A 57,444-nucleotide genomic window follows, 5' to 3' on the forward strand; every position below is an offset into this window, starting at 1 on the left:
TAGTAACTGTTGAAAAACGATTCGAAGTGCTGGAAGCCGACCCATGGACTGTCCCACATGCCAAGCCCCGGCGAGAAATCTTTGAACGCAATCTGCAGGCCGTACATCGGCACATAATAAAACACTACATAATACGTAATTACCGGTATAAGCATCAAGTACACGTACTTGTTTATTTTCAAATCGCGCAGAGAGCGGTGTTTGAAGCTGTTTTTGTCGACCGGCTTCGGGGGGCCGGACTGGGCTTTGGGCATAACGGACATAACGGGCCCTCCTGTCTAATCCTAGTATGGATGTAATCTTGCTGCACACCTGCTGCGCAGGCGGGAAGAGGCGACGTTCAAGATCGTGCCGCTCTCCCGCCTATCGCGGTAGGTTTTCCGATTGGAACGTTTACTTCCGGTTGTTGAACCGGTCGAGGGCTGCCTGCCGTGCCTTGATGGCTTCTTCAATTCCCATGCTCTTGATCGTTTGTACGAATTTATCAAAGTTTTCAATCGGCTCCGCGCCCATGATGAATTTGTTGATCATCTCGTCGCGGTACGTTTTGACGTCGTTCATAATCGAAGCGGTCTTCGAGCTTTCCTCCGCCGTCAACGTAATCGGCGGCATCTGCTTGGAATGGTCGGCCGTCATCCATGCCTTCTGGGCATCACGCTGCTCCGGCATCGTGAAATATTGCTCGATGTAGCGTTTGTCCTGAACGATCGGACCGCTCCAGCTGGCGATGAAATACTTGGCCATCGCTTGCGTGATCGGCAGCTTATCCGGGTTGTTCATGATGAGATCCGTGTACTTCGGATTGCCGTTCTCCATCTTGTAGCTTTCGCCTTCGATACCGAAGTTGAACAGCAGGTGGCCTTCCTGACCGTATTTGTAGTCCAGCCACTTGACGATCTGCTCCGGATTCGCCGCTGTTGCGGAGACCGCGGCTCCGATGCCGGAGAACGCGAACTGGTATTGGCCGAGCGGCTTGTCGCCGGCCTTCAGGCCCGGATACGGAGCGCCGACGAGAGAGAAATTCGGTGTGGTCGACTGCACGAGCGTCGTATAACGGGAGATGCCGCTTCCCGGATAAGCCGACAACGAGCCCAGCTGGTTGTTCGTCACTTTCGCATCCTTCAGCTTCGCATCCGTGGTCGCATAGTCCCGATCAATCAGCCCGGCTTTGTACCATTTGTTCATCGTAGCCAAAAATTCCTTAAACTGCGGCTCGATCGGTCCGTACTTCACTTTCCCTTTCTCGTTGTAGAAATCCATGCCGATGCCCCAAGCGCCTACGAACAAATGGTTATATTCATTGTCCGCTATCGAGAACAAGTACGGAATTTCGTCCTTTTTGCCGTTGCCGTTCGGGTCCTGATCGCGGAAAGCGGTCAGCACCGTCTCCCATTCGGAAATCGTGGTCGGCACTTTCAAATTCAATTTATCGAGCCAGTCTTTCCGAATGACCGGACCGTTAACGATCGCCAGCAATTCGTCGCCGAGCAGGAACGGCATCACGTAAATATTGCCTTCATCCGTTGTGATCAATTTGCGGAATTGCGGGTTATCCTTCAATACTTTGGACAAGTTCGGCGCATGCTTGTCGATCAGCTCGTTCAGGCGGATAATCCGCTTCTCTTTAATTAAGCTGTCCGCCCCTTTCGGTGCCGTGCCCCAAGTATATTCGATAACGTCAGGGAGCTTTCCCGAGGCGAGCATCAGGTTGAACTGGTCTTTTTCTTGTCCGACCGGAGGATGCTGGAATTCGACCTTCGTGCCCGTCTTTTTCTCCAATTCTTTATAAGCGGCGATTTCACCGAAGCTTTTCATGGTAGCACCGACATTTGAATTCAGGGACACCCAGTAGCTGACCGATTTCGGATAAGAAACATCTTTAGGCGCTTCCCCTCCGGCAGCGGGTGCCGGATTCGCCGTTCCCGGCTTTTCTTCCTTACCTCCGCAAGCTGCAAGTACGGTTGCCATGAGCGAAACTGCTACGAGACTCGTTGTAAGCACTTTCATTTTTCTAACCATATCTTGGTGACCCTCCTATACATTTGTTTTGCGTCAGCGTTTCCGCTTGCAATTTCACTATAGAGGAGCCTGCTCTTACTGCCTACAATCCGTTGCTCAGGACGTAAACCGCCCTTCATATCGGGCATAAACCGATTTTCATCCGGACCAACCATCCTTCACATCGCCTTGCTGGGCAAGCATTTCCCGGTATTTGCCGGGGGTGATGCCCTCCAGTTTTTTGAACACCCGGATGAAACCGATGTCGGTGGCGTAGCCGACTTTTTGCGCGATTTGCAGAACGGTCAGCCCGCTTTCGGCGAGCAGACGCTTCGCTTCCCTCACTCGAACCTCGACCATATAATCGGTCAGATTGATTCCGTTTTGTTTTTTGAAAAAACCGGACACATACTGCGGCGTCATCCCGAAATGGTCTGCGATCGAAGTCAGGCTGAGACCGTTGTCCGCGCTGTTCTCCTCGATATATTGCTTCAGCCGCTCGTTCAGCCGCCCGCTCTGATCGGTCCGGGCTTCCCGGACGCTGTCGCAGATCGCCAGGCTCAGCTCCTTGATCCGGCCCAGCATCTTCTCGGCCGAGGAGCTACTCATAATATGCTTCACCGGATCGGAATCGATGCCCGGCAATTGCCTGGCGTCGATTTTCAACGCGTTCATCACCTTCAGAACGGTGCTGAGCAGATTAAACAGCAGCGTCTTGCCCAGCTCCGGCGTAATGCTGCGGGCCGCCACATTGTGCTCATATAATCCGTCCAGCAGCCGGACGACTTCCTCGTAATCGCCGCTTTTCATATAATTCATCAGCTGTGCTTCCGTCTCGATCGGATAATGATAGTACCCGCGCTCGATTTCGCGAATCTGGTCAAATAAAATAACGGTTCCCGATCCGTGGATAATCCGGTAGTCCAGTGCGGACAACGCTTCCCCGTAGCACCGGCCGATTTCCGTCAAGCCGGAACGGACCGAGCTGACGCCGATGGCCGTTCGCATCCGGAACCGCTCCTCGGTTACCCGCTTCAGTTCCCGGATGATCCGGTCGCGCTCGCTCCGGGTTTCTTCTCCGTCATCCGGCACATTCATCAGCAGCGCCAGCCGGTTGCGGTCCGTCTCCGTCACGTAGCCCAGGTCACCTAGCAGCTCGCTGCTCAGGTTGAACAAAATAAACCGGATAAGCGCCCATTCCCGTTCGCTTCCATCCGCTATAAACTCGCTGCTCTCATCCACCTCGACCAAAATGACGCATACGTCCGTATAAGGAAACCGGACGCCCATAAACTGAAGCGACTCCTCCTCCATCGCCTCCGGTTCGGCTTGTCCCTTCAAAAGTCTGGACAGAAAATACGCCCTCACGACCGGGATATGCCCCTCCAGCTTATCCTTGAGCTCCTTGCCTTCGGCCATCGTCTCGGCGATCGACGTCTTGATGAACTCATACTCATTCCCCAGAACAGGAGCTTTGTCCGCCGGATTTCCGTTCATCAGGGCGAATACCATATCGCGGATCGGACTATAGCTGCGGTAGGCCATCCAATACGCCGCCACCGTTCCGGCAATGACGACAAAAGCAAGCAGCGAAATCGCCCATACCTCGATTTCATTCACGCGCTGCAGGACGACCGCTTCGGGGACAAGCGATACGTACTTCCACCCGCTCTGTCCGGTCGTATACGAGAGCATGCTGTCTTTGCCGCCGTCGGAATAAGACTGGTAGCCGCTCCCTCCGGCAATTTCTTGGCGCAGCCGCTCCGAGAACTCATAGTTCCCTGAAGTCGACAAAATCACCTGACCCGTATCGTCCAAAATATAGATCGAGCCGCTGTTCACCCACTCGATTTTCTTCAGCAAGTTGTAAATCTGCTCCTCGCCGATCGTCATGATGAGCGTTCCCCATACATTTTCCGCTTCTCCAAGCGGTAACGATACGGCGCTCTGAATCACGTTCCTCCGGGTAGCGCCGTCCAGCATGGCGGTTACCGGCCAATACGTCTTGAAATGATAGCCGGACAGCAGATCGGAGCGCACCTGCTCCAGCGTCTTGTCGGCATACGGGTACAGCTTCGTAAAATACGTTTCCGCATCCGTCTTTACACGCGAAGTGAGTATAATATCCTCGTCCCTCATATGAATAAAAAAGCTGTCGACGAAGCCGGAGCCTTTGCCGATATTCATCAGCGCCCTGACCGCTTCCTCGTACTGGATATATTTTTCGCTGTCCCGGATCGTCCACAACGTTTGAAGCTTCGGATGCGTGGCGATCTGAACGGCGATTTGCTCGATTTCCTGCAGATGGTTATCGACGATCTGACGAACCTGCTCCAGCATAGCCAGGTTCGAACGGCTCGCATTCTCAACCATCGTCTTCTCCATACTCGTGTAAAGTGCAAAGGATACGGACACGGGTATGATCAGGATGGCGATGTAGGACAACCATAACGTCAAAAAGACACTTTTGCGGCGACGAATCATGCAAGGCCCTCCTCGTCTAGAAATGTAAGGAATTTCTTCATCTTCAATTGAAACCGCTTTCCCGAACGAATCGGGCTTTGTAATGGGTGAAGTTTATCATATTTGCATGATGCCATCAAATTAAATATCGATTTACAAAACCGAAGCCACACCTTTGTGTAAGGTCGGAGACGAGAAAACGCCCGTTATCGCCGGATTTTTGAATCGGCGTTCCCGTCAACTGTAAATAGATTACTAAATCATAGGATGAGGTGAACCGGAATGCCGGCGGTAAAAAACAAAAAAGCAAAAAACCTTACAGAACCATTTCTGTAAGGTTTCTTGCCTTCGGATCGCACGCCAATATCGTATTGCAGACCATCAAGGTCAGGGCTTCCACAACGTCGCCGCAATATAGCAGGCTCCGCCGAGCTCGTCATTGTAGTAATAGATGATGACGAGCGTCCCGTCCTCGTGCAGCACCGTACGGGGATAACCGATATCGTGGCTTCCCGCCGTGGCGTTCAGGACGATATCCTCGCCCCAGGTTTGCCCTTCATCCGCGCTTAGCTTGGCTCTCATGCCATACGGCGCGTTCCGGTATGCATACGTCATGCACAGCCGTCCGTCGTGCAGCCGGGTCAACGTCGGCGGATTGCCACCGTGTCCCGTATCGGCTACCGGGCGGCACACATACGTCCACGTCGCCCCGTTATCGGATGAGCGGTACAGATCGATCCAGTTGGCCGACACGTTGTCTTCGCCCGTTCTGCGCTCGCGCGTGGCGACCAGGATGTCGGTATCCGATAACCGGACACTGGCCGGCATGATCGAGAAGCCGTTGCCCGATTCGGGGCCGATCCAGGAGACGAACTCGAACGTCCTGCCGCCGTCCGACGCGCGGGCGCACAATACCCGACTGCCGGTCTCCGTTCCTTCCGCCGTCGGCGCCGTAAGGAAAAACAGACATTCGTCCTGACCGGACACCAGATAGTCGGTGCGCGCGGCCAGACCGATCTGCCCCATCATCGGGATCGCAAACGGTCCATCCCACGAGTGGCAGCGATCGGCCGACGTGTAAAACCACGATCTCGAGCCGCCCGTCAAATCCTGTCTCGCACACATCAAGGCAAAATCCGGATGGGTGAAGTCGATCGCCTGCTCCACGGGAACGGGTTCGTTCCCCCCTCCGTTCTCTCCGGCCTGCGAATCGGAGTGTTCCCCCGCCGACAATCCTTTGTTGCCCGGGGTGCGAACCGGCATTTCGACCGATTGCCAGCTCTCCCCTCCGTCCAGGCTGCGCGCCTGCATGGCGACGAACGGCCTCGTTTTGTCGCGGGCGTGAAACCCGCCCTCCGTGCTATGATAGCCTAGCGTATAACCGACGACGATCTCGTCGCCCCACGACCAGATGCCGTAGTTGGCCGGCCAGCCGGCGTATCTTCCCGCTTCTTTATAGACGATGACTGTTTTCATGAATGTCCTCCATCACACGTAATTCAATCCTTTCGTATAGGGAAACGGAATCGGCAGGAAGTCGGAGGCCGCCTCTAGCCATTCCCGGTCCGGCGCAAGCTCCTCCGGCTGCTTGTCGAACAGGAGCGCGGTCAGTTGAGCCGAATTCAGCGCAACTTTTTTACAACTGCCGATCGCGATGATGTATGTGCCGTCTTCGCCGACGCACACCTGCGGCACGTCTCCTTCATTGTCGGCTGCCCGGCCCCAATGCGGGCGAAGCTGTTCGAGCAGTGCGGCCGGATTCACGATGTGAACGGTGCCCGAATTGCACTCATCCGCAGACGTGCCGGCTCCGGCCAGCAGCCGCTCCATCTCTTCCTCCTGCCAGCCGACTGTAATGTCGAGTTTGTCCGCCAGCCCGTTCGCGAGGGCGTGCAGCACAATCGAACAAACGTCCTCCGCCCGGCCTGCCCATTCGAGCACATAGCTGTTGCGGGCTCCGTAATCGACTCCGTCCCGCAAAAGCGCCAGCACACAGAAGGCGACGGCCTTGCCGTCCCGTTCGGCGATCAGCGTCGTCTGCTTCATCCGCTGCATCGACGTTACCGCAGCCGCGGCATGCAGGTCCGCCAAGTCCCATACGCTCTGCTCGTAATGGACAGACCTCGAAGCGGACAGTTCCTGCAGCCGGAACCAGTCCGCTGCATCCGCCACCCTGCACTGTACTCCCGGAGACAAGCGGGGAGCGAGCGCTTCCGTCCGATCGGCAGACACCGTGTGCCTGCGAAACTCGCCGAACGGATGACAGCCCGCATCCGTGTACAAGGAACGGGTGCCCGAGACGAGCAGCAGGGAGGCCCCGGCTTTAGCGATATGCCGTTTGGCATAGTCCAGAATGAGACTGGCGCAGCCTCTTCCCCTGAAGTCGGGATGCGTGCATACCGCACCGTACGAATACACCTGCAGACGCGCATCCCCAATCCGGATCAACGACGGTACCAGCCCGGCGAACGAGACGAGCCTCCCCTCGTCATAACCGCCGACCGCCTGACCCAGGCTGCCGGAAAACAACTTCGGCGACGAAACCGCAAGCGAAGGGCGGTCGTCATTGCGAAACGTCTGGTCGACAAGCAGAATCGCTTCCTTCATATCGCCGCCGTTCAACAGACGGATATCCATATCCTTATCGAAACCTCCATAAACCGCCGTTTGGCAAGTTCTCTCCCGTACAACGGACTGCTGACAGCCCGGACTTCCTTTATCGGAACCCGATCGGACGGCAGTCCGTTATGTCCGGAAGCTTACCTGCTATACACTATGTGCTTGCTCTGCCGTTTTTTATTTCATCCGTTTCCATGCGGCATTGTAAATGTCCTCGATCTCGCTTGCCCCGCCTGCCGCGACTTCCTTCGCGAACGCGTCAAGCTCGCTGAGCGGACGGCTGCCGAGGATGAACTTATCGACGTTCTGCGTGACGATCGTGTCCACCTTCGTCGTAAGCTGCTTCAGCTTCTCCCGTTCTTCCTCGGTGAACGGCGGATCCAGCGGCTTCTCGATAACTTCCTTGCGATCCTTCTGCTGCTTGACGCTGTCGGACCATAACTTCAGCTCCGGCGGAGAGATCGTCAGCATCGGCGTATCGTCGGTGAACGTGCTGAATGCCAGCAGTCCCGTTCCCAAGAAGGATTGCATCGCCCGATAAGGATCCTGCTTATCCTTGAACTGGTCGATCAGGCTAGGAGTAATCGTCACCTTGTCGCCCGACCTCGTGAAATGTTCGGCCGGTGTACCGAAATTGGTAATATCCGCGCCTTCGTCCGAATACATCCAGTCGAACAGCTTGACGATTTCCTCCGGATTTTTCACTTTGCTGCTGATCGCATAGGAATTGAAGCTGGACGGATTGTCCATATAATTCCGCTTATTGCCGGATGCATCCTTGAAGATCGGCAGCATGTCGAACTTCGCCTTCGGATTGACCTGCTGCAGCGCGGCATTGAAATTAACCGCAAACGTGTAGTTGTCGTAGAAAAACAGCGACTTGCCGGAGCTGAGGTTCTGCTGCCACTGCTGAGCCGTCAAGTTCGTAAAGTTCGGATCGAGCAGCTTCTCCTTGTACAGCTTGGTCAAATACGTCATCACTTCTTTGAATTCCGGATGCGCCGGACCGTACAGGTACTTATCCGACTTCGGCTCGTAATAGATGGAGAAGCCGCTGCCGAACGCGTACGCCAGGAACCGCAAATTGTATTGCGAGCCGCTTCGCATCGTCCACGGATACGAGTCCGGATACTTCGCCTTGAACGCCTTCAGCACCTCGTACAGCTCTTCGAACGTCGTCGGCGCCTTTAAGCCCAGCTCCTGCAAAATATCGGTACGGATCATCGGGAAGTTGCCCACATTCGCCGCCACCGACTTGCGTGCCATGATCGGAAAGCCGTAGAAGTTGCCGTCGATTTTCAGCTTGCTCGCCTCCGGCTCGCTCTCCAGCCGTTTCTTTAAATTCGGCGCGTGCTTGTCGATAAGCGGAGACAGATTCAGGAAGATGCCTGTGCTCGCGTAGTTCGTAATATCGGTCCGCGATACGTGCAGCACGTCCGGAATATTGTTGGTGGCGATCAGCGTCTTCTTTTTCGCCTCGTAATCGCTGCTCGGCACGCCTTCCATATTGACCTTCACGTTCGTCTTCGCCAATATCTGCTTCAGCGCGGGAGAGTCTTTCAGCACCGGCTGAATCGAGCTGTCGCTTCTCATCACCGTAATCGTTCTCGCTTCCGGCGTCTTGGCGGCCGAACCGTCCGCTTCGCCGGCTTTCCCGTTCCCGGTGGAGGAGGAGCAAGCCGACAGCATCGCTACCGCAGGCAGCAATACGCTCAGTGTCGCGGGAAGTACCCGTTTCTTCGATCTCATCTCGAAAACACCCCTTCTGATTTCGTTCAATCAGCCTTTCAACGAGCCCACCATGGAGCCTTTGACAAAATATTTCTGGAGGAACGGATACAGCGCAAGTATCGGCAGGATTGCAACCATCACGACTGCATATTTAATATTTTGGTCGACGACGAGCGTACCTACCACGCCGCTCATCTCCGTCGATTGGGCCGACATGTCGCCCTGGATGACAATATTGCGCAATATCATCTGAATCGGATATTTGCTGCTTTCGTTCAAATAGATCAATGCCGAGAAAAAGCTGTTCCAGTGTCCTACGGCGTAAAACAACGTCATCGTCGCAAAGAGCGGCGCCGACAGCGGAAGCACGATTCTCAGGAACACTTTCCAATCGTTAGCCCCGTCGATATGGGCCGATTCGATCAGCGCATCGGGAACCGCCTGGAAGAAGGTGCGCATCATGACCATATAGAAGACGTTGATGGCCGGCGGCAGCACAATCGCCCACAGCGAGTTGAGCAAGCCGAGACTGTCGACCACCAAATAGCGGGGAATCATGCCCCCGTCGAAAAACATTGTAAACACGATCATCATCGCGAATATGTTTTTGCCGTAAAAATGACTGCGCGAAAGCGGATAGGCGCATAGCGCGGTCATCGCCAGATTGATCGCTACGCCGACGGACGTATACAACAGCGTATTTTTGTACGCCTGCACGATCGGAGCGCTGGAGAAAATGATCTCGTACGCTTTCAAAGTCACATCGACCGGATAAAATCCGACCTCTCCCCGGCTGACCGGCCCTCCCGAGCTGATCGAGATAATCGCCATATAGTACAGCGGATACAGCATCAGGAACACGACGCCGATCATCAGAAGGGCGTTGACGATATCGAACACCGAAATACGCCTTTTGTGGAAACGGGACCTAACTGCACCACCGCTTTTTACCATAGACTGGTCCCCCCCAGCCATCTCGTGAACCGGTTCGCTCCCACGACCAATATATAGGCAACGACCGATTGGAACAGGCCTACGGCGGAGGCGAAGCTGAGATCGCTTCCGAGCAGCCCTCTCCGGTACACATACGTCTGGATGACGTCAGCCGTCTCATACGTCGCTCCATTGTAGAGCAGCAATATTTTCTCGTAGCCGACGGACAGCGAATTGCCAATCGCAAGCAGGAACAAGATCGTAATAACCGGAACGAGGCTCGGCAGCGTCACATGCAGCGTCTGCTTCCACCGGTTCGCTCCGTCCATCCGGGCCGCTTCGTACAGCTGCGGGTCGATGCCCGTAAGCGCGGCCAAGTAAATGATCGTCCCCCAGCCTACCTGCTGCCAAATATCCGAGGCGGTATAAATCGTCCTGAACCAGGAAGGCTCGATCAGAAATTGAATCTGATCCCCTCCGAACCATTCGATCAGCCGGTTAAGCATCCCGTCCAGCGCCAAAAAGTTGACGAGCATCCCGGAGATGACGACCGTGGACAGGAAATGGGGCAAATACGCCACCGACTGCACGAATCTTTTGAAAAACTTCGCCCGCAGCTCGTTCAGCAGCAGCGCAAGTATGATCGGCGCCGGAAAATTAAACAGCAGACCGTACAGGTTGAGCATAAGCGTGTTGCGTACCAGCTTCCAAAAATAAGGGTCGTACAAAAACACTTTAAAATGCTCGAAGCCTACCCACGGACTCTTAATAAACCCGCTGAACACGTTGTAGTTCTGAAATGCGATAACGTTGCCGAAAATCGGAATGAAATGAAACAACACGAAATAAATCGCGGGCAAAGCAAACATCGCATACAAGTATTTGCTTTTCCTAATCTTTTTCTTCCAATGCGGGGTCCGTACTCCGGCCATCTGTGTGCCGTTCACCTGGCAAGCCTCCAATCTCTTACTCACACACAAGAGATAGTTGGTTCTTTATGGAAGAACCCTATTCTCCATAATATCCGGCCCAATGCCCTTCGCCTTCCTCGTCTCTCCTTTCCGTACCGGCGGTACCGTTATGTCGTTGCTTCTTTAGCATAGCCGGCCGGTGAAGCGCTTTCTATTGTCAGTACGGCGAAAACCGTCCCAATTTCCCGCCAATCGGAACAGTCTCAGATTTCCTTGCGAGTCTCAAAATCCGCTATTCGGGCGAAACTTCGCCTTCCTGCAGCATTTTCCGGTAGTCCTGAGGCGTAATCCCCTCGTATTTTTTGAATAAGCGGAAAAAGGTGGAGCGGCTGACAATGCCTACTTGTTCCGCGATCTCGTCATTTTTGAGCGCCGTCGTGGCAAGCAGCTTCTTCGCTTCCGCGATCCGTTTGATTTGGATATACTCCGTCAAATTCGTTCCGGTCGATTCCTTGAACAGCTTGGAAATATATTTGGCCGATAAATTCATTTCCCCCGCCACTTGTTCCAAATACAGATCGTTCCTGTAATTGTCGTCGATATATTGAATCATCTTCATGACGATTTTCGCCGCTTTATTGTCCTCCTGGGACGTTGCAGTGTCTATGATTCCCCGGCAAAAGCGCAGCAGCAGCGACAAATGCTCCTGCAGATCGAGAAGCTGGGAGGCCCGTCCGACCAGGATGAGATGGTCGTTCTCGGTCAGCAGGCGCTGCGGAGGGATGCCTTTCTCCATCAGAAATTTGACGCCGATATTGTACAGCTCGACGAACAGCAGATTCATGTACCAGTTCGACGTTCCCTTCTCCAGGTTCAAATCGACGATTGCGCGGATCTCCTCTTCCAGTACCGGCATCTCCCCGCTCCGCAGCGCATTGATGATCTTGCGCTCCTCAACGAAGCCGAAATGGTAGTACTGCTCCAGAGGAAAAAAGGAGGCGTCGATAATCTGGGTATCGCTGTTCTCGTCCGCCTTGGCGAGCGCCAGCCGGCCGTCGCCGTACGACTTGGCCAAATCGCCGATCTGCTCGTAGATCCGGCCGACCCCGACGGCCAGCCGGCAATACCGGGTATCGTAATCGAACGTCTCGATCAGCGCCGAGAGGGCTTGGTCGAGCGCGGTGCGGTCCTGCCCTTCCTTCAGATTAACCATCGCCGCGTACATCTGCTTCTGGGCGTCGATAACGTAGGCCGACACGTGCCTTTGCAAAATGCCTTGAATGATCTTTTTCATATTTTCCTGCACGATCAGCCGATCCGTATCCTGGATCTCCTCATAAAACGGCTGCTTGAAATGAAATTTGACGCAGACGCATACATACTGGCCGTTCTCAAAGCCGATTTCCTGCATCAGCGCCTCATGCTTGCCGAGCCGGTTGCCGCTTAACACATAAGTAAACGCGTTCTCCAGAAACTCGCCGGAAAATTTCTCCCGCCGATGCTGGGCGTCGAGCAAGTTGCGGATCGGGTTGTACAGCTTGTTGCTGAATATAAAAGAAAACAACACGCCGAGCACGATCAAAATCGCCGACATCCATTTGATTAGGGACAGGATGCCGCTGGCCAAGCCGGTATACTCCTCGGCCGGTGTTACCGAGTAATAGTTCCAGCCGTATTCCGAGCGGTATACGTTCACGATGAAGCGGTTCTTATCCAGCTTCAACTCGGTGTAGCCGTCGTCCATCCCCCCTACGGATTCCGTAATCCGCTGAAAGACGGAAGGATGCAGCATGTCCGGTGAGCCGGTAACGATCCGCTGATTCTGATCCGTTACGAGAAACGCGCTCGAATCGGCCACCCGGTTCTGCTGCAGAAACCGGTTGATCTGCGTAGCGGATATGGTGGCGACGAGTACGACCCGGTTGCCGGCAATATATTGGGACAGGACGAAAGGGATCACCGTTTCGCCGCCTTCTTTGTACGATTTGCGCACCTCGGTCGGCTCCAGCACGCGTAGTGAGAAGTCGCCGCGCAGCAGGTCGGACCAATAGCTTTCTTCATAGTCGGCAAACCGGCTGAATTGGGTGAAAAACGAATGAAAACTTTCCATTCCGTCGCTTTTGTACACCCACTCGCTGTCGGTATATACGAACATATCGTCTACGTAAGGACTGACAATGTTGCGATTGGACGCCAGCCATTTGACGATGCTGGTTATTTTTTCTTTCTCGTCGACGCTTTGCTGCTGATAAGGAACCAGATAGCGCTGTACCGTGTCGTTCATCAGGAAGTTCATCCCGGTCTGCTCGGTGGTGCGCAGCACGTTGTCGATCGCCTTGGAAGAAGAGATCAGATTCGAGCCAATTTTGTCGACGGTCTGCTGCTTGAACAGCGCCACGTTGGCCATATAAATCCCCGAGCCGATGATCAGGATCGGGACCAGCAGAAATAAAAAGTAGGAGAGGATGCGAAAGTACAGCTTGTTGGTTCTTGCCGGCAATCTCCATTTCCCGAATGTCATCTTGTTCGAACCACCCTTTTCTCTCGTTGAACCTATTGTATCAGCAAGGCCGGAGCAAGCATAGACGGGGAATCGCGGCAAGTCCGGCGCGCCTGCGTTGCAGATGCTGGGCAGCAGCAGCTCCTGCCGACAGCCTCCCTTCGTAGGTGCTGTACGAGTAGGCTTTTGGCTGAATCGCTCGAGACCAACGGCGAACTTGCCGCGTAACGGACACCAGCGCATCTTAGACAGTCTAAATTGAAAAATTCCAAAGCTAACGGACAAAAACGACGCTTACAATGCCAAAGGCGCTGTAAATATGGAGTTATCGGCTGCTTAAAGACTCATATGTCCGTTAGAAATCAAAATCTGCTCATTTCTACGTTTTAGCGGCTGTGGTGTCCGTTAGGCATGGTGTCTGTTAGCTGTGGTGTCCGTTAGCCGTCGCCCAGCATCGCTCGAGCCTTTGCAATAAGTTAAACCGTCCGGCACAACATCCGGACGGTCTTTAACATACAAAGCTATACATTCGTGCGTTGGGAGGAAGGGGGTACCGGGCTCCAACCGCTCGTTTGCAAGCTTTGCCTTTTGAAGTTTAATAGTTACAACAACGCGATTTCAAATGCGGTCTGAGTATGATTCTGGTGAGCAGCTTGCCAAATCACTTCTCCAGCGAATCTTTCTTCTCAGCCGAGCTTAAAGCCCTGGATCGCAACGACGCCGCAGCGCGCAATTTTGTCGCCCGGACGATGCGGCCACAGGCTGGTCGGCTTGCTCAGATCGTCCGTCATCTCCCCCGGATGCTGAATGGACAGAAACAGCGTATTCTCATCCGGCGTGAAATACGGCCCCGTCAGCTCGCTCTCAACCGGTGCCGAAGCGAACTGCAGCGCCTGCGCCATGCCCGGCCCGTGAGTCGGGACGACGAACAGCCCGTTGTTCATAAACGTTTTGTACACGCCCTTATTGTGGCTGCTGGACGAGATGTCCGTTACGATCCACAAGTTGCCGTTCGAGTCGAACGCCAGGTTGTCGGGCGAGCTGAAGCCGGACTGACGGCCGCCGGCGATGAAAATTTCGAAGTCGAACTCGGTCGCGCCAAGATCGTCGCCACTTTCGAAAATACGGGTAATGTGCCCGTGAATGTTGCCGTGCGTATCGTTATTCGTATGGCTGACGAACACGGTGTTGTCGAACGGGGAAATCTCGATGTCCTCCGGACGGTCGGTCGGCGTCCCGCCTACGATCAGCGCCGCCTCGTGGCAATTCGTCACGACGTCGCCCTCGTTTTTGAACTTCGCCAGCAGTTCCTCGCGGGTCCCTTTCACCCCGGAAGGAGCTTTGAACTTCTCGTTCGCCAGCAGCTTGGAGACCGCTTCGTACGTTACCGGCGCCCATTTGCCCGATTTGAGATTGGCTACATACAGCGTGCCTTCCTCCAGCAGGGCGGAGTTGGCGCGGTCTTTCATCGGATCGTACTTGCCTTTGCTGACGAATTTGTATACGCAAGCGTCCTTCTTATCGTCCCCCATATATACGACGACCCGGCCGTCCTTCGTCAAACCCATCGCCGTGTTTTCGTGATTGAACCGGCCCAGGGCGGTATGTTTCTTCGCATACTTTCCGTCGAACGGATCGATCTCCACGACCCACCCGTAATGAGTGAGCGGTAGCCCGGCCCGCTCCGCCGTCTCCGAGAAGTTCTCCTCGCACGACAGCACGGTATTCCACAGCGTGACGCCTCCGGAGCAATTGGCGAAAGTCCCCTTGACCGCGGTTGCGTGGCCGACTGCCGCAGTCCCTTTGGCCGGACCGGTCAGCTCGAACGGCGAGAAGCCGTTGATGCGGCGGGCGTATTGGGAGCCTGTATCCATTTTCCACGAGCCGTCCATGTCACGGAACACCTCGATAACCGACATCCCCTGGTAGTACAAATCTTTCTCAATCTGCTCCTTCGTCCAAGCGCCGTCCGCGGCGATCGGTCCGATCGAGAAAATGTTCGTATATTCGTGGTTGTTCACGAGCAGGCCGCGCGTGTTCGAGCCGTGAATCGGGAAGTAGGCGTTGTAATCGGAGCCTTGTCCGAATTTCTCGCCGGCTTTGTTGATCACATCGTCAAACGCCGCCACTACGTCGTATTTGAATCCTTTGGGCAGCAGCAACGCATCTTCCTTCGACGGTGCGATCGGCTCGAAGTATCCGCTTACTTTATTCGTCTTGAAGCCAAACAGATGATCCGCCGTAGGCGACATGGCGGACGCTTTCCCCTCCAGCACGCCAAGCCCGGCGGATGCGGCGGCCAATGCGGCGGCTCCTGTCCCGATATACGATAAAAATGTGCGGCGGTTGATCTCCTTCATACGTACCACTCCTCGTCCACGATAATGTCCGCTAACGCGCTTTCTGTATTCCACGATAAGGGACGAATGTCATCGCAGTGTTTGGCGCAGATGAAGAAGTTGTTAAGACGATCTCCGCGAGCGGACGAGCGACGAACGACGAAAAAGCCTCAAGCTCCTCTCTAACAGGGACTTGAGGCTTTACATATATCAGGACACGCTGGAAATCGCTCCGCTGTCTTGCGTCTCTGCTTCCAGCTTGCGGACGATCAGACGCGATACGCGCATGTGGTCCACTTCATCAATAATCATCTCGAAATCTTCAAACTGCACGCGTTGGTTTTTCTTAGGCGGGATTTCGACCTGCGCGTACATCCAGCCGCCGATTGTATCATAATCATCCGATTCGATCTCCAAGCCGAAGTAATCGTTAAATTCCTCGATATGGAGCATGCCGTCCACGGAATGAGTGTATTCGTCCCTTTTCTCGATGCTCGGCCTATACTGGTCGAATTCGTCGTGAATTTCCCCGACAAGCTCCTCCAAAATATCCTCCATCGTCACAATACCGGACGTTCCGCCGTATTCGTCGATCAGCAGCGCCAGCTCGGTCCGGTTCTTCTGCATCATTTTCAGAAGCGTACTGATGGACATCGATTCCGGAATGCTCATAATCGGGCGTACGACTTTGCGAATGTCGTCAAGACCGTCACGGGCTTTTAGCAAATCCTTAATGTGCACAAATCCAATGATGTTATCTTTGTCGGGATCACACAGAGGGTACCGGGTACGCATCTCTTTGGTGGCGATCTCCATATTTTCTTCAAACGACCTGTCGGCGTACAGGCAGGCCAGCTCCGTGCGGGGTATCATAATCTCCCGGGCTACCGTCTCGGTAAAATCGAATACGTTGTCGACGAGCGCCAGCTCCGTATTGTCGATCAGCCCGTTCTTATGGCTTTCCTTGACCAAAAGACGAATCTCTTCTTCCGTATGAACTGCGTCGTGCTCGGATTCCGGCTCGATTCCGGACTTGCGGAGCATCCAGTTGGAAGCGCCGTTCAGCACCCAGATGAACGGGTACATCAATTTATAGAACACTACCATCGGAACCGCCGACCATAGTGTGACCTGTTCGGACTTTCGAATCGCGTACGTTTTGGGTACTTGCTCACCGATTGTAATATGGAATGCTGTCACGATCGTAAAGCCGATTATAAAAGCAATGACATGAATGGCGCTGTCCGGCAGATGAAACGACTTCAAGGTCGGTTCAATCATTCGTGCAATCGTCGGTTCTCCCAGCCAGCCGAGGGCAAGCGACGTGAGCGTAATGCCGAGCTGACAGGCAGACAAGTAGGCATTCAAATTGCCCAGTATACCGCTTGCAAGTTTGGCGCTAATCCTTCCTTCCAGAGCCATCGCATCGATACGATTTGTTCTCGCTTTCACCATCGCGAATTCCGCAGCTACAAAAAATCCGTTTAACAATACCAAAACTAACGCAATCAACAAATTGAGTACTATCGGTCCTCCAGGGTCACTACCCAAATAATTTCCCGTCCGCCTTTCTTGAGGCAGACAGGTGCACCTCCCTTATTCTAAAAATGAATGTAACTCCATTATAAAGGAACGTCAGTAAACATCAAACGTTCGCTCGAGTTCGAAAAGGGGCGTCTCGAACCAAAATGTCAGAACATTCGGCAAAAAGGGATCGTTATTCAATGTTTATTCGCGTTTCCTGCTCTTTGTGCGGGTTGCTTTCCGTTTTCGAATTCCGGCAAGCCCATATTAGGAGTCTGCTCCCAAATTTTGAAGAAATAACGTCGCATTCAAAAACCGTCTAGCCAGCGATTGGAAGTACGTCGTCTGCACCGAAACCATCGCGATCAGCACCGTATTGCTTACCGCTTCTCTCTGTTCCGCGTTGAGGCCGTCCAGCGTCAGCACGTAGGAATCGGTAATTTGCTTGATCATGTGCTCCATCATATGGTCGTGATTCGGTTTTCCGCTCTCGTGGCCTGCCAGATCGAGCACCTGGTCATTGTTTTTATCCAGCTCTTCGAACAGGAACGAATAGGCGGCGTATAATCGCAGCGGACGGATGAGGTCGTCGGAGTCGTCCTGCGGATTTTGGAAGACAAGCGTCAGCAGCTTGCGGATCGATTCGAAATCAAGCGTCGCCTTCAGATCGTCGATGATGAACAACACGGCCGTTTGGTCGACCGAATATTTCTTGCCGATTCTGGGCGGCCCGATCAGGTCTTTGAAATCCCGCTTCACCCAGTTTTGCACCGAAGTGACGGAATAATAGGTGTATTCGATCTGGTTGCCTAAGGCAACAATATCCGTAAGGGAAAAGCCTTCTCCGGTTTGCTTCATCTTAATAATTTTTTCGAAGATCGGCGGCAGCGACGTGGAGATGAAGGCGCCGAGCGTCTTCCCGTGCTCCATATCGGCCTTGTGCGACTTGGCCCATACTTCCTGGAGGGTTGCAACCGGCGTTTTATCAAAGCTTCCTTGAAGCGACAGCAGCAAGGTAGCCATTTGTTTTCGGGTCAAATGAAAAGTTTCCATTTTGGATCAACCTCCCGTTCGAGGTATAAGTTCTTATGAACTAATCATATGACGCTAAAGTAATTATGTCAAAGGCTTCATAAATCGGAGTGCGTCCCTAACAGATGCCGCTCACTACCCAGAATGAACCGATTTAGTAAAATACGGCCCAAAACCGGCTTTGCGCACCGGATTTAAATCCGATAATATAAGTTCATAAGAACTTGTATATGTGAGGTTCCATTAAACAACTTTTTTGACTGGAGGACAGAATGATTACTCTGAATTTGGTGTTGGTCGCTTTGCTGATCGCCGCCACCGCTTTTTTCGTCGCTACGGAGTTCGCTATTGTCAAAATCCGCCCGAGCCGCGTCGACCAAATGGTGCTCGAAAACCATAAAAACGCGCTCGCCGTGAAAAAAGTAACGAATAATTTGGACGGTTACTTGTCCGCCTGCCAGCTCGGCATTACGATTACGGCGCTCGCCCTCGGCTGGCTCGGGGAACCGACCGTCGAGAAACTGCTGCACCCGCTGCTCGACCCGCTGCATTTGCCGGTGGAAGTGATGTCCGTCCTGTCCTTCTCCATCGCGTTTATTCTGATGACTTACTTGCACGTTGTTCTCGGCGAGCTTGCGCCGAAGACGATCGCCATTCAGAAGGCGGAGTGGATCGCGACGATTACGGCAAAACCGATCATGTTCTTCTATAAAGTCATGTACCCCTTCATCTGGCTGTTAAACGGTTCGGCCAACTCGCTCGTACGCCTGATGGGCATGAAGCCCGTTAAGGAGCACGAGGACGCGCACTCTGAGGAAGAGCTGCGCATTATATTAACGGAGAGCTACGAAAGCGGCAAAATCAATAATACCGAGTACGGTTATGTGAACCGGATCTTCGCCTTCGATGACATGCTTGCCCGCGAAATTATGGTTCCGCGAACGGATATGGTCTGCTTGCATCTGGACCGTACGCTGGAAGAGAACTTGCGCATCATTAAGGAAGAGCAATATACCCGTTTTCCGGTTATTAGAGAAAGCAAAGACGTTATTATCGGAATGGTGAACACGAAGCAGTTCTTCCTCCGCTATGACGACAACCCGAATATCGAGCTTTCTGAATTGATTATTCCCGTCATGGCGGTTCCGGATTCCATTCCGATCAAGTCGCTGCTTCGCAATATGCAGCAGGAACGCACCCATATGGCGATTCTCGTGGATGAGTACGGCGGCACCTCCGGAATGATTACGATTGAAGACATCCTGGAAGAGATCGTCGGCGAGATTCGCGACGAATTCGATGGCGAAGAGAAACAGGACATCGAGATTCTGGACGAAACCCATATGATTGTTGACGGCAAAATGTCGATCGCCCATATGAACGAGCTGCTTGGCATCCATATCGAGAGTGAAGGTCCCGACACGATCGGAGGCTGGCTGTACGGCCAGCATGCGGAGCTGAAAAAGGGAAGCGAGTGGCATTTCCGAAACTACACGTTTCGGGTCAAAGAGAAAGAACGTCACCGGATCCGCAAAATCGAAATTATCCGACACGACCTGCCCGAGGATGCGGACGACGAATCCGATACGAACCGAGGAGATCGACATGGGAACGACATGGGAGCTACTTAAGAAAGGCAATACTTCATCTTTGATCGCCGCGCTTGGCAACACCGGAGTCGCTGTGGTGAAAGGGATCGGCGCCGCCCTGAGCGGAAGCGGGACGATGTTCGCTTCGGCGATGCATTCGGTGGCCGACGCGGTCAACCAAGGGTTCGTCTTCGCGGGCAGCGTGCTCGCGGAGCGGAAGCCGACGAAACGGTTTCCGACCGGCTTCGGCCGTGTCATCAATCTGTTCTGCATGGCAGCGGTTATGGTCGTATCGTTCATGGGATACGAGACGATCCGCGAAGGATTCCATCTGCTGGCCCATCCGGCCGAGGCGACCAACTTCTGGCTGAACTTCTTCATTCTGCTTATCGCCATCGGTATTGACGGAGCGATTTTATGGAAGGCGATGAAGGAGATTGTCCGCGAGACCCGCTCAGGCGCCAAAGGACTGGCCGTACTGCCCGCCTCGTTTAGCAACGTAGGGCGTGCCGCGCCTCCGACCCGCTTGGTCTTCTACGAGGACATCGTAGCTACGACCGGGGCCGTATTGGCACTTGCCGCCGTCATGGCGACGCAGTTCTCGGATTTTAAGGCGCTGGACGGGATCGCTACGATTCTGATCGGATTTTTGATGATCGGGGTGGCGTTTAAGGTCGGGTATGACAATATGGTGGGTCTGATCGGGGTGGCTGCACCCAAAGATATCGAGGATCGGGTTGCAGGGGTTCTTCTGTCCGATCCGGACGTCTCCGATATTAACCGGCTGCGCGTGCTTCAGGAAGGCCGCACGTACCACGTCGACGGATACGTCGAGCTCCGCAAAGGGCTGACGCTGGCGGAAGCCGACGACATCAAGTGGAGGCTGAAAGCTCTGCTGATGGAAGACCCGGACATTACCGACGTCACGCTCGGCATCCTCGAGGATGATGACCTGCGGAGCTGGCGACCCGGCGATACGGTTGTGCACTAAGAAATAAGCAGCATTTTTAGAAAAACGCTAAACGAAGCCCTTTCCGCGATAAATGGCCCTTGTAGGCGTAAGATGCCGCTTTACTTGGTCTAGATTGTCTCGGTCTGCTTTAGCGCACTTAACACATTCTAAATCTTTATTAGAAGAACCGTCCGGTAAGGTGTCCGGACGGTTCGTTGACGTGCAGACCCACACGCTGGTGCGTGGGCGGGGACGGGCGCCTTCGCTTCAACAGCTCGTAGGATGAGGCTTTGACGGGCCATACCAACTACGTTCAACTCCACTTCAAAATGAGCCCGTACACAGCTTTCTTGGGAGCGGGTTGTGTTCACCTTCGCCAAAACGTATGCACACACGCGAACATTGAACAAAATAGGAGTCTTTAGCGAGGCTGTCGATTCATTGTGTAGAAGTGTTAGAAAGGCCGTTCCAAGTGAAAAGTTACCTTCTTCTGCTCAGACAGGTTGTCCGGAATCCCTTGATTTCATAAGGATTGTAAGGTAGGGGATTCCAGACAAAACTCGCCAGAAGGTAATCTTTTCCCTTTCCACTTGGTTGTCCACATGGAATCGACAGCCTCTTTGAGCTCCCTTATCTTCGATACGTATCTTTGGTCACCGTATTCGGCTCCGGCGAGTCTACGCCGATGACATTCGCGATCTTGAGCGAGTCGTCGGCAGGCAGTCCGAGACGGGAACGGAACGCCGTCAACGCCGTCTTCACATCCTCCTCGGTCGGCACGATGTACGGACTGTCCCATCGTCCTTCCAAAGGAACAAATTCCAGCCGATCTGGCTTCAACTTGCCATATTGCAAAATCCATTCGCGCAGCAGCGACACCGGAATGTCGGTTTTGACGCTCTCCCCGGCAATATCCAGCACGCTTCCCCACTGCGCGATCCCGTTAAAGGAAGTCAGCTTGTCGAGCAATTGGCCGAGCACCTGATGCTGCCGCTCGTTGCGGGCGAGATCGGACGATTCGGCGGTACCCTGATTCGATTTGCGGTAGCGGACAAAATCGAGCGTTTCCTTGCCGTCCAGAATTTGCCGGCCTTTCTTCAGATTAATATCGGTTCCGTCTTCCGTGTCCACATACCTCATATCCATATCCACATCGATATTCAGACCGCCCAGCGTGTCTACCAGCTTGCGGAAGCCGTCGAAGTGGATGACCGCCATGTAATCGATCGGGATGTTAAACAGCTCGCTGAAAAACTGCTTCGTATTCGGAATGGCGGCTTCCTTGTCTTTGTTATAGTGATAAGCATAGTAGTAGTTCGCTTTCTGCGAAGAGATCTGCTTCGGCTTCAGCCGCATATCTCTCGGCAGGGAAACGACCGTCGCGTCCTTCGTCTCCGGGTTTAGCGCAACAAGCATAAGCGCGTCGGTATTCATCGATCCGCCGCCGCCCTCCCGGTTATCCACTCCCGCTAGCAGGAATGAGATCGGTTTCATCGGTTGGCCGGTGGTTTCGCCGCCTGCGGGTTGCTCCGGTTTGGCAGGCTGGGCGGCCGCCATCCGGTTTAGCGCCGTATCGGCTTTGTTGTACAGATAGCCGGTGTACACAGCGACGCCGCCTACAAGGACGCCTAGTACGGATACGGTGGCGATTACTATTTTTTTGCGTAATCTGTTTGGTTGTTTCTCACTCATGATGTTCCTCCGTAATGGCAAACGACTGGTTTCGACAGCAGTTGTCGGAATTTGAGCTCCATAGTTGTAGACGACCGACACGGTCATCGGGTTTAATCGAGATAGTAATCGAGATTCCAGCCTCGTTGCAGATGCCGATTTGAACAGGCGGCAGATCCATGGTATAATAACAGGACTTTTATGGAAGTGTGTGGTGGTTTTCTTGTTGATGAGGCCTATAACCGAACATCCATATATGTATCCAAACCCTTGACCGCAACCGGTCAAGGGTTTTTGTTTCCTACGGGAAAAATTGATGCAGGGGGTAACAAATTGTGACCGAGGGGAACAACAAGGCGTCCATGCTCGCCGTATGGATCAGCCTGATCAGCAATATCGCATTAACGGTCATGAAGCTGCTGGTCGGCTTTTTGTTCGGCTCTCCCGTACTGATCGCCGATGGCGTCCATAACGCGGGAGACGTTATCGCTACGGCCGCAGCCTTAAGCTCTATGCGCATCTCCAAGCTGCCCGCCGACGACGATCATCCGTATGGCCACGGCAAAGCCGAAGTGCTCGGCTCCGGAATCGTCGCCATTATACTCGGGCTTGCCGCCATCTATATCGGGTATCATGCGGTACTCGCCTTCTTTCACGAACCGACCGAGTCAAGCTGGATCGCGCTGATTGCAGCCGCGATCTCCCTGATCTGGAAGCAGCTTCTCTACGTATACACGATGAAGCTGGGCCGGCAAACGAACAGCAAGGGGCTGATCGCCACAGCGTACGATCATCTGGCTGATGTGTACGCTTCGATTGCCGCCGTCATCGGGATCGCACTCGCCCTGATCGGAGACCGCTACGATATCCCGCTGCTAGCCTACGGTGATCCGGCCGCCGGTATCATTGTCTCGATACTCGTCTTGAAGCTCGCCGTGCATATGGCCCAGGAAGCGATCGATATTTTAATGGAAAAAACAGTGAGCCAAGAGCAGCTTGCCGAATACACCGAGCTCGTGCGGAGCGTCCCGCAAGTGATGCGCATCGACCGGCTCCGGGCGCGGGAGCACGGCCATTACATTCTGGTCGATGTGCGCGTCAGCATACCGGCGGAGCTAAGCATCCAGGAAGGCCACGACATCTCCCGCTCGATCAAAAAAGCGATCATGGACCGCTGTCAGGACGTCGACGAAGTGCTCATCCATCTGAATCCCTGGTATCCGGTCGGCTAACCGTTCATACTGCCGATCCCGAAGGCATCGCGCTGGCCGGCATCCCCCCCGCCTGGATCATCAGAGCCGGATACTGATACGCCTGCGGGTCCCGCTCGCACAGCCGGGTCCACGCATCGACGCATGCCGGATCGAAGTGAGTCCCTTTCTGATCGTTCAGAAAGGCGATCGCTTCCAGATGAGACCGGGCTTGCCGGTAAGAACGGTTGGAAGTCAGCGCGTCGTACACATCGGCCACGGCGACGATTCGGGCCAGCAGCGGGATGCGTTCCCCGACCAGTCTATCCGGATATCCGCTGCCGTCCCACCGCTCGTGATGATGCCGGATGATGTCCAGCTCCTCTTTCATAAAGCCGAGACCGCGGCACATCTCGTAACCTTTGGCCGGATGCTGTTCGATGGCCGCCCGTTCCTCCGCGCTCAGCCTGCCGGGTTTGTTCAGGATCGCATCGGGAACGTAAATCTTGCCCACATCATGAACGATGGCGCCTTGGGCCAGCGCGCGCAGTTGCTCCGGTTCGAGCTGCAATTCCTCCGCCAGGCGGAGCGCATACATCGTCACCCGGAAATTGTGGCCGGCCGTGTACGGGTCTTTCGTCTCTGTCGCCACGATAAGCGCTTTCACGCTGGGACTGATGCTGTTCGTGATCCGTTCGATCGGATCATTAGTGAACAAAGCTTTGATTGCATCTACGATCGATTTCTTAGACGCGTACTGAAGAAAAAGACCTATGAGCATCACAATCATCGAGCCCAGCAGCAAATAATGGTACAACCACCAGCTAAGCATCCACACTTGCCCGGACACCATAATCATCTGAGCGGCGAACAGCCACCCCGTACTATATATAATTGAAGCCTGGAGCGGAAACCGCGAATAACGATAAGACTGGTAATACCGATACATCGTCACCAAATTCAGAGCAAGCGTGCCGATCGTCACAACCGCCTTAAGCGGGTTGCGGTTCCAAGGCACCACGGAGACGATATCCGGAAACAGGATTCCAGCCAGCGCAAATACGCCAAGGGCGACCGTCCAGACCGGCACGAGCCAGTCTTTATATTGCGAAAGACGGACTACGATCGGGTTATCGGACGACAGCGAGGACAACCACAACCAGAGCGAGGCGAGCAATACGCTTAGCTGGGCGGCGACGGCGGGAAGCACCGTGGAATGCATCACAAAACCGGGTGTGGAGAAACCGTGTAGAGCGAACATCTCGGCGAGGGAAATAAAAGCGAGCGCCAAAAAGCTGACTTCGATATTGCGAAGCCGGCTGCCGGCGATTCCTACCAGAACGGCGATTACAACCGACAGAAGCGCGACGACGCTGACGATGTAAAAATGTCCGTGCGGGCTTTTCAATTCAACGTCCATCTGCGACCACGATTTCATAAACTCGAACACGAGCAGAGGCAAAACGATGGCAAGCAAAGGACCGACAAAGCCGTGGAATCGCATACCGGGATTTCTCCTTCTTCACTGTCGAATCATCTGCAACTATTTTACCATAAAATCCTTAAAATCTGATAAAAGCGGCGGGCAGATCGGCAAAAAATCGCTCGACGAAGCAGTGCAGTCAAGCCGTTATTACGGCTGGGCGAAAACAGCCCAAAAAGGCCGCTTTTCGGGTAGAAAAGCAGCCTGTCGTATCATGCCGCGACATTGCCCTGCAAGGCGGCTAATCCGCCAGATTCACAAGTGCACGGCCCAACATCCCGCCGCGCAAAATCGTCTCCAAATAGACGGGCAGCTCGTCCAATCCGATCTCGCCCGCCACAAGCGGCTCATAGCCGCCGGGCGGCTTCCACTCCCGCGCCAGCCGGCCCCAGATCCGGGTCCGCATCTCATGCGGACAGTGGACGGAGTCGATGCCGAGCAGGCTGACGCCGCGGAGAATGAACGGATACACGGTAGCCGGGACATCGGCTCCCCCGGTCAGGCCGCTGACAGCAACCGCACCCCCGTAACGCACCGCGGCCAGCAGCCCGGCCAGCGCCGGACCGCCGACAGGGTCGACCGCGCCGGCCCAGCGCTCCTGCTGCAGCGGCTTGCCGGCAACGCCCGCGAGCTCCTCGCGGCCGAGCACGTCGGCTGCGCCGAGGCCGCGCAAATAACCGGCCGCGTCCGGCTTGCCCGTGCCTGCGGCAACCTCGTAGCTGAGGGCCGCCAGCAGCAGGACGGCCGCGCTACCTACCCCGCCGGTCGCGCCGGTCACGGCTACCGGGCCGCCCTCGCCGGGCCGCACGCCGTGCTCCCGCAGCCGCTCGATCGACAGCGCCGCCGTAAATCCGGCCGTGCCGAGAATCATCGCCTCGCGCGCGCTCAGCCCCTCCGGCAGCGGCACGAGCCAGTCGCCCGGCACGCGGGCCAGCTCGCTGTAGCCCCCGAAGTGCGAGACGCCGAGGCCGTAGCCGGTCGCAAGGACAAGGTCGCCCTCCAGAAAGCGGGGGTCTGCGGAGCGTACGACCGTGCCGGACAGATCGATCCCGGGAACGAACGGATACCGGCTGACGATTCTGCCGTCTGTCTGAACGGCCAAGCCGTCTTTGTAGTTTACCGACGAATACGAGACCCGAACCGTCACCTCTCCGGGAGGCAGCTCGTGCTCCGTGATCGTCCGGACGCGGGACACGCACCGTCCCTCTTCCTTTTCTACATAAAGCGCGCGAAACATGGTCATCGTCCTGTCCTCCGCTTTATTATTGCTGAACTGCCGCCTCTTACGGCTGCTGCAGCTTGCTTCTTGCCGCCTCCACGAGAGCGTCGAAAAAATCGTCGTCCTCCTCCAGAAGCGCCTCGGCGGCTTCAATCTCCTTCTCGATGCCGGAGTCGCGGGCGAAGTTCAGACTGTAGCTCCACTCTTTTCCTTTGGTGCTGTGCAGCGTCACTTCATAATCGGTCCGGTGTCCTTCAATAGTAAATAACACTTTGCCCACAAATCCGTGTTCTTTCGTATGCGACATATCCGCATCGGTAATGTCCCACTTCATAGCTATCCCTCCGATTCAAGCCATCTTCTCATCGTGAAAAAGAAACGAGGATTCCCGGAAAGCGCGGAAACGCTGGCCTGGAACCCTCATTATATCATGCAGCCCCGTAGTTCCGGAACGATCGTCGGCGGTGCGTTCGCAAGACGCGGAAGAACGCTCAACGAAGACGTTCCCCGTTTCCCCGTCGATGCCGTATGCTACGGTACCGAGAGAAACCAGCAACCCGTATGATCAGGATGGGGAGGGGTGACGCACGATCTGGTTCCACCGCCAAAACAAACGGATACTGAAGACGAACAGACCTACAAAAGCGATAAAATAAACGATCCCTCCGAGCTGACCGTATAGTTTGAACCACGATCCCGTCACGCTTCCCCCGAACAGTCCGGCCATACAGACGGCCAGCGACAGCCACCAGCCGATCACGTCACCTCTGCCGGGCGGCGCGGCGCCCTCATCCGGTTGATGCGACTGGCGGCCATGTTCCCGCTTCTTGCGGGTTTTCCAGAGCGAACACAAACCCACGACGGCGAAAAAGCAAAAATGGACGAACACCGTAATGGGCACTGCCGCGTAGTTGCCGAACCGATACACTTCCATTACGCTCCGGAACGATACCAGGGTCAACAGCAAAATCATCCAGCCGCTCATCATATTGATCCCCCGCAGCTTGCCGGTATTCAGCATCGACGACAGCCCCGCCATAAAGCTGAAATAAATCACAATGATTTTCATCAGAAACGCCGGCATCCAGAATCCGATCAGTACGACATCGAGCCGGTCCAGGAAGTCGGTGATATTGATTTCCTGCATCATCGTATAGGCCGGGTACATCGCCCGTCCCGTAATCGTATGTCCCAGTATGGCCGTACACAGAAGCATCATGCCCGTCAGTACGAACGCCGAGGCGACGATCCCGAGCTTAAGCGATTCATAGTATTGCCGGCTGTTCCGGATGTAATTGAGGAACGCCCCGAAGATGAAAATATCGCCCGCCCATCCGGTGCTGAGCACGCCTCCTTTGAGTATGACCCCGGACCCTTGCGACAGGATGGGCAGCAGATTGGACAAATCCGTCTCGTTGACCAGCAGGAGCGGCAATATGACGATGCTGATCATAAAAATCGGGAAAAACAAGTTGACCGAACGCGCAAACTCCTCCAAATTGCCTGTAGCGTAATACATCAGCACCAGCATCGCGGACAAGTAAATGAACTCCGTCGGCGTCCTCTGCAAAACCGCTGTACCGACGAAATCCCCGAACATCCGCAGGTCCCGGATAATCAAATGCAGAATATACAGCATGACGAGAATGTTCAGCAACTTGCCGCCCCATTTGCCGCAGACGCTCTCGCTGATTTCGAACATATTTTTGCCCGGATGCGCCGCCGACAGCTTATACAGCAAAAACGCGATAAAGATCGCGTACAGCATCGAAAATATAAAGTTGAACCAGGCGTCCGGTCCCGCTACCTCGGACAATGTCTTGTACAGACTGATCATCCCGCCGTTAATATAGAGAATGCTGCATAACATGAACAGCTGGTACCCGCTTATCCGCTCCGTATTCAACTTTGTCCCCCCTTCACGAACTGCTCGATATAAGGCGTGATATACTTCGTGACCGTCCGGGCAGGCAGCGGCCAGTCAACCCCCATCCAATACAGCGCGAGCATCCCCAGGCTCAGGACGGTGAACGCTCCGTACAGCCAACGTTCCGCAACATGCATGGAACGCAGCGGCTTCCATTCCGCTGCGACGGTCCCGGCAATTCCGAGCAGGATCAAAAGCTTAAACAAAGAATCATTCATGCGGATGCTCCTTCAGTCCGATGTTCTTGGAGAACATCCCGGTCCTGTTAATCACGATATGAACCTTCACCTCATACTGGGCGCCTTCCAGAGCAGCCGGCCATCTGGAGCTCCATTCGCGCTTCCAGAGAGTCGGATAAGCCCGGTTGAACAGAAGACCGAAACCGGGAATATCGACCTGCCTTTGCTTGGCGAGACGCTCCACCGTCCTGATTTCTCCGGCAATCTTGCTTTCAAGCCGCTGCTCCAGCAGCTCCACCGCATTTTTGTGCTCGTATTCCTTGTTGTCCAGCGCTTCCAGAATCGTGCCTTCTCCCGCCACCTCAATCCGATAATGGAGAATGCCGTCCGACAGGTACGGCTTGATCGTGCACTTGCCTCTGCGGATCGTGACGCTTACGGGCCCTTGATCCGTTTCCACAGTCTCAAGATACGGCTTGAACGTGCTGCGGCTCAGCCAGCGGATGCCTACAGCCTCGTCTTCTCTGGCGACCCCGATCATTTTCCCTTGGCGCGCATAGGCATATCCGCCAATCTGGATTTCCTCGTTCGGTTTGGAACTGCCTTTGCTCTTAACCACCTCGACGTAGGGAAGGATGGCATCCTTGCCCTGCACGTTCAACTGGTGGGCCACATCCTTCACTTGGATCTTGATGACTCCGTCGGATTTCAGCAGTTCCCGTAATGCTTCGGCGGGAAACCGCTCCAGCTTTGGCGCAGCGTTCAGCATCTCATAGGCGTTGCCTTTCGTTACGGCCATGAAGCTCGTCAGACGGTTTTCCGCAAGCCGCGCCGTAATGTCCAGCGCATCGGGAAGGTTCTCTTTCGCCAGCTCTTCTCCAATCAGCAGCACCTTCCGGTGTCCGTAAAATAAACGGCGCGCCATTCGCGCTTGCATCCGCTCGCTTGCCTCTCGTATCGTGCGGCCCGTGTCGGAGTCGATCGTATACGGACGGTCGCCGCCGCTTCCGCCTCCGCCGCCTGTCGCTCCGCCCATGTTGCCTACGAGCGGAATCATGACGCTTACCCGATAGCCTTCCTTATCTTTATCGATAGCGGCGGCCATCACAATCGCAATATCGTTCACTTCGGTCCGGTCCCAGCAGCCGGTCGCTAGCAGCAAAACAAGGAACAAGGCGGCTATCCGGACTCGCGGACGGCGCGGCATTCGCTTCTTCATTTCCGATCCGGCTCCCCTTCCTTGGCCTTGCCGTGATGTGGAGCCTGGTCTTCATTCGTCATCTCCGGCTCTTTACCCATAATCCCGATATTGCGGCTGTCGGACTCGTTATCCTTGCCCAGCCGGTTGAAATTCCGGACGTCAAGCGACATCGGCCGGCGCTTCATCATCCACCAGGGCACGCGGACGAACGTATCCTTCATGTCCGAGAATGTCAGCGGGCTGACCGGGGCCAGATAAGGGACTCCGAACGATCGTAGCCGCGCCAGATGCCCGATAATGATCATCCCCCCGATTACGATGCCATAAAGGCCGAACACCGCAGCAAGCAGCATTAGCGGGAACCGCAGCAGCCTGACCGAGATCGCGGCGTTGAACTTCGGGATCGCGAACGAAGCGATCCCTGTGATCGATACGACTATGACGAGCGGCGCCGATACGATGCCGGCTTCTACGGCCGCTTGACCGACTACGAGCGCCCCCAGAATACTGACGGCTTGGCCGACTGCCTTCGGCAGCCGGACGCCCGCTTCCCGGAGCGCTTCGAACGACAGCTCCATGATCAGCGCCTCGACCACCGCCGGGAACGGGATCGCTTCGCGGGCCGCCGCCACACTGAGCAGCAGCGTCGTCGGCAGCATCTCCTGGTGGAACGTCGTTACAGCGATATACAGGGCGGGCGTCGTCAGCGCAATGAACATGAACAAGCTGCGGACCGACCGGAGAAACGACGAAATCTGAAACCGCTCGTAGTAATCTTCGTTCGCCTGCAAAAACGACCAGATCGTCACCGGCACGATGAGCGCGAAAGGCGTGCCGTCCGTCAGGATGACGACGCGGCCTTCCAGCAGCGCTCCGGACGCCGTATCCGGACGTTCCGTGTACATAATCTGGGGAAATGGCGAATAGCCGTGATCCTGAATCATTTCCTCCAAATAACCGGATTCGAGCACCCCGTCCATATCGATCGCTTCGATCCGCCGGACGACCTCCTTAACCAGCTCGGGGTCGGCCAAGCCGTCAATGTAAGAGACGACGATATCGGTATTCGTCTCCTTGCCGACGATCAGCGGCTTCATTTTCAGTCTCGGCGATTTGATCTTGCGCCTCAACAGCGTCGTATTAGTCCGCAGCAGCTCCGTGAACCCTTCGCGGGGACCGCGTACGGTCGACTCCGTCTCCGGCTCGGTCACGCTGCGGTGCTCCGCCCCGCGGAGACCCATAATCAGAGCTCTGCCGCTGCCGTCCACGATCAGTCCGACATCGCCGCTTAGCACACGCTGCATGCAGTCGCCGAAATTATCCGACTCGGAGATTTGCGAGACCGGCAGCGTCCGGTTCAGCACTTCGTCCAGCTCCGTCCGGTCGCCCTTGCGGATCATCAGACTGCCGATCACCCGGTCGACAAGCTCTGTGTTGGACATGCCGTCCACATAAAAGATAAGAGTCTTAACTCCGTTCTCCATCTGGAATTCCCGGATGACAAAATCCGAACATTCGGCCATCATCTTGTGCAGCCGGTCCGCGTTGTCCTCTACGCCTTCGCTAAGCCGCACTTTTTTCAAATTCTCAATGTACAGCTCGTCTTGAAGAGGCTCTCCGGACGAAGAGCCGCGCTTATTTTTCCGGCCCATGTTATTCCTCTCCTTCCCGGAAACTTCACCCGCATCCTTGCTTCGGTTCTACTTACTTTTCCATGTTTTGCGCAAAGTTATTACACCTTTTCCAGTATCCCCCGCCGTCCCGTTTATCCGGACACGCCAAAAACGCCGGAACCGGCAATCCGCATACACAGGCAAAGCCTGACTTGTACGGGACTGCGAGGTTCCGGCGCTAGCGGGCCGCGCGCGGCTGCCGGTCTGTGACGGAAGCCGGCCGCTACTCGCGGCAAGTTCGTCCTGCGGGTTTACTCTGGCATCCTACCGTTCGGAATTCGCCTGCTCGCTGTTACGCAAGGCGCTGAGCTCCTGCTTCTCTTGGGCCAGCATCTCCTCGGCCAGCTCGACCGGAGCCTGATTCAGGCTTAAACCGGCCTGGTCGATCGCGCGCTCGGCTTTGGCGATCGCATTTTCCGCTTGCGAGATGGTCTGCTCATTCGGATGCGACTGCGCCTGGGACACGGCGTTATGTACCGTTTCTACCGAGTTTTGCGCCTGCGAGATCGGATTTTGCGATTGCAGACTCGTATCGTATCTGGTTTTGCTCATGCAAGTCTCCTCCGTTCGGGTTGAAATCAGTTGCTTCTGATGCGGGTTTACGTCCTTACTATGACGAGTCCGGGCCGGTTTTATACCCAAAATGGGAATCCCGCACTAGATCCGCAAGCAGGAAAAAACACCCTCTTCGTCAAATTGATGTAATCAGGTGGGAGGGATCGCTTTGCTGCGCATTTTCATCAGCTCGACTATACGCGACTTGCATTTCGTCCGGGCCAGCCTGGCCGGACAAATCGAATCGAAGCTCGGTCACAAGGCCGTAGCCTCGGAATCGATCGAATTTAATTTCACCGGGTCCGGCAATATTATAGAGAGCTGTCTCGAAGAAATCGATAAATCGGACGTTTACGTTCTTGTCATCGGGGAGCGCTACGGAAGCCTCGTATCGGAATGGGGCATCAGCATTACGCATGCGGAATACCGGCATGCCCTCGCGGCGCGCAAGCCGGTGCTCGTCATCGTGATGAATCGGATCTGGATCTTATATCAGGACGACTCCCCTTCGCTGGAGCCGCAGCTGAAGCAGTTTATCGACGAAGTGTCGAGCCATTTTGCCCGCAACGTCAAGCCGTTCGACAATGCCGATGACGCTTTCGGCTATATCCGGGCCCAATTGTCGATTTTACTCAAAAATTATGTACGTACCGGACTGAATCCGCTCGACGTTCATGATATAATGAGGACAAGCAAGGTTTATGAGAGCGCTAACCGGTTCTTCGTGTCGCTGATGGAGAACAGCCAGCACGCCTCTCCCGATTACGCGAGAGTGCTGTCGGTCTTCATCCAGGAGCTGCAGACCGGAGAAATCCGCAACCATCTGGTGCAGATCCAGCTCAGTCAGGTGACCGGGGCAACGCTGTACAAGCTGTCGGCCGACGGCGAACGTCTGGTCAAGCTGGGCAGCGCAGGCAATGTGGGCGGCAAGGAGTCGTTCGGGGTAGGCGATACGACGAGTTATGTGTGCCAGACGTATATAAGCGGAAAAACAGAATTATTTGAAGTTGAGAAACTCGGGTTTCGTGAATATATTATTTGCATACCCATTTCGAAGCATTACATCGTCACTTTGCACTGCTTCCTGGAGAAGCAAAGCCGGAGCGCTTTCAACTCCCGGATGGTGCTTGACGAGGTTACTTATAAAAACCAGGTGCTGCTCGGCATCCTGGCACTATTTCTGGAAAGGGTGTGAGTACGATGACAAAACGGCCAAACGGTACGGAGAAGGCGGTCCGCGCCAAAAAAAGGATCGAAGAAGAACGGGAAGCGGTATATACGAGCGGGCCTTCCGTGTTGAAGGGCGACATCGTGTTCAAGAAATTGGCGTCCGTGCCCACCTCGTTCCTGCATCCCCGTGATGCTTTCGCTAAGATGAAAGCTTGAACAGCACACGCGGGACGCTCCCTGCGCCTTCACCCCCGATCGGGGTGAAGGTTTTTTTCGTTTTTTCGTTTTTTTCGTTTTTTTCGTTTTTTTCGTTTTTTTCGTTTTTTTCGTTTTTTTCGTTTTTTCGTTTTTTCGTTTTTTCGTTTTTCGTTTGCGGTCAGGTCGTCTTCGGCTTCAGCTCCCGGAGAAAGGAATCGGTCCGTGCATAAGTCATGTTACCGTTGGCGGATCATAGGGTAAATAGAAGAACCTTTATTGAAGGTAACGGAGGTTGGGGGCTATGGACAAAACGGAGGCAGCATTTATGAAGGAGGCGTTATCGCTGGCGTGCGGCAATGCGCAAGGAGAGCGGGGAGGACCGTTCGGGGCCGTCGTCGTCAAGGACGGGCGGATCATCGGCCGCGGAGCCAACGAGGTGACCTCGGCGAACGATCCGACGGCCCATGCCGAGGTGCAGGCGATCCGGGACGCGTGCCGCAGCCTGGGCGATTTCCGGCTAACCGGCTGCGAAGTGTATACGAGCTGCGAGCCGTGTCCGATGTGCCTCGGCGCCCTGTACTGGGCGAGGGTGCGCGCCGTCTACTACGCCCTGGACCGGGCCGATGCGGCCGAAGCCGGATTCGACGACAACCTGATCTACGAAGAGATCGCCAAGCCGCTCGAAGAGCGCCGGCTTCCGATGATCCGGCTGGAGCCCGATCCGTTGGCGGCAAATCCGTTCGAGCTGTGGCGCCAGTCGACGATTAAGACGGAGTACTGAACAGGCAGGGTGGCTGCGGGTGCGGGAGGCTATAGCTGGTGAGCGCGGCTGGTGAGCGCGGCTCGCCAAACGGCATGCAGTTTGCCGCTCTCCGGCTTGCTCCTGCCTGCGGCCAGTCGGCAGGCCGCCACCTGCGGTACCGTGTCAGCGAGCGCCCCTCTCGAATGGCGGACAAGGAGGGCCTACCCGGAGCTTGGCCGAGCGGTGCGGGTCAGAGCTACAGCTAGCGATCGTTAGAGTCTTTAGAGACTCTTATTCTCCATCAGATCGCTGGATTGGGGAAAATAAGAGATGTTTGGAGCCGCTAAATCGGGGCAATCATGCAATATCCGATCTTTCGCCGATAATAAAAGCTTCAAACATCCTCTATTTTGCTGGACCGGCCGGTTTTTCACGAAATAGCGGTCTCAAAAACCTCTTATAGGCGTGCCATATAAGGAGACTGACTGCACATGGACGCGATGCGGGTCTTCGCATCGCTCCGCACGATCGGCTTTAATCCTACCGGTCCAGGCTACAATATGTACTATGTGTTAACGTGGTACGCGTTGTGTGTGTTGAGCGTGTATTCTGTGTTTTGTGTTTTGTGTTTTGTGCTCTGTGTTCTGTGTTCTGTGTTCTGTGCTCTGTGCTCTGTGTTCTGTGTTCTGTGTTCTGTGCTCTGTGTTCTGTGTTCTGTGTTCTGTGTTCTGTGTTCTGTGTTCTGTGCTCTGTGTTCTGTGTTCTGTGTTCTGTGTTCTGCGCTCTGTGCTCTGTGTTCTGTGTTCTGCGCTCTGTGCTCTGTGCTCTGTGTTCTGTGTTCTGCGCTCTGTGTTCTGCGCTCTGTGTTCTGTGTTCTGCGCTCTGTGCCCTGCGCTCTGTACTCTATACTCTGTGCTAACATGCTAAGCACTATGTTTTATGCACAAGAACTAATCCTATGCTGCGCTCATAACAATAACCGACTACACTTGACCAAGCGCCGAAAGCCCATAGCCACAGCCTACTCCCCAAACAAGTCCAGCTGCACCGGAGGGGTTGGAAGCTCCGGGTAGTCCAGTCCCAGCAGCTGCGCCAGCTCCATAGCGTTCGATGCCGCGTCCCCGCCGGAGTTGTTGTTGAACAGCACGCATATCTCCTTGGTTCCCTCCTGCAACAAACGCAGACGCTCCACCCAATCCGCAAGCTCCTCCCGGTTATAACGGTACAAATAGCGCACATCCCGCCAATTCGGTTCGCCGCTGCTGTGCCAGCCCTCCGTATTGCGCCCGTGAAACCGGACGACCGTCAGCTCCGGATGGGTAGGTACAAGCACGATCGGCACCGAGCCGATTCCCGCCTGAGGTTCGTCGCAGATGCTGTGCGCCCAGCTCTCCCGCTCCATGAACGCAAGCGTACGCTCTCGCATCTCCGGCTCAAACCAGGTGCGGTTGCGGAATTCGAGCGCAAGCGGTACGTCGCCCATCCGCTGCTTGGCTTGGCGCAGCGTCTCGACATGCTTCCGCGTACAATCGAACCAGGGCGGATACTGGAACAGCACCGCCTTCAGCTTCCCCGCTTCCCGCAAAGGTCGAATAGAAGCCAGAAAAGCAGCGAACATAGACTCCTCCGAATCGTGCGACGGCTTGCCTCGCTGATGCCCGGTCATCCCCTGATACGCCTTCACGATAAATCCAAAATGCGCAGGCGTCTCCTGCGCCCATTTGTCATAATTGCGCTCCGGCTGGATGGCGTAAAACGAACTGTCCACCTCGACGATCGGAAACGTCTTCCCGTACACGCGCAGTTTGTCAGGCGTCGCCGTACCGTTCCGATACAACGCTTCGTGATCGCCCCAACCGGTAAGTCCGATTCGAATCATAACCTTCTCCTTGACTCCCTAAACCGGCGCCCCCTCTCGCTCGAAGCTCCGGACGAGTAAACAAGCTGTTGCTCTTATTGTACCACAAGGACAGCAAGATTTTTTTGGCAGACCCGGTTTCAAAGGGCAGGGATCGGTTTAAAGAGGAAGTAAGAGGGCATGTGCAAGAACGCCCCGGCGCTGCCCGCATGCGATCCGACAAGGCGCCGAGGTCAATCGGAGCACTCTCTCTGCCCAATCAGGCGTGCCAAAAAGCACGCGGGGACGACCGTAATCGTTAGCCGGCAGAACTTCAGTACCGACAAATTTTTTGAAGGTGGTGCAGGAGCATGGGATGGATGATTATGATTGTAGCGGCCCTATTGGTGATCGGATTGTTTGCCGTCCGCAGCGCGGGATGGAAGACGGTGCTCGCCTCCAGCGGAGGCAATACCGACGAGTTGGAGACAAAATGCGCTTATTTGAAATCGAACAACGTCAAATGCCGGATTCAGTCCGAAGTCGCCGAGCAAGCTGGGATTACCGCGCAGCACAGCCTGAACGGGGGGAATTATTCGACCGTTAAGCTGTACGTTCACAAAAAGGATGTGGAGCGGGCTAACATTCTGCTGGAGCAATTCGAACGGGACGCGCGGGCGATGCAGTGGTAACTACCGACGCAGCTAACTAACCCTATTCGCATAAAACTATACAACCATACAGGCATACAAAAAGAGAGGCCTCCCGAGACCATCTGGCTCGGGGCCTCTTTTTTTGCGTTTCCGCCGCTTCCGGGCAGTCCCTTACTTGTCCGCCTGCTCCTCCAGTCTCCGAAACACTTTAAGAAACGACTCCGGCGGCTGCGCTCCCGACAGCCCGAACTTCCCGCCCACGATAAAAAACGGAACCCCAGATATGCCGATCTTTCTCGCCATGGCGAAGTCCTCCTCCACCTGCCGCTCTCCCTCTCCGCGATCCAGTCGTTCCCCCAGTTCCGCAGACGCAAGCCCGTTCTCTTCGGCGATCTCCAGCAGCACCGAGCGACTGCCGATGTCCCGGCCTTCTTCGAAATACGCCCGGTTGATCGCCTCAACCAGGTCCGTCTTCGTCGAATCCGGCGCGATCGCGATCAAACGGTGGCTGAGCTTCGTATTCGGCATCATGTCGACCTTGTCGAAATCGAACTTCACGCCTGCGGCGGCTCCCGCTTCGACAACCCGGCTGATCATCCCTTCTTTGGAAAACTGCTTCCCGTACTTTTGCCTCATCGTGCTCATAAACGGAAGGCCTTCCTCCGGCACGCTCGGATCGAGCATATACGCCCGCCAGCGGATCGTCACTGGCTCCCCGCTATATTCTTCGAGCGCCCGAAATAAATTCGCCTTGCCGATCCGGCACCAGGGACATACGTTATCTTGAAAAATATCGATGATCATCGGCTATCCACTCCTCTTGATGGATTGCTCGGCTGCAAACCGTAAGCAGCTCGGCCGGGCTTTACCGATAGTGTAACCGAAATCGGGCCAAGGGGAAACGTATGGTATAGTAAAAACGTATAGTAGACGATAAAACGAATATTCACGGGCAGGAGGGTGTGCAGGGGATGTTTCAACGCGATTACATCATGCGTCTGATCGAGCAGATCAGCAGTTCGATCGGCGCCATACTAGGCATGAAAAAGCAGCTTAAGCCGCAGGAAGCGATGGAGCTGGTGGGGGAAACGTACAAGCGGCTGTTCGGGATCAATCCCGGTCTCGTCCGCGCTTTATCCGAGCGCGATCTCGTTGATTTGCTCAGCCGGGACGGAGAGTCCGCTTCGGAGAAAATGTTTTTGATCGCCGGCCTGCTTAAGGAAGAAGCCGAGCTGTGCAGCATGCTGGAGAAGCCGGACGACGAGTACCGGCTGAATCTGAAGGCGCTGAATTTGTCACTGATTGCCCACAAGGATCATCCGAACGTGGAAGGATGGGATACGCAAGGCCAGATCGAGGAGCTGGTTGAGCGGCTTAGCCGCTACGAGCTCCCGCGCGGTACGAAGGAGCTGCTCTGGCCGTACTACGGCTCTGCAGGACGATACGCGGATGCGGAAGACGTCTTGTTCGAGCTGCTGGATGACTCCCGGGAAGAAGCGGAGAATGCCGCCCCGGGCTTCGACCGTACCGCCTATATCCGGCTGCTGGACGAAGCCTGCCATTTCTACGAGCGGTTGCTGGAGACGGACGAGCAGGCACTCGAAACCGGACGGCTGCCGATCGGCGAAGTGCGCGACGGGCTGGCGGAGGTGCAGGCCAGAGCGGAAACGCTCGCGGATCGGAAAATCTGAGAACCCGCCCTCCCGCCTGCCTGCCTCCCTGTCTATGGCGGGCAACTTGGAGCGTCACCGGCCAAGCTGCCCGATAATCCCCGGTTGCAGTCGGCTCCTCCTGCTTGCCCTAAGCCGCTTCCCAACGCAAGGCCATTCCCTGATTCCTTGACGCTTTACTTCCCGTCCTCCCGCTTCTCGAACAACCCGAGATCACGGGCTTTACGGGCCGCATCTTTGCTGCTGCCGCCGCCCATCTTCTTCAGCACATTGCCGACATGCACCTTGATCGTCCGGATCGAGACGACCAGCTTGTCGGCAATGGCCGATTGCGGCATGCCGTTATCGATCATCTCGAGAACCTGCAGCTCGGAAGGCGTAATTTTTTCCTTCAGTTCCTTCTGTTCGTAGGTTTTTTCCAACTGCTTCAGCCTCCGGAATTCTTCCCGCATCTGTGCGGCTGCGGCCGCGCTAATCGGCGATTCGTTCCGGTAGGCGTCGCGGATCGCGTCCGGAATCCGTTCAAAGTCCGATTTGATCAAATAATCGGCCGCTCCCGCGCGGAACGCGTCGAACATCAGCTCCTTCAGCTCCATCGAGGTCAGCATGAGCACTCTCGCATTATTCCCGCTCATCAGCACTTCCTGAGCCAGATTGATGCCCGCCACCTCGTCCGCCAGCATAATATCCATCAGCACGACGTCGTATTCGAGCTCGCGGATCGCCTTGGCAGCATCTTCAACCGTATCCGCGCTGCCCGCGATCTGCAGGCCCGGCTGAGCTTCCAGATAAGCGGTCAGCCCGCGGAGCCAATCCGGATCGTCTTCGATGATGAGTACGCGTATGTCGTTCATCGTCTTCCGCCCCTTTGTTTCTTCTTCGGAAACCGCATAACCGCCGTAACGCCTTTCCCCGGCTGGCTGTATAGATCAAACGTGCCGCCGTGCTTGCGCATCACCTGGTAGCAATACGAAAGCCCCAGTCCGAAATTCATTCGGCGTTCTCCCTTCGTCGTAAAAAACGGCTCCATTACCTGGCTGAGCAGCTTTTTATCCATACCCGGTCCCGTATCTTTGATCTCGAACACCGTGTGGTGCTTCGTCTCGTATGCTTTCACAAAGATGTCCCCGCCTCCCGGCATCGCCTCGATCGCGTTGGAGAGCACATTGTTCCAGGTCTCCACCGTCTGCGCGCGGTCGCACAGCAGCTCCAGGTCCGCCGGAACCTCGAGGTGGATACGGACGTTCGAATTGCCTGTATCGAGCTGATCGCGGAGCGCCTCCAGTATATCGAGCGGACGGTGCCGTCCCGGCCGGAGCGCCAGCTCCTGCGTCTGGTCCTGCACGCGGGCGATCATCTCCTGCACGTGCCGGGATGCCGCAAGCACGACGTTAATATCGGCGGCCAGCTCGGGCTGATCCGTCCGCTCCGCGTAGGCGCGTATTTTCTCGCCGAACAGCTTCATTTTGCCGACATCGTTCTTGATCGCGTGGTTCAATACGGCGGTTCCCGACGTTACGGCGCGGATGGACACATCCAGCTTGCGGGTCTGGATCAGGACGCGGACGCCCAGAAACCCGTAATTGAATATCGCTATCGTAAACACAAGCACCGCAAATGCGATAATCCAAGTATTGTACCGCCACATTTCAAAAAGACCGAAGCTTGGAAGCACATAGTTCATCACCGCACAGAGCAATACCGCGGGGACGATCGCAAGAATCGTCAGCCGGTCGCTCAGCTTCGTCGTTGCATGCGTCTGCCGCATGAAGACGATCCACAGCGAGCCGACTGCGGCGTACGGAAGCGCCCATGCGGCCGTCAGCCGGAACGGAATCGGGTGAATCGGACGGATAAGCAGTATTGTAAGCGCTATTGGCAGCAGTAACGCAAGCGCCAGCCACATTTTGCGGCGCCGGTTCAGCCAGGCCGGCGGGTTGTAGCTTACCGCGAACAAAACGAACGTATAAGGCAATCCGTAATATTGGAGCAGCGAGAACAGCTTGCGCAGCCCCTCCATCACATCCAAAAGTCCGGTCCCCGCCTCTCTCGCCAGGGCCAGCGGTATCAACGTATCCCCGAGCAAAGCCGACAAGGCCCCCGAGCCGCCGCAAAAAGCAACGCCGCTGAGCCAGCGGATCGAGCTTTTCTTAAAGTCCGATATGAGCAGCACGACAGCTACGCTCCATAAGGCTATAAGCACAAACAGCATAATCGTTGTCCCTCTCCCACGCAAACAATACCCATTCCGACAATATTATACCACGGAATTCTTCCCCCCCTTATAGGAAGCAAGTATAATAAATTTAGGAATAGTATTGGATTCGGTAGTAGGAGGAGAACGGCTTGGTCAAATCGGGAAGTGTGTGGCTCCGGTTATTGCTTGCGGCATGTATCGGAATCGGGTGGGCAGGAGTGCCGGTATATGCGGAAAGTCCCGCAAGCTCCGGGAGCGAATTATGGATCGAGGACAGGTTCGAATCGGAATCGGGATTGTGGAGCATGTTGGGCGCGTCTGCGTTAGTCAATGGCAGCATGCGGCTGACGTCCTCGCTTCAGGATCAGGTCGGAACGATCTGGTTGCGGCAAAACATCGCCCCGCCCTATGACGTATCGTTTCAGTTCCGGATTACTGAACCGTCCCCGTACGGAACGGCCGACGGAATCGTCTTCATGTTCAACAAGGAGAAAAACGAATTTCCGGTCAAAGGCGGAGGGATGGGATTCGAGGTGGGCAGCGGATACGGGGTCGAATTCGATACCTGGGCCAATTACGAGCATGCCGAGTATAGTCCCAACGTCTCGTTGTTCCACAACACCCCGGTGCATTGCTGCGACCCTGAACAATCGTCTCCCCGTTTAGCCTATATAGATCAGGCATATATCGCTTTGGATCAGTGGCACGATGTCACGATTCAAGTCAGAAATGACGGCGTGAAGGTCGTCTGGAACGGCAATCCGGTGATCGATTACTCCGGCCAGCTGGACGGACGGTTTAGCGGAATCGGCTTCTCCGCCAGTACCGGCGATGCGGTCAGTACGCAGGAGATCGACAACGTCACGATTTCCCGGCCGTTTCATGCCTCCTCGTCAGTTGGCGAGCTGCTGGCTTCAGCGGACAGCCCCTACGGCTCGTACGACTGGATCGCGCCTTCCGGAGCGACGGAGCTGCCGCTGCGCCTCGTCGTGGCCGATCGACGTTTGCAACTGACCGTAAGCGGCGCGGCGTATACCGTTACGAACAGCACGTATTCCGATACCGGCCCTCTCATTCAGGAAATGATCATCCATCTCCCCGAATCCGAGCCGGGAGCGAGCCTGCTTATTACGGCAGCTTCGGATGACGGTTTTGGCGAAGACACGTATACCTTTACCATTCGCCGCGCTCCTGCGATACAGCCGATCGGATATGCCTTGCTTAGAGGAGACGGAAGGACTATCGAGCTGTATTCCAAAAAAGCGCTGTACACCGACACGGGCCCGATCCCTCTGGAGTCGATCAAACTAAACGGACTGCAGACAACCGTCCAATCGGTTTCTTTCAGCGAGGGGCCCGGCGAGATTCATCATGTGTTCGTCACACTGGCACAACCGGTTGCGGCAGGCAGTCCGTTCACGGTCAGCATTCTGCCCGGAGCCTTGGAGGACGCCGAAGAGAACCAAGTGATCCAGCTGGACATCCCGGTCGTTCAGGAGAACGGATTGCGGGCCGCGTACGAAGACGACGACGGCATTCATATCGACGATCTGATCGGGACGATTACTTCAGGCTACCCGGACGTGAACGGCTTGCCCGGCTTTGACCGGTACGATGTGCTGATGCTGCTCCGGCTCGTTCTTCCTCCGGCGACTACGGATTAAGCTGTTTGCGGTAAACTTCGCGTGCAAGCAAATAAGAGCCTCCCGCCACACAGTCAGTGGCATCGGAAGGCTCTTTCTTGGTTCTGCTTTATTTCGCGCCCGGATCGTACGAGCTTTTCAGTGACACGATGCGGTTGAACACCGGCTTACCCGGAGCGGAATGCTTGGAATCGACGTTGAAATAGCCGTGGCGGAAAAATTGGAACTTGTCCTGCGGCTGCACGGAAGTCATATCCGGCTCAACGAAGCCGCCGAGAACCTCCAGCGAGTTCGGATTGAGACGCTCCAGGAACGTATCGGCATCGACCTTCTCGTCCAGCGCAAGCGGCTCGTAAAACCGGAACTCCGCCGGAATGCCCTTAGTCGCGTCGACCCAATGAATCGTTCCTTTCACCTTGCGCCCGGTAAAGCCGCTGCCGCTTTTCGTCTCCGGATCGTACGTACAATGGATCTCGACGACGTTTCCGTCCGCGTCCTTGATTACTTCCTCGCACTTGATGAAGTAAGCGTGCTTCAGACGCACCTCGTTGCCCGGAAACAGACGGTGGTACTTCGGCGGCGGATTTTCCGCAAAATCGTCCCGCTCGATCCAGATTTCCCGGGAGAACGGAATTTGCCGGGTGCCCATCTCTTCATTCTCCGGATTGTTCTCGGCGTCCAGCATCTCCACTTGGCCTTCCGGGTAATTCGTGATGACGACCTTCAAAGGCTGAATGACCGCCATCGTCCGGGGCGCCTTCAGCTTCAGATCCTCGCGCAGGAAATGATCGAGAAATTGCGAGTCTACCGTAGACACGGCTTTGGCCACACCGACCTCGCGCATGAAGCTGCGGATCGCTTCCGCCGTATATCCGCGTCTGCGCAATCCGGTAATCGTCGGCATCCGCGGATCGTCCCAGCCATCGACGACTTTGGAATCGACGAGCATTTTCAGATAACGCTTGCTCATGATCGTATTGGTCATGTTGAACCGGGCGAACTCGTACTGGCGGGAGACGTGCTCCATCTCGCATTCGCGGATGACCCAGTCGTACAGCGGACGATGGTCCTCGTATTCGAGCGAGCACAGTGAGTGGGTGATGCCCTCCAGCGCGTCCCCGATCGGATGCGAGAAGTCGTACATCGGGTAGATGCACCAAGCGTCTCCGGTTTTATGATGATGCGCATGGATGATCCGGTACAGCGCCGGGTCGCGCATGTTGATGTTCGGCGAAGCCATATCGATCTTGGCGCGGAGCACTCTCGCCCCGTCCGGAAACTCGCCGGCCCGCATCCGGGCGAACAGGTCGAGGTTTTCTTCAACGGAGCGGTTCCGGTACGGGCTGTCTTTGCCCGGCTCGGTCAGCGTCCCTCTAGCCAGCCTCATTTCCTCGGGCGTCTGGTCGTCCACGTAGGCCAGTCCTTTGCGGATGAGGAGGACGGCCCGGTTGTACGTCTCTTCGAAGTAGTCGGAAGCGAAATGCAGCTCTTCCCATTCGAAGCCGAGCCAGCGAATATCGTTCAGGATGCCGTCGACGTATTCGGTATCTTCCTTAACCGGATTCGTGTCGTCAAAGCGCAGGTTCGTCCTCCCGCCGAATTCGTCGGCCAGCTCGAAGTTCAGGCAGATCGCCTTCGCGTGGCCGATATGCAAATAACCGTTCGGCTCGGGCGGAAACCGGGTGACTACTTGCGCGGTCCGGCCCTCTTTCATGTCTTCTGCAATAATGGTTTTGATAAAGTTCGATGATTCCGTCTTCGGCTCCATCTCCTCGTCTACCTTCCCTTCTCGCCGATTGGGGCGCGCTCTAGATTATCTCTCTATCATACACAAAACCGGAGGAAAATTATACTGGAACGGCCGGGTTTTGCCTCATTTGAATGGAGGCAACGATTGGTAGCGTTTACATAATGGTTTCGCCGAGCAGGGAAGCGATCAGCTCTACGGCCGCCTTGGCCGTTTTGTTCCTTAGGTCCAGTACCGGATTGACTTCTACAAACTCGGCGCTGGTTAAGAGGCCCGAAGCAGATAATATCTCCATGGCCAGCAGACTCTCCCGCAGACTGATGCCGGCAGGCACCGGGGTCCCTACTCCGGGGGCGTCCTCCGGGTCCAGACCGTCCAGGTCGAGGCTGAGATGAACGCCTTCCGTCCCGGCGGATGTCAGACGCACCGCCTGCTCCATCACCCCGGATATGCCGATCCGGTCGATCTCGTGCATCGTGTAGACGGTGACCCCGTGCTGCTTCAAAAAGATACGCTCGCCCGGGTCGAGCGACCGAGCGCCTACGAGTACGACATTGCGCGGATCGATGCGGGGAACGCCGCCGCTGCCGATTCCGATTCCGGTCAAGGCGGGATGCCCGAACCCGAGCGCCGCAGCCAGCGCCATGCCGTGAATGTTGCCGGACGGGGAGGTGTCCGGGGTATTGACGTCTCCATGCGCATCGTACCAGATGACGCCGATCCGCTCCTTGTTCCGGGTCACCCCGGCGATCGTCCCGATCGCAATGCTGTGATCCCCGCCCAGAATGAGCGGGAACCGGTCTCCTGCCGCCGTTATGGCTGCGACTTTCTCCGCCAGCTCCTCATTCACCCGGACGATCTCGTACGCATATTTCATATTAGTTTCGGGCAGCGTGCTCGAGTACGCCTTAGCTCTGCGAACCACGAGGTCGCCTTCGTCATGAACGGTGTAGCCGAGCTGCTCCAGTCTGGCCTCAAGACCCGCGCACCGGATCGCGCTGGGCCCCATATCGACTCCGCGCCGGTCGGCCCCGAGATCCATCGGGACTCCCAGTACGGAAATCTGTTTGCATATATTCGGATTCATGTGACCGCTCCTTTCAACACGCGCTCGATCCGGTCCAGGCCCCAGTCGAGCTCCTCCCGGCTGATCGTCAGCGGTGGCGCCAGCCGGATCGTGGTCGCATGCGTTTCTTTGCACAGCACGCCTTGTTCCATGAGACGCTCGCAGTATGGTCTTGCCTCGACGGTTAGCTCCAGCCCGATAAACAAGCCTTTGCCGCGGATCTGGCGCAGGATGGGGCTTTGGATGGAGCGAAGCCGCTGCATCGCATGATCGCCCAGCTCCCGGGAGCGCTGAGCCAGCTGTTCCTGCTCGAAAACATCGATCGCCGCTGCAGCACAGGCACAAGCCAGCGGGTTGCCGCCGAAGGTGGAACCGTGGGAGCCCGGGTCGAATACGCCGAGCACGTCCTTGTCCGCCGCTACCGCAGACACCGGGTATACGCCGCCGCCGAGCGCTTTGCCGAGAATGTAGACGTCCGGGACGACGTGCTCCCAGTCGCAGGCGAACGGCTGACCGGTACGGCCGAAGCCGGTCTGGATCTCGTCCGCCATAAACAGGACGTTTTGTTGTTTGCATAAGGCAGCGGCTTTACTTAAATACCCGTCCTCCGGCACGATGACTCCGGCTTCGCCTTGAATCGGCTCGACCAGGAAGGCAGCCGTATTTGGCGTAATCGCTTGCTCCAACGCCGCAGCGTCGCCGTATGGGATGGTGGTGAAGCCGGGTGTGAACGGACCGAATCCTCTCCGGTATGCCGGCTCGGTCGAGAAGGACGTTACGGTCACGGTGCGGCCGTGAAAGTTGCCTTCGCATACGATGATGTCGGCTTGCCCGTCGGGAATATTCTTCTTGTCGCAGGCCCATCTTCGGGCCGCCTTGATCGCGGTCTCTACCGCTTCGGCTCCGGTATTCATCGGCACGATTTTCGATTTGCCGGTCAGCCGCGCCAGCTTTTCGTACAAAGCGCCGATCGGCTCGCTATGGAAGGCGCGGGAGGTTAATGTAAGGCGATCCGCCTGCTCTCGGAGGGCGGCGATCACTTTCGGATGCCGGTGCCCGTGGTTCAGCGCGGAGTAACTGCTCAGCATGTCCAGATAACGCTTGCCCCGCGCGTCCTCTACCCATACGCCCTCTCCTTTCACGAGCATGACGGGAAGCGGGTTATAGTTGTTCGCGCCGTACCTTCGAATGTTGTCCATGGCGGAATGGTTGGAACTCATGCTGCTCGCCCCTTTCCGTGGTGGTGAAGCTGTTCAAGTGCAATCCTTGCGGGCACTGGTGATATGGTGGTTCGCTCCTAGCCCGGATGGATTCACTGTTGGGGAGTATCCTTTGGATGCAGCTGTTTAATAAAAGCGTCAAGGCAATACCTGCGGGTTCTGGTGAAATGACGTCCGCTCCTAGCCCGGATGATGCCTCCGATCGCCATTGTTCCCGGATTTTTGGATGGAAGCTTCTATGGTGAAAATCCGGGAACCAAATGCGAACGCTTCGCTTCTACGGCATTCATCCGGGCTCTCCGCTTGGATTCTCAGGAAGTGGTGGAGTATCCTTCGGATGCAGCTGTTTAATAAAAGCGTAGATGCAAACCTGCAGGTTCTGGTGATATGGCGGTCCGCTCCTAGCCCGGACGATGCCTTCGATCGCCATTGTTCCTGGATTTTTGGATGGAAGCTTCTATGGTGAAAATCCGGGAACCAAATGCGAACGCTTCGCTTCTACGGCATTCATCCGGGCTCTCCGCTTGGATTCTCAGGAAGTGGTGGAGTATCCTTCGGATGCAGAGTTTGGTAATTATGTGAACAGTATATGCGGCGCATATACTTCGGGTACGGATACGTGGAACAGGGGGGATAGTCATGGAACGATGACGGCTGAAGGGGGCCTCGGGAAGGAAGCACGAAAAGCCGGACGAATAGGTCCGGCAGTTTTTATGAGGGGGAATAGCTATGGGAGTTGCTTATCGAATGAGGAAGATATCGTCCCGATCCGCTCTCAGCAGGGCGGATTGTGGCGAGATGCCCAGTTTGCCGGTTACTTGGATAATATCGCCGACTTGGAGGGAAGCCGCCTTTGTGGACAAAAGCAGCGAGCCGGTCTCGTCTTCCACAACGAACTGACAGAAGCCGTCCGCTTGGCGACTAGGTACGAACACTACTTTTCCTTTTATCGTAACGGTGTGGCCCGGCAAATCCTTGGCTTCGAGGATCGACAACAACGGCAAGCTCATCGGCTTAGCTCCCTCATCTGGTTGGGCATGAAGGATTCGGTCTGCTGCTGTCGTGTCGTCGAATTGTCCCTGAGCCGTCTCGTGGGCGATGAGTAAAACTATCATCAGAATCGGGGCCAGCCATATCCGGATTTTTCGGATCATGATCGCATACCTCCTAAGCGTCGTTCGCTTATCGGACTATGCTTCTAGCTTAACCACCGATTGTTAACGTGAATCGCAAGTTTTGTAAATATTTTGCTAACGATGGCGCATGGGCGGGTTCACAGCTTCTAGACGCGATGATAGGGGATGATTCGGCTGGCGGTTTATGTTGTGCGCGATTTCAAGGGATGGGTCGATGCGTGTTCCATCGAAGATGCTGAATGTGCGGTTTCCGCTAAGCGCTGGAATGCCGCGGCGTTATTCGGGAATATACAGCTGCTCGGGCTGGCCGGACGCTTTCCGCAGTTCGTTGGCCAAGTAATTGCGGCGGATTTTGTCTTCGCGGGAGGCCTGGTCGAACTCGTGGCTGAGGAAGCGCTCGATCATTTCGTTCACGTCCTCCGATTTTAAGTTGTATTTCATCACTGTACTCCACCCTCCTTCGTCTCCGTAGGAATCGTTCAGATCGATTCGAACGCCGTTGGCTACGATATCGTTGCGGTATTGATACAGATGGATGCTTTCCGCTTTATGCCCTCGGCTCCAGGCGTACGTTTGCCAGTAGCGGGTGCAGACCCCGGCTTCGCGGACAGCCTCGATCACACGGTAGGAACCGTACACCCCGGTCAAATATCCGGGAGAAGCTTCGGAAGCGGCGCGGATGTAGTCGATCACGACGGGCATCTGCTGGGTGGTTGCATCGAAATCTACCGCATAATAAATCGCGCTGCCTTCCGGCTGCCCGATCGCGTGAGCAGTCCGAAGCGCAGTTGCCCCGTCAGCCAATCCCGCCGCGCGCCCTCCAAGCGCCCGGTCGGCCGTCGTCTCGAAGACGGAGATGACCTGCAGCCCCGCCTTGGAGATCAGCTCGGCTTCTTCGCGGGTCAGCCGCTTCCAGCCTGTCGGGACGAGGTATCGGCAAGCAAATTGATAGCCGTCCCGGGCAAAAGCCTTGGCCGATGCTTTTTGGAGCGGTGTCGCGCAATCAAGTCCTTTCATTGGTGGATTCACCTCCGGGGGGATGAATGGATTTGTTTTGGATCTGCCCGGCGGCAGCCGCTACGAGAAAAGCGTTGGCGAACGTCAGAAAGTATGTCCGCCAGTCGCCGGTGGCTTGTACCCCGATCGCAAACTGCGCGGCGAGCAGCACGATCCAAGCGACCAGCACGGCGTACAGATCCGTGGGCACCCGCCACTTTTGCAGGATGCGGTCGATTAGAACTTTGGTATATTGCACGATGTAGAAGGTCAATAAAGAAGCCCCGCCGATGGTCAGCAGGGCTTGCCAGGTGAATAGTTGGGTGTCTGGCACAATGTTACTCCCCCTTCGTCTTGATGACCATTGCCAGAACTGCAATGATCACGCTGCCAATAATCGTGGTCGCCGCCCAGTACACGATTTTTTCCAGCCGGTCTAGCCTCTGGTGGGCGGACTTGGTGGATTGAAGCGCTTCCTGAGCGATGTCGCGGGCATTCATCATATAATCGATTTTCGTTTCAACACGTGCTAACCTCTCTATGATCTGCTCTTGGGTTTCAACTGGCAATCGAATCGCCTCCTCTTCACCCCTTACGGCAGGTTAAATGGGATAGCCCCGATTGCTCGGGGCGTGTGTGGTACTCGTTGTTATTCCATAACAGTTACTTTAAGCGTGTGCGTCGCACCAATGCTCGTAAAGGTGACTTCGCCCGGCTCCGTCGGCATATATTCCAGCGTAACTTTGCCATTGACCGGAGTTAGCGCGTGAGTTGCTGTCCCATCGAACACGTGAATTACGTCCGAGCGGGTTGTGTCGGTCACGTAAGTCGCTGTATGTTGGTCAAATTTTTGCCATTCCACTTCGATATCTATCGGCGTTCCAACTGTTGCTAGCATCGCTCCGACAGATGTAAAGGCGACTTGTCTTTCGCTACCAAATGCAAATTGAGCAAATACTTCCATTCTATAAACAACGCCATTTTCAAGGTAAAAGAACTTGCTTACTGTGGACATTTGTAAGATTCCTCCTTTAATATGCTTGCCTGTAAACTATGGTATAACCGCCAGTTGGAGTAAAACCTTCAGTATTGCCCCGGTATTCCACAAGAAATCTGTTATTAAAAGAGATTGGAGCGTTTGCGGGCATGAACGGATGAGCGCCCGCCTCATTGTACAAGTAATGTAGAACCCCCGCATGTAGCGTTGCTAAGGCGTCGGTGACAACTTTACCGTCCATTGTAATCCGCACTTGTACGGTACTGCCCGAACCACTAACTCTGGCAGAAAATTGCTCAATCCTGCCTGCCATGTTTAAGTCTAACGCAGTTTTCCATTGATTGTATGGCAAGGATATACTGTTATTTGGTGCATCTATCTTTCTTGGTTCAGATAATGGTCGTCCTCCCCCCACTGGTGTCCACGTCCCTCCGTAATAAAATTCAAGCACTCCGTTGTTGATGCGGAGATTTCCGGTATGCCACAATTCCGACCCGGCTCCGGCAGCGCATTGCGTCAGGTTCAGCGATATGCCGCGATTGGTGCCCCCGATTTCATAAACCCGCCATGCATCACCGTACATATTGACTGTTGTGTACGAGCCTTGTAGGTTGGTTGTGTTTTGCGGATTCTTTAAATACATAGAACCGCCAGTTGCGGCGTTGTTATAATTTGAGTACAAGGCAGAGCCTATTAAGTTTTCATGAACAGTCAGATGCCCGGCTATGTCTTGGTTGGAAGCTGCCGAACCCGAGTGTATCAATTGGCGGTTAACCGAACCGTTCCACCATGACGGGACCATAGAGGAATGAACTGCGACAGGGGTTCCCGGTGTTCCGAATACGGCTATATTACCACTAGCCATATGAGCCAACGAAGAGTACGCGCCGTCAGTACGCTTTCCCACGATTCCGACGCCATTCTCCAAATAAATTCCGGTTCCCGTCGCCATCACTACGTTACCTGTGTACGTTCCCCCTGCGCTGGTCATAACACGAGCCCACGGGTTCCATTGACCAGAGCCGCCGACTTGTGGAGGGTTGCCTCCACGCATGAACGTAAGTGCCGGGTCTTGATGTGCGAAAACTATCTGCGTAATTGTGTCCGCACCCCCGCGAATAACTAACATTTGGCCATACGCACAGTTACCATGCGGTATGTTCGGGTGATTCCCTTGCAGACGATAAAACCCCGGAATACTCACTTCGTTCAAATCCGCTCCATCCGGCAGGACGTTTACCGCGACACGATTCGCCCGATCAAACACCTGCTTAACTGCATTAGCCGTCGCTGCCTTATCTGTAGCAGTGCTATTCACCGCATCGACCAGCGTTGTATGTCCGTATACTCCACCTGTAGTTGCTTTTACATCGGCATGATCCGAGATTTCTTGTTTACGTGCAACGTCATCAGCGGTCGCCGGTGCCGCCGCCTTAAAGCGGCCGCTGGCATCCCGCTGCACCAGCGTGGAAGCTGTCGCTGCACTAGTAGCGCTGTCCAGCTTCCCTTTATCCGCTGCAGACATTCGTCCGGGGGTGGTAGTGGAAGCTAGTTTGGCAACCTCCGTATCCAATTTATCCGCATTTTCGTTCAGATCGGCAATATCAACGACGTCTGTGCCTTCCGGCTTTTTTAAGTTCAGATTCGGCGTCAGTTGCATCCAATCAGCCTCCCTCGTATATTCGCAGTTCGTTCCAGGTTTTCGCGCCGGCATCAGACCAGTGAAGCGATAACAAATTACTCCAAGTGGTGTACGTATAGGCGAACGAATAAGCCAAATGAGCCGGCTTAATGTCCTCCAGCATCCGGATAAATCCGGGCATATTGGACGGTATTCCTTTCACGCCGACAAATTTAACCTCAAAACGGCTCTCCTCCGGGTACTCGGTCACTTCAACCTCGCCACCTGAAAAAGAAGCGGCTGCTTCAATGATCATTCGCTTCGTTGTGGTTCCGGTTCCCCGCAGCTTGGCACGGATTAACTCCCGCCTTCGCGCAGTAGGACTTGTGGAATCCGTAGAAAGCCCCAATTCCTTTTCCCACCCGTCCAGCCCCCACGTCGCCGAGTCCACAAAAAACTGCTCCAGCGTTTCATCCAAGGCGAACCGAAGCTGGCCAAGCTCGGCTGCATCCACCGACTGAATCGCCTTCATCACTCTGCTGTTCCGGTAGTACTCCGGAATCATCCGCATGAGGTCGGGAAGCGAAAGCCCCTCCTGACCGTCCCCGTCAGCTAGCTCACTAAAGGTCAGTACTTTGTATACATCATGCTCGTATGGCATCCGGCTAGACCCCCAAATTCACAGTTCCAAGAACCGGTATTTGCTCCGCGTCCAGCGGCACGTTGGCCGTTCCGCCATCGAGGGCTAGGCCTGTGTGGTCCGTCACTCCCGGTGTGTTCAATAGAAGCGTGGCGATCCGCGCATAGCTCACATACGAGGAGGTAAACGCCGTTTCCTTGAAATAATCGACCATGGCTGCAGAGAAGGCATCGACTACGCTTTGGATCGTAAACCCGGCAGCCAGCGTTACTGTTGCGGCAATCGATATCGGCTTTGCCGTTGCCGAAACTATGGTTGGATTCGCTCCAATCGGACGGACCTGCTCCAGGTAAGCGGCTACTTCGGCCAGCGTTTGCGGACCGACGGGCTGACGATCCGCGTCCACTACGGTTACTTTTACGGTCCCGGGGCCGTCCCAGAGCGGGAATACTTTGGCGTCCCCGATCCCCGGCACTTCCATCGCCCATTGCCGGTATTGGTGCACGTTGCCCGATGTTGCCGGCTGGCGCACCTTGGCGAGATAACGCTGGAGAAGCGACTCGTCATCCTCCGTATTTTGTCCTCCCGTCGTGGGGATTTCGTTGCGAACACTGGTTACCCCGGGCACGGACGACGCTAATAGACTGATCGCAAGGGCGGGCACATTGCCTTCCTTTCCCGCACGAACCGCTTCGATTGCCGCACTTCCTGCTCCCTGCCCGTTTAAAGTAACCGGACTTTTCGTGGCAAAAGAGATCGACGGCGTTCCGGTTACCGGGTCCGCCAGCGTCACCACTACCGTTCCCGCAGGTACAGTCGCCCCCGCCTTTCCGCTGAAAACGACTTGGCCGGTCGATCGGACAGCGGGTTTACGCGTCACCCCATGCTCCTCACAACGCAAATCCAGATACGTCCCAAACGTAGTGCCCGCGAAGCCGCGGCGCAGCACCTCCTGGGCCCAGATCGCCGCTTGGGCGAGCTCGATTGCAGCCGGGGAGACGGCGTCCCAAATAAAAGAACCCTCCGACTTGTCCAGATCGGAGGGCAAAGCGTCAAGCATCCGGCGCAGAATCTGCTCTTCGCTCTGATCTTGCAAATAATTCGGTAATGTCGCCATCAGGCTGTCACCACACTTCCGTCTATCGTTGTTTTTTGCCCGCGTACGCTCGTAACTTCGCATTGGAAGCTGCAGCGATCGCCTTCCCACGTAAACGAAAAACCGCCGACGCTCCCCGTCCGCGGGTCTGTCTTCAAAGTCTCCGTCGCAATCCGCACAATCTCCGATTCGTTGGCGGGGCGGGGGAGATTCCGGGCGATCAGGTCGTCGAATTCCTGGCCGTAGTTGCGCGAATAGGCCAAGTAGGTGTACCTTTCGGTGCGCAGCGCCTTCTTGCACCATTCGATCCAGGCGTCGGTCTCGGCAGAGCCGGCAATCTTGCCGGTAGGCGTTACGACGAAGTCGCCGCGCTCGTAATCGAAACGCCAGCTCCGTCCGAACCGGACAGCTCCGTTTGTCGTTTCATTGGCTTTCCCGTCCGGGGCGCCGGAGCCGATCGGAAATAGATTAGGCATTTCCCTTCACCACCTTGCACAACACGACGGCTTCCGAACCGCCTGCTACGGGAACGGCCAGAACGCGATCTCCCGGCTTTAGGCCGTTCTTGAACATCAGTTCCGCCTCTTCGACCTCGGCAGCCTGAAACGCAAACGAGCCGCTGCCCTGTACATCGCGGCCGTCTCCGTCTTTTAACCCGGTAACTGTGCCCGTCATCGTAAATGCAGGCAGCCGCAGCGTCGCACGCCAGTCCGCAACCAGATAGTCCTGGATCTCATGCTTAAACCCGTCCAGCTTCAGTCCGCTCGCCGTCATCGTACCCAGCTCGGACGGGACGCCGCTAAGAGCGCTGGCTGCATGCCCGGACATCCGGAAATCCAGGAGAGAGGCGAGGTTTTTAAATGGATCCATCCAAGTAGTACCTCCTCTTCACGTAGTCGTACGAAGCGAGCTCCAGCGTCATTTTTCCGGGCTGTCCGAGCTCGTGCCGGACGGAAGTCACGATCAGCTCCATTCCGCTGCCGATCAGCGCCACTTTGTCGCCTGCCCGGATCGTGTTGACATCCGGAGAAGTGACGCTAAACGTCTCCTGCATGCCGGACAGCAAACCTTTCGCCGCTTTGACCGCCTCGCTGACAGTTGTAATCGTACTGTCCAGCACGACCTTTTGCAGCGTGCCGAACTGATCGGTATCCGCCTCCTCGACTGCTAGCACTTCTGTCGCGCTTTCCGGATCGCTTTCGTTGCCGAGCACCTTCACCTTCGTTACGGTTCCTTCCAGCGTCCTGCGCTGGGTGAGCGATTCGATGTTCCCGTTCGGCTCCAGCGCCCATATCGTTTCATCGCTGCCGATTTCGAACAGCTCCAGGCCGTTTGGCGTCATCCGTGGACGGTACAAGGCTCCGCCTTTGCGGGCGGTTTCCTTTAAGTCTGCTTGGATCATCGAATAAATGGGTTGGGAACGATACACGTTTTTGCGGAGAATCTCGGCCGTATCGACGAAGTTATTCAAGGTGATGCCCCAGTCTGACGCATAACGCTCCAGTCTTTGGGAGGCCGTCTGCCCGGCCGGGAATAAGTACTCGTCCTCCGACTTGGCCAAATAGATCGTGGAATCGTAAATGGTCACCGCCAGCTTGTCCGAGCTCCCATAGACGTTCTCGCATTCCCAGACGACTCCCGGATGGAGCAGATACACCATATTCGTACCGCCAATCGGCACGCCGGATACGCGGATTTCCTGACCAGGCCGGATACCCGGAAAATCTGCCGTGAGCCGCATATTTACGCTCGCCCGGTAAGCAATCTCGTCCAGAGATTCCTCCAGCGTCAAACTTTCGACGAGATCGCCCAAGGCGTACTGATTATCCAATATGACCTCATAAAACCTGCTTGTTTGCTCGCTCATTCAGGCATCACCAGCTCTTGTCCGGGATAGATACGGTCGCTGTCCGGTCCGATCACACCTGCGTTGGCGTCGTAAATTTCTCTCCAGCGGCTGCCCGAGCCCAGATTGAGTTTCGCGATTCCCCACAGGGTGTCGCCGGGCTTGACCGTATACGTTTTGGGGACCGGCTTGATGTCCGGCCGGGGCTCGACCGCAGTGGTTCCTCCGCCAATTTCGGAAACGGAACGGACTTTATATTCTCGCCATGTGCGAAAGGTCAGGTCAAAATACACATCTCCCGGCTCGCCGCCGCGGAAGCTGCTGTTATGCGAGGCGATCATCACGAGCACGTTCACATCGGTATTCGTAATGATCAGTCTCAGCGGCTGCCTGCTGACCATCCAGGTATTGAGCTGATTCATGGCATGCTGCGGATTCGGGACCTCTGCCGTTCGGCAGTAGCCCGGCTCGTGCTGGATCGGGAAAAAGGACGAAAACGAAATCTCCTTGATTTTCTCGCCGCCGGGAATGTCGAACTCGCCTTGCAACGCAAGCGTCAGCGTTTCGTAGCTTTTGTCCCGCTTGATGTTGATCTCCGGCGGGTTTACGGGGAAATGCAGTTGGAGTCCTGTCGGGTCTTCGAGAAAAATGTCCATATCCGGCAATTTGACTGTGGTTGTCATGTCGCCACCCTGTTATCCATAGCCAGCTTCATTTTGCTTACGATTTCCCATCCGATTTTCCTGGCCAGGCTTTCCTCGTCGATTTCTTCCTTCGGCATATTCAGCTGCACTCCTTCAACGGAGATGTTGTATGAAGGCCCCGTCAAATTACTAGGATCCTCTCTCGTAGCCATTTCGTTTAGCGGGTTACCATGGGGAATAAACTGTTGACTCCCAATCGGATATAAAACCAATTCTGGTCCAGAAAATGTAGTTGTTGCTTTAGCTAAGGTAGCAGAAGCTGATTCCATTGTGGTTAATTTTGCAGATCCAGCTTTATTAACTAGTTCGTTATCTAAAGCTGGATTGTTATCCATCGCAATAATACCATCATTGTTGAAAATATCGTTATAGGAACGGAAAGCGAAATCAATGGGTAAAGTCCATAGTCCCTTTTTAAATATTGTAAACAACCAGCTATACCATTTTTTTGATGGCACAGCACTAGATTGTTGCTCAACTGGTGGTGTTTTAGTCTGTGTCTTCTCTCCCAATTTGTTCTCTGCGGGATGCTCCCTATTAGATTGATTGCCAGAGGACCTGGTTGAAGAGCCTATAGAAGACTTTTGATCAGACGATTTATTGGATGGAACTTTAGATCTGGTTTTGTCATCTATACTGCCTGAATCACCAAAAAAATCGAAAAGGTTGATAATGGTCGAAAACCATCTTCCAAGTCGGCCTTTTTGGTATGTCTTTTTTCTAGACATTCGATCTGAGATTGAATTGGGATCCAGAGGTGGTTCGCTACCGCCCCCCATCCCTCCGGCAGAGTTTTTGGGGGGTGATCCCCCTTTCCCATTTTTCGGCCACTTAATCCAATTGGAAATTTTGTCGCCAAAGATAATACTAAATATCGCAGCAGCACCTGATATTATTGACCATAACTTGGAGTTTTCATCTAATTGCTTTTCTTTATCTGTTGGTTCTTTTTCTAACTGGGATAATAGGGTTGTAATATGAACTAATTGAACAGTTAAAGTAGCAATTAGCTCACCTACCAAGTTACTTACCGTTATACTTAAGCTACTTATTGAATTATGAATAGAGGTGCTGATAACGTTACTTGAGTTAACTATGTTATTTATTAAATTACTTATCGATTCATTCAATAAAATACTTATTGAATCTCCTGACGTTACTCTATCCCCTACTTGAAGCCTAGATAAGGCCTCCGCTGCCCTCTGAGCGTATTGGTCCAACCGATAGATCGTTGTAACTGTGCGATCTGCAACCTCCCGCAGCCGGTCCTGAGACCGGAGCAGCCGATCTATCGTATCGCGAGCCGCCATATCGGCCATACTCTCACCGCCTTCCCTGCTTGGTTCCCTGCGCCGCTTGGGTCAGTCTGGCCTCCGCGGCCAGCTCGAGCTCCATGCTGGCCAGCAGAAACAACTGCTCGCCGCGCGGCAATTGCCAGAACGCTCCGGGGCGCAGATGATGCCTCACCCAGATGGCGTGAAGCATACCGGCCAGCCCCCCGGAGTCGATCAGTTTTTTACTTCGTCAAGCTGCGTGTTGAAGCCGCTCAGATCGAGCACTTCGTCGCCAAGGGCGGACAGCTCGCCCGCGAGCAGGATGCGCTTGATCACTTCCTCGCCGCCGCTCGCCTCGTATTTCGCCAGCAGCCGGGAGTCTCCCCAGTTCGGGGAGACGGTGGCCGCGGCGATGAGGGCGACGTTGAACTGCTCTTCGTCCAGACGCTCGGACTTCTGTCCGCGGCGGTCGGAGCGCTCGGTGCAGCGTTCGCGCAGCAGGTACACCTGCTTGCCGGTCAGGCCGCGAAGCGTGACCGGGATGCCGAGACGCGGCAGCGTCACGGTTTTCTCCGGGAGCCGGTCGGCGTCGAGCAGCTTTTGCAAAATTTGATCGTCCATCATCGTCGGAGTCCTCCTACCTATTCATGATCTATATAAACCCGGCGTTAGGTCAAAGCCGGGGCAAGTAATTGCAGATTGGCGAAATAATCCGTCACCTTGACCCAAAAATCCCGTGCCAAGCCATAAACACAGCCGATTCCAAGCCTGCGCCCCGTATTACACCGCCTGAATACGATCCAGCAGCTCGTATCCTTCGAATGTAAAGGACACTTCCTCCTTCACCTCTTCGCCGGCGGTCCAGTTCGCGAGCTGCAGCTTATCCAGCATGACGCTGCTCAGCTTGACCGTCTCGTAGCCGTACGCTTCCGGGTCTTCGAGCTTGGCGTACATATCGAACTTGGCGAAGCCGCGGGCGATCATATCGCTGGTCACTTTAAACCCGCTCACGGTCCCGGTTCCTTTCATCGGCCCTTTCTTGTGGCGGACCCACGGGTCGCCGGCGAGGTTCAGCTCGCGCTTCTGCATTTCCACGCTTGCTTCCAGGTGGTTAAAGTTCGTTTGCCAATGGCCGTCGATAAAAATTTTGCCGTACGTACCCATAATGACGCGGCTAGCATCCATACTCATCGTTTAGGTCCCCCTCAAAGCACGATAAACGTGCCGAAAATTTGTTCCATCGCATCTGTCAGACGAGCTTCCCAGCTCAAATACACTTGATCCGGCCCCGGCGTGAACACG

Annotated in this window: 55 protein-coding genes (2 of these 55 only partly in view); 10 read left to right on the forward strand and 45 right to left on the reverse strand. The window is 55.2% G+C overall.

All coding sequences use genetic code 11. The features are described from left to right. The 12 genes from AC3Y2E_RS13310 to AC3Y2E_RS13365 all read right to left on the reverse strand — a co-directional run. Positions 1-263 carry the beginning of an ABC transporter permease gene (locus tag AC3Y2E_RS13310; protein WP_190923674.1) on the reverse strand. Its footprint begins 700 nt before the window's first position, so the window shows 263 of its 963 coding nt (coding positions 1-263); the start codon lies at positions 261-263; the stop codon falls past the left edge of the window. 130 nt (positions 264-393) lie between these two features. After that, a complete protein-coding gene (locus AC3Y2E_RS13315; protein WP_379210957.1) occupies positions 394-2,019 on the reverse strand; it encodes an extracellular solute-binding protein in 1,626 nt (541 codons plus the stop codon). A gap of 138 nt (positions 2,020-2,157) precedes the next feature. Next, on the reverse strand, positions 2,158-4,482 hold the full coding sequence (locus AC3Y2E_RS13320; RefSeq protein ID WP_379210959.1) for a helix-turn-helix domain-containing protein: 2,325 nt from the start codon (positions 4,480-4,482) through the stop codon (positions 2,158-2,160). A 366-nt stretch (positions 4,483-4,848) separates the two neighbouring features. Continuing rightward, positions 4,849-5,937 (reverse strand): sialidase family protein, encoded by a 1,089-nt coding sequence (locus AC3Y2E_RS13325; RefSeq protein WP_379210961.1) that lies wholly within the window; start codon positions 5,935-5,937, stop codon positions 4,849-4,851. 12 nt (positions 5,938-5,949) lie between these two features. Next, complete coding sequence (locus AC3Y2E_RS13330) at positions 5,950-7,098, reverse strand: GNAT family N-acetyltransferase (RefSeq protein WP_379210963.1); 1,149 nt, start codon at positions 7,096-7,098, stop codon at positions 5,950-5,952. A 159-nt stretch (positions 7,099-7,257) separates the two neighbouring features. Further along, positions 7,258-8,829, reverse strand: a complete 1,572-nt coding sequence (locus tag AC3Y2E_RS13335; protein ID WP_379210966.1) for an extracellular solute-binding protein — start codon at positions 8,827-8,829, stop codon at positions 7,258-7,260. 30 nt (positions 8,830-8,859) lie between these two features. Continuing rightward, positions 8,860-9,711, reverse strand: a complete 852-nt coding sequence (locus tag AC3Y2E_RS13340) for a carbohydrate ABC transporter permease (RefSeq protein ID WP_379210968.1) — start codon at positions 9,709-9,711, stop codon at positions 8,860-8,862. Between the two features lie 47 nt (positions 9,712-9,758). Next, positions 9,759-10,691, reverse strand: coding sequence for an ABC transporter permease (locus AC3Y2E_RS13345; RefSeq protein WP_379210970.1), 933 nt, complete (start codon positions 10,689-10,691; stop codon positions 9,759-9,761). Positions 10,692-10,947: 256 nt separating this feature from the next. Then, positions 10,948-13,176 (reverse strand): helix-turn-helix domain-containing protein, encoded by a 2,229-nt coding sequence (locus AC3Y2E_RS13350; RefSeq protein WP_379210972.1) that lies wholly within the window; start codon positions 13,174-13,176, stop codon positions 10,948-10,950. 665 nt (positions 13,177-13,841) lie between these two features. Beyond that, entirely contained in the window at positions 13,842-15,515 is a 1,674-nt protein-coding gene (locus AC3Y2E_RS13355) for a PhoX family protein (RefSeq protein WP_379210974.1), read from the reverse strand. A 189-nt stretch (positions 15,516-15,704) separates the two neighbouring features. Continuing rightward, positions 15,705-16,949, reverse strand: a complete 1,245-nt coding sequence (locus AC3Y2E_RS13360) for a hemolysin family protein (protein WP_379210976.1) — start codon at positions 16,947-16,949, stop codon at positions 15,705-15,707. Between the two features lie 336 nt (positions 16,950-17,285). After that, on the reverse strand, positions 17,286-18,071 hold the full coding sequence (locus AC3Y2E_RS13365) for a DUF1836 domain-containing protein (RefSeq protein ID WP_379210978.1): 786 nt from the start codon (positions 18,069-18,071) through the stop codon (positions 17,286-17,288). Between the two features lie 251 nt (positions 18,072-18,322). Between AC3Y2E_RS13365 and AC3Y2E_RS13370 the strand changes: the two genes are divergently transcribed. Together AC3Y2E_RS13370 and AC3Y2E_RS13375 are read left to right on the forward strand one after the other, a co-directional pair. Continuing rightward, on the forward strand, positions 18,323-19,681 hold the full coding sequence (locus AC3Y2E_RS13370; protein WP_379210980.1) for a hemolysin family protein: 1,359 nt from the start codon (positions 18,323-18,325) through the stop codon (positions 19,679-19,681). Beyond that, on the forward strand, positions 19,656-20,630 hold the full coding sequence (locus AC3Y2E_RS13375) for a cation diffusion facilitator family transporter (RefSeq protein ID WP_379210982.1): 975 nt from the start codon (positions 19,656-19,658) through the stop codon (positions 20,628-20,630). Before AC3Y2E_RS13370 ends, AC3Y2E_RS13375 begins: the two co-directional genes overlap by 26 nt. A gap of 591 nt (positions 20,631-21,221) precedes the next feature. Here the strand turns inward: AC3Y2E_RS13375 and AC3Y2E_RS13380 are convergent. Continuing rightward, entirely contained in the window at positions 21,222-22,283 is a 1,062-nt protein-coding gene (locus tag AC3Y2E_RS13380) for an LCP family protein (protein ID WP_379210984.1), read from the reverse strand. Positions 22,284-22,597: 314 nt separating this feature from the next. On the opposite strand from AC3Y2E_RS13380, the gene AC3Y2E_RS13385 reads away from it, so the two are divergent. Continuing rightward, positions 22,598-23,494, forward strand: coding sequence for a cation diffusion facilitator family transporter (locus AC3Y2E_RS13385; RefSeq protein WP_379210986.1), 897 nt, complete (start codon positions 22,598-22,600; stop codon positions 23,492-23,494). 4 nt (positions 23,495-23,498) lie between these two features. Here AC3Y2E_RS13385 and AC3Y2E_RS13390 read toward each other — a convergent pair whose 3' ends face one another. The 8 genes from AC3Y2E_RS13390 to AC3Y2E_RS13425 form a co-directional block, all read right to left on the reverse strand. Then, positions 23,499-24,956, reverse strand: coding sequence for an HD-GYP domain-containing protein (locus AC3Y2E_RS13390; protein ID WP_379210988.1), 1,458 nt, complete (start codon positions 24,954-24,956; stop codon positions 23,499-23,501). A 220-nt stretch (positions 24,957-25,176) separates the two neighbouring features. Then, positions 25,177-26,178 (reverse strand): acrylyl-CoA reductase family protein, encoded by a 1,002-nt coding sequence (locus AC3Y2E_RS13395; RefSeq protein WP_379210991.1) that lies wholly within the window; start codon positions 26,176-26,178, stop codon positions 25,177-25,179. A 40-nt stretch (positions 26,179-26,218) separates the two neighbouring features. Beyond that, positions 26,219-26,488 (reverse strand): hypothetical protein, encoded by a 270-nt coding sequence (locus tag AC3Y2E_RS13400; RefSeq protein WP_379210993.1) that lies wholly within the window; start codon positions 26,486-26,488, stop codon positions 26,219-26,221. A gap of 231 nt (positions 26,489-26,719) precedes the next feature. Beyond that, positions 26,720-28,060: a GerAB/ArcD/ProY family transporter gene (locus AC3Y2E_RS13405; RefSeq protein ID WP_379210995.1), complete on the reverse strand. Its 1,341-nt coding sequence runs from the start codon at positions 28,058-28,060 to the stop codon at positions 26,720-26,722. After that, positions 28,057-28,299: a hypothetical protein gene (locus AC3Y2E_RS13410; protein WP_379210997.1), complete on the reverse strand. Its 243-nt coding sequence runs from the start codon at positions 28,297-28,299 to the stop codon at positions 28,057-28,059. Before AC3Y2E_RS13410 ends, AC3Y2E_RS13405 begins: the two co-directional genes overlap by 4 nt. Further along, positions 28,292-29,479 (reverse strand): Ger(x)C family spore germination protein, encoded by a 1,188-nt coding sequence (locus AC3Y2E_RS13415; RefSeq protein ID WP_379210999.1) that lies wholly within the window; start codon positions 29,477-29,479, stop codon positions 28,292-28,294. Before AC3Y2E_RS13415 ends, AC3Y2E_RS13410 begins: the two co-directional genes overlap by 8 nt. Continuing rightward, positions 29,476-31,113: a spore germination protein gene (locus tag AC3Y2E_RS13420; RefSeq protein WP_379211001.1), complete on the reverse strand. Its 1,638-nt coding sequence runs from the start codon at positions 31,111-31,113 to the stop codon at positions 29,476-29,478. The genes AC3Y2E_RS13415 and AC3Y2E_RS13420 overlap by 4 nt, the downstream gene beginning before the upstream one ends. A gap of 285 nt (positions 31,114-31,398) precedes the next feature. Next, positions 31,399-31,686, reverse strand: coding sequence for a hypothetical protein (locus AC3Y2E_RS13425; protein WP_190923704.1), 288 nt, complete (start codon positions 31,684-31,686; stop codon positions 31,399-31,401). 172 nt (positions 31,687-31,858) lie between these two features. Here AC3Y2E_RS13425 and AC3Y2E_RS13430 point away from each other — a divergent pair, with 172 nt between their 5' ends. The 4 genes from AC3Y2E_RS13430 (at position 31,859) to AC3Y2E_RS13445 (ending at position 34,065) form a co-directional block, all read left to right on the forward strand. After that, positions 31,859-32,884 (forward strand): DUF4062 domain-containing protein, encoded by a 1,026-nt coding sequence (locus AC3Y2E_RS13430; RefSeq protein ID WP_379211004.1) that lies wholly within the window; start codon positions 31,859-31,861, stop codon positions 32,882-32,884. 5 nt (positions 32,885-32,889) lie between these two features. After that, positions 32,890-33,075, forward strand: coding sequence for a hypothetical protein (locus AC3Y2E_RS13435; RefSeq protein WP_190923708.1), 186 nt, complete (start codon positions 32,890-32,892; stop codon positions 33,073-33,075). Between the two features lie 283 nt (positions 33,076-33,358). Beyond that, positions 33,359-33,838 (forward strand): nucleoside deaminase, encoded by a 480-nt coding sequence (locus AC3Y2E_RS13440; RefSeq protein WP_379211006.1) that lies wholly within the window; start codon positions 33,359-33,361, stop codon positions 33,836-33,838. A gap of 38 nt (positions 33,839-33,876) precedes the next feature. Next, the gene (locus AC3Y2E_RS13445; protein ID WP_379211008.1) at positions 33,877-34,065 is read left to right on the forward strand and encodes a hypothetical protein; all 189 of its coding nucleotides are present in this window, start codon (positions 33,877-33,879) and stop codon (positions 34,063-34,065) included. 755 nt (positions 34,066-34,820) lie between these two features. Here AC3Y2E_RS13445 and AC3Y2E_RS13450 read toward each other — a convergent pair. Beyond that, positions 34,821-35,678, reverse strand: coding sequence for a DUF72 domain-containing protein (locus tag AC3Y2E_RS13450; protein WP_379211010.1), 858 nt, complete (start codon positions 35,676-35,678; stop codon positions 34,821-34,823). Between the two features lie 329 nt (positions 35,679-36,007). On the opposite strand from AC3Y2E_RS13450, the gene AC3Y2E_RS13455 reads away from it, so the two are divergent. Continuing rightward, positions 36,008-36,328 (forward strand): hypothetical protein, encoded by a 321-nt coding sequence (locus AC3Y2E_RS13455; protein ID WP_379211012.1) that lies wholly within the window; start codon positions 36,008-36,010, stop codon positions 36,326-36,328. A gap of 132 nt (positions 36,329-36,460) precedes the next feature. Here AC3Y2E_RS13455 and AC3Y2E_RS13460 read toward each other — a convergent pair whose 3' ends face one another. After that, positions 36,461-37,093: a DsbA family oxidoreductase gene (locus AC3Y2E_RS13460; RefSeq protein ID WP_379211014.1), complete on the reverse strand. Its 633-nt coding sequence runs from the start codon at positions 37,091-37,093 to the stop codon at positions 36,461-36,463. A gap of 167 nt (positions 37,094-37,260) precedes the next feature. Here AC3Y2E_RS13460 and AC3Y2E_RS13465 point away from each other — a divergent pair, with 167 nt between their 5' ends. Beyond that, positions 37,261-37,980, forward strand: coding sequence for a DUF6483 family protein (locus AC3Y2E_RS13465; protein ID WP_379211016.1), 720 nt, complete (start codon positions 37,261-37,263; stop codon positions 37,978-37,980). Between the two features lie 155 nt (positions 37,981-38,135). Here the strand turns inward: AC3Y2E_RS13465 and AC3Y2E_RS13470 are convergent, their stop codons facing one another. Together AC3Y2E_RS13470 and AC3Y2E_RS13475 are read right to left on the reverse strand one after the other, a co-directional pair. Further along, positions 38,136-38,813, reverse strand: a complete 678-nt coding sequence (locus tag AC3Y2E_RS13470) for a response regulator transcription factor (RefSeq protein WP_379211018.1) — start codon at positions 38,811-38,813, stop codon at positions 38,136-38,138. Further along, positions 38,810-40,171: a sensor histidine kinase gene (locus AC3Y2E_RS13475; protein ID WP_379211020.1), complete on the reverse strand. Its 1,362-nt coding sequence runs from the start codon at positions 40,169-40,171 to the stop codon at positions 38,810-38,812. The genes AC3Y2E_RS13470 and AC3Y2E_RS13475 overlap by 4 nt, the downstream gene beginning before the upstream one ends. Positions 40,172-40,305: 134 nt before the next feature. Between AC3Y2E_RS13475 and AC3Y2E_RS13480 the strand changes: the two genes are divergently transcribed. Continuing rightward, a complete protein-coding gene (locus AC3Y2E_RS13480; RefSeq protein ID WP_379211022.1) occupies positions 40,306-41,820 on the forward strand; it encodes a 3-keto-alpha-glucoside-1,2-lyase-like domain-containing protein in 1,515 nt (504 codons plus the stop codon). 88 nt (positions 41,821-41,908) lie between these two features. Here AC3Y2E_RS13480 and AC3Y2E_RS13485 read toward each other — a convergent pair whose 3' ends face one another. From AC3Y2E_RS13485 to AC3Y2E_RS13580, 20 genes are all read right to left on the reverse strand, one after another. After that, positions 41,909-43,567 (reverse strand): glutamine--tRNA ligase/YqeY domain fusion protein, encoded by a 1,659-nt coding sequence (locus tag AC3Y2E_RS13485; protein WP_379211024.1) that lies wholly within the window; start codon positions 43,565-43,567, stop codon positions 41,909-41,911. 136 nt (positions 43,568-43,703) lie between these two features. After that, complete coding sequence (gene rocF / locus AC3Y2E_RS13490; protein ID WP_379211026.1) at positions 43,704-44,633, reverse strand: arginase; 930 nt, start codon at positions 44,631-44,633, stop codon at positions 43,704-43,706. Further along, positions 44,630-45,832: an ornithine--oxo-acid transaminase gene (gene rocD / locus AC3Y2E_RS13495; RefSeq protein WP_379211029.1), complete on the reverse strand. Its 1,203-nt coding sequence runs from the start codon at positions 45,830-45,832 to the stop codon at positions 44,630-44,632. Before rocD ends, rocF begins: the two co-directional genes overlap by 4 nt. 740 nt (positions 45,833-46,572) lie before the next feature. Continuing rightward, entirely contained in the window at positions 46,573-46,986 is a 414-nt protein-coding gene (locus AC3Y2E_RS13500; RefSeq protein ID WP_379211031.1) for a hypothetical protein, read from the reverse strand. Positions 46,987-47,244: 258 nt separating this feature from the next. Next, positions 47,245-47,985: a DUF1906 domain-containing protein gene (locus AC3Y2E_RS13505; protein WP_379211033.1), complete on the reverse strand. Its 741-nt coding sequence runs from the start codon at positions 47,983-47,985 to the stop codon at positions 47,245-47,247. Beyond that, positions 47,972-48,298: a hypothetical protein gene (locus AC3Y2E_RS13510; protein WP_379211035.1), complete on the reverse strand. Its 327-nt coding sequence runs from the start codon at positions 48,296-48,298 to the stop codon at positions 47,972-47,974. Before AC3Y2E_RS13510 ends, AC3Y2E_RS13505 begins: the two co-directional genes overlap by 14 nt. Before the next feature lie 4 nt (positions 48,299-48,302). Beyond that, complete coding sequence (locus AC3Y2E_RS13515; protein WP_223836273.1) at positions 48,303-48,533, reverse strand: hemolysin XhlA family protein; 231 nt, start codon at positions 48,531-48,533, stop codon at positions 48,303-48,305. Between the two features lie 80 nt (positions 48,534-48,613). Further along, positions 48,614-48,979, reverse strand: a complete 366-nt coding sequence (locus AC3Y2E_RS13520; RefSeq protein WP_379211038.1) for a hypothetical protein — start codon at positions 48,977-48,979, stop codon at positions 48,614-48,616. A 16-nt stretch (positions 48,980-48,995) separates the two neighbouring features. Beyond that, positions 48,996-50,621: a pyocin knob domain-containing protein gene (locus tag AC3Y2E_RS13525; RefSeq protein ID WP_379211040.1), complete on the reverse strand. Its 1,626-nt coding sequence runs from the start codon at positions 50,619-50,621 to the stop codon at positions 48,996-48,998. Between the two features lie 4 nt (positions 50,622-50,625). Further along, positions 50,626-51,243, reverse strand: a complete 618-nt coding sequence (locus tag AC3Y2E_RS13530; protein WP_379211042.1) for a YmfQ family protein — start codon at positions 51,241-51,243, stop codon at positions 50,626-50,628. A 4-nt stretch (positions 51,244-51,247) separates the two neighbouring features. After that, positions 51,248-52,339 (reverse strand): baseplate J/gp47 family protein, encoded by a 1,092-nt coding sequence (locus tag AC3Y2E_RS13535; RefSeq protein ID WP_379211044.1) that lies wholly within the window; start codon positions 52,337-52,339, stop codon positions 51,248-51,250. Next, on the reverse strand, positions 52,339-52,794 hold the full coding sequence (locus AC3Y2E_RS13540) for a DUF2634 domain-containing protein (RefSeq protein ID WP_379211047.1): 456 nt from the start codon (positions 52,792-52,794) through the stop codon (positions 52,339-52,341). The genes AC3Y2E_RS13535 and AC3Y2E_RS13540 overlap by 1 nt, the downstream gene beginning before the upstream one ends. Continuing rightward, complete coding sequence (locus AC3Y2E_RS13545; protein WP_379211049.1) at positions 52,787-53,188, reverse strand: hypothetical protein; 402 nt, start codon at positions 53,186-53,188, stop codon at positions 52,787-52,789. The genes AC3Y2E_RS13540 and AC3Y2E_RS13545 overlap by 8 nt, the downstream gene beginning before the upstream one ends. Then, positions 53,175-54,185: an XkdQ/YqbQ family protein gene (locus tag AC3Y2E_RS13550; protein ID WP_379211051.1), complete on the reverse strand. Its 1,011-nt coding sequence runs from the start codon at positions 54,183-54,185 to the stop codon at positions 53,175-53,177. The genes AC3Y2E_RS13545 and AC3Y2E_RS13550 overlap by 14 nt, the downstream gene beginning before the upstream one ends. After that, entirely contained in the window at positions 54,182-54,820 is a 639-nt protein-coding gene (locus tag AC3Y2E_RS13555; protein ID WP_379211204.1) for a LysM peptidoglycan-binding domain-containing protein, read from the reverse strand. Before AC3Y2E_RS13555 ends, AC3Y2E_RS13550 begins: the two co-directional genes overlap by 4 nt. Before the next feature lie 23 nt (positions 54,821-54,843). After that, positions 54,844-56,187, reverse strand: a complete 1,344-nt coding sequence (locus AC3Y2E_RS13560) for a hypothetical protein (RefSeq protein ID WP_379211053.1) — start codon at positions 56,185-56,187, stop codon at positions 54,844-54,846. Positions 56,188-56,191: 4 nt separating this feature from the next. Beyond that, the gene (locus tag AC3Y2E_RS13565) at positions 56,192-56,353 is read right to left on the reverse strand and encodes a hypothetical protein (protein WP_190923752.1); all 162 of its coding nucleotides are present in this window, start codon (positions 56,351-56,353) and stop codon (positions 56,192-56,194) included. A 23-nt stretch (positions 56,354-56,376) separates the two neighbouring features. After that, complete coding sequence (locus tag AC3Y2E_RS13570; protein WP_190923754.1) at positions 56,377-56,766, reverse strand: phage tail assembly chaperone; 390 nt, start codon at positions 56,764-56,766, stop codon at positions 56,377-56,379. A gap of 156 nt (positions 56,767-56,922) precedes the next feature. Then, positions 56,923-57,333: a phage tail tube protein gene (locus AC3Y2E_RS13575; RefSeq protein ID WP_190923756.1), complete on the reverse strand. Its 411-nt coding sequence runs from the start codon at positions 57,331-57,333 to the stop codon at positions 56,923-56,925. A 14-nt stretch (positions 57,334-57,347) separates the two neighbouring features. Beyond that, a protein-coding gene (locus AC3Y2E_RS13580; RefSeq protein WP_379211056.1) for a phage tail sheath subtilisin-like domain-containing protein crosses the window boundary here: on the reverse strand, positions 57,348-57,444 show its 3' end. 1,373 nt of this gene lie beyond the right edge of the window; the window shows 97 of its 1,470 coding nt (coding positions 1,374-1,470); its start codon lies beyond the right edge, outside the window; it ends in the stop codon at positions 57,348-57,350.

It is taken from the genome of Paenibacillus sp. MAH-35, assembly GCF_058135425.1.

Bases quoted from the DNA above. Each gene is read 5' to 3' on its own strand.
- AC3Y2E_RS13380 (WP_379210984.1), bottom strand. From the start codon at position 22,283: ATGAGTGAGAAACAACCAAACAGATTACGCAAAAAAATAGTAATCGCC.
- AC3Y2E_RS13555 (WP_379211204.1), bottom strand. From the start codon at position 54,820: ATGGACATTTTTCTCGAAGACCCGACAGGACTCCAACTGCATTTCCCC.
- AC3Y2E_RS13575 (WP_190923756.1), bottom strand. From the start codon at position 57,333: ATGAGTATGGATGCTAGCCGCGTCATTATGGGTACGTACGGCAAAATT.
- AC3Y2E_RS13315 (WP_379210957.1), bottom strand. From the start codon at position 2,019: ATGGTTAGAAAAATGAAAGTGCTTACAACGAGTCTCGTAGCAGTTTCG.
- AC3Y2E_RS13370 (WP_379210980.1), top strand. From the start codon at position 18,323: ATGATTACTCTGAATTTGGTGTTGGTCGCTTTGCTGATCGCCGCCACC.
- AC3Y2E_RS13475 (WP_379211020.1), bottom strand. From the start codon at position 40,171: ATGCTGTTTGTGCTTATAGCCTTATGGAGCGTAGCTGTCGTGCTGCTC.
- AC3Y2E_RS13395 (WP_379210991.1), bottom strand. From the start codon at position 26,178: ATGACCATGTTTCGCGCGCTTTATGTAGAAAAGGAAGAGGGACGGTGC.
- AC3Y2E_RS13375 (WP_379210982.1), top strand. From the start codon at position 19,656: ATGGGAACGACATGGGAGCTACTTAAGAAAGGCAATACTTCATCTTTG.
- AC3Y2E_RS13335 (WP_379210966.1), bottom strand. From the start codon at position 8,829: ATGAGATCGAAGAAACGGGTACTTCCCGCGACACTGAGCGTATTGCTG.
- AC3Y2E_RS13455 (WP_379211012.1), top strand. From the start codon at position 36,008: ATGGGATGGATGATTATGATTGTAGCGGCCCTATTGGTGATCGGATTG.
- AC3Y2E_RS13550 (WP_379211051.1), bottom strand. From the start codon at position 54,185: ATGAGCGAGCAAACAAGCAGGTTTTATGAGGTCATATTGGATAATCAG.
- AC3Y2E_RS13355 (WP_379210974.1), bottom strand. From the start codon at position 15,515: ATGAAGGAGATCAACCGCCGCACATTTTTATCGTATATCGGGACAGGA.
- rocF (WP_379211026.1), bottom strand. From the start codon at position 44,633: ATGAATCCGAATATATGCAAACAGATTTCCGTACTGGGAGTCCCGATG.
- AC3Y2E_RS13465 (WP_379211016.1), top strand. From the start codon at position 37,261: ATGTTTCAACGCGATTACATCATGCGTCTGATCGAGCAGATCAGCAGT.
- AC3Y2E_RS13350 (WP_379210972.1), bottom strand. From the start codon at position 13,176: ATGACATTCGGGAAATGGAGATTGCCGGCAAGAACCAACAAGCTGTAC.
- AC3Y2E_RS13470 (WP_379211018.1), bottom strand. From the start codon at position 38,813: ATGAACGACATACGCGTACTCATCATCGAAGACGATCCGGATTGGCTC.
- AC3Y2E_RS13420 (WP_379211001.1), bottom strand. From the start codon at position 31,113: ATGGGCCGGAAAAATAAGCGCGGCTCTTCGTCCGGAGAGCCTCTTCAA.
- rocD (WP_379211029.1), bottom strand. From the start codon at position 45,832: ATGAGTTCCAACCATTCCGCCATGGACAACATTCGAAGGTACGGCGCG.
- AC3Y2E_RS13560 (WP_379211053.1), bottom strand. From the start codon at position 56,187: ATGGCCGATATGGCGGCTCGCGATACGATAGATCGGCTGCTCCGGTCT.
- AC3Y2E_RS13450 (WP_379211010.1), bottom strand. From the start codon at position 35,678: ATGATTCGAATCGGACTTACCGGTTGGGGCGATCACGAAGCGTTGTAT.
- AC3Y2E_RS13540 (WP_379211047.1), bottom strand. From the start codon at position 52,794: ATGCCTAATCTATTTCCGATCGGCTCCGGCGCCCCGGACGGGAAAGCC.
- AC3Y2E_RS13390 (WP_379210988.1), bottom strand. From the start codon at position 24,956: ATGCGATTCCACGGCTTTGTCGGTCCTTTGCTTGCCATCGTTTTGCCT.
- AC3Y2E_RS13535 (WP_379211044.1), bottom strand. From the start codon at position 52,339: ATGGCGACATTACCGAATTATTTGCAAGATCAGAGCGAAGAGCAGATT.
- AC3Y2E_RS13365 (WP_379210978.1), bottom strand. From the start codon at position 18,071: ATGGAAACTTTTCATTTGACCCGAAAACAAATGGCTACCTTGCTGCTG.
- AC3Y2E_RS13500 (WP_379211031.1), bottom strand. From the start codon at position 46,986: ATGATCCGAAAAATCCGGATATGGCTGGCCCCGATTCTGATGATAGTT.
- AC3Y2E_RS13525 (WP_379211040.1), bottom strand. From the start codon at position 50,621: ATGCAACTGACGCCGAATCTGAACTTAAAAAAGCCGGAAGGCACAGAC.
- AC3Y2E_RS13440 (WP_379211006.1), top strand. From the start codon at position 33,359: ATGGACAAAACGGAGGCAGCATTTATGAAGGAGGCGTTATCGCTGGCG.
- AC3Y2E_RS13520 (WP_379211038.1), bottom strand. From the start codon at position 48,979: ATGTCCACAGTAAGCAAGTTCTTTTACCTTGAAAATGGCGTTGTTTAT.
- AC3Y2E_RS13545 (WP_379211049.1), bottom strand. From the start codon at position 53,188: ATGGATCCATTTAAAAACCTCGCCTCTCTCCTGGATTTCCGGATGTCC.
- AC3Y2E_RS13565 (WP_190923752.1), bottom strand. From the start codon at position 56,353: ATGCTTCACGCCATCTGGGTGAGGCATCATCTGCGCCCCGGAGCGTTC.
- AC3Y2E_RS13570 (WP_190923754.1), bottom strand. From the start codon at position 56,766: ATGATGGACGATCAAATTTTGCAAAAGCTGCTCGACGCCGACCGGCTC.
- AC3Y2E_RS13435 (WP_190923708.1), top strand. From the start codon at position 32,890: ATGACAAAACGGCCAAACGGTACGGAGAAGGCGGTCCGCGCCAAAAAA.
- AC3Y2E_RS13505 (WP_379211033.1), bottom strand. From the start codon at position 47,985: ATGAAAGGACTTGATTGCGCGACACCGCTCCAAAAAGCATCGGCCAAG.
- AC3Y2E_RS13485 (WP_379211024.1), bottom strand. From the start codon at position 43,567: ATGGAGCCGAAGACGGAATCATCGAACTTTATCAAAACCATTATTGCA.
- AC3Y2E_RS13460 (WP_379211014.1), bottom strand. From the start codon at position 37,093: ATGATCATCGATATTTTTCAAGATAACGTATGTCCCTGGTGCCGGATC.
- AC3Y2E_RS13320 (WP_379210959.1), bottom strand. From the start codon at position 4,482: ATGATTCGTCGCCGCAAAAGTGTCTTTTTGACGTTATGGTTGTCCTAC.
- AC3Y2E_RS13415 (WP_379210999.1), bottom strand. From the start codon at position 29,479: ATGAAGAAGCGAATGCCGCGCCGTCCGCGAGTCCGGATAGCCGCCTTG.
- AC3Y2E_RS13330 (WP_379210963.1), bottom strand. From the start codon at position 7,098: ATGGATATCCGTCTGTTGAACGGCGGCGATATGAAGGAAGCGATTCTG.
- AC3Y2E_RS13530 (WP_379211042.1), bottom strand. From the start codon at position 51,243: ATGCCATACGAGCATGATGTATACAAAGTACTGACCTTTAGTGAGCTA.
- AC3Y2E_RS13400 (WP_379210993.1), bottom strand. From the start codon at position 26,488: ATGAAGTGGGACATTACCGATGCGGATATGTCGCATACGAAAGAACAC.
- AC3Y2E_RS13410 (WP_379210997.1), bottom strand. From the start codon at position 28,299: ATGAATGATTCTTTGTTTAAGCTTTTGATCCTGCTCGGAATTGCCGGG.
- AC3Y2E_RS13360 (WP_379210976.1), bottom strand. From the start codon at position 16,949: ATGGTGAAAGCGAGAACAAATCGTATCGATGCGATGGCTCTGGAAGGA.
- AC3Y2E_RS13425 (WP_190923704.1), bottom strand. From the start codon at position 31,686: ATGAGCAAAACCAGATACGATACGAGTCTGCAATCGCAAAATCCGATC.
- AC3Y2E_RS13325 (WP_379210961.1), bottom strand. From the start codon at position 5,937: ATGAAAACAGTCATCGTCTATAAAGAAGCGGGAAGATACGCCGGCTGG.